53 protein-coding genes and 2 pseudogenes (1 of these 55 running past the window's edge) are annotated in these 57,059 nt (G+C 69.7%); 34 read left to right on the top strand and 21 right to left on the bottom strand.

Annotated features, from left to right (window positions below):
• A protein-coding gene (locus JFB92_RS13425) for a hypothetical protein (RefSeq protein ID WP_199039381.1) crosses the window boundary here: on the bottom strand, positions 1–415 show its 5' portion. It extends 206 nt beyond the left edge of the window; only the first 415 of its 621 coding nucleotides appear in the window; its start codon is at positions 413–415; its stop codon lies off the left edge, out of view.
• A gap of 259 nt (positions 416–674) precedes the next feature.
• On the opposite strand from JFB92_RS13425, the gene JFB92_RS13420 reads away from it, so the two are divergent.
• The 5 genes from JFB92_RS13420 to JFB92_RS13400 are packed head-to-tail and all read left to right on the top strand — an operon-like array spanning position 675 to position 7,276.
• On the top strand, positions 675–1,982 hold the full coding sequence (locus tag JFB92_RS13420) for a Gfo/Idh/MocA family oxidoreductase (protein ID WP_199039378.1): 1,308 nt from the start codon (positions 675–677) through the stop codon (positions 1,980–1,982).
• A 53-nt stretch (positions 1,983–2,035) separates the two neighbouring features.
• Positions 2,036–3,469 (top strand): glucuronate isomerase, encoded by a 1,434-nt coding sequence (gene uxaC / locus JFB92_RS13415; protein WP_199039375.1) that lies wholly within the window; start codon positions 2,036–2,038, stop codon positions 3,467–3,469.
• Complete coding sequence (locus JFB92_RS13410) at positions 3,470–4,798, top strand: enolase C-terminal domain-like protein (protein ID WP_199039372.1); 1,329 nt, start codon at positions 3,470–3,472, stop codon at positions 4,796–4,798.
• Positions 4,786–6,159 (top strand): mannitol dehydrogenase family protein, encoded by a 1,374-nt coding sequence (locus JFB92_RS13405; RefSeq protein ID WP_199039369.1) that lies wholly within the window; start codon positions 4,786–4,788, stop codon positions 6,157–6,159. Before JFB92_RS13410 ends, JFB92_RS13405 begins: the two co-directional genes overlap by 13 nt.
• A 1-nt stretch (position 6,160) precedes the next feature.
• The gene (locus JFB92_RS13400) at positions 6,161–7,276 is read left to right on the top strand and encodes a Gfo/Idh/MocA family protein (RefSeq protein WP_199039366.1); all 1,116 of its coding nucleotides are present in this window, start codon (positions 6,161–6,163) and stop codon (positions 7,274–7,276) included.
• Positions 7,277–7,387: 111 nt separating this feature from the next.
• Here JFB92_RS13400 and JFB92_RS13395 read toward each other — a convergent pair whose 3' ends face one another.
• On the bottom strand, positions 7,388–8,803 hold the full coding sequence (locus tag JFB92_RS13395; RefSeq protein ID WP_199039364.1) for a pectate lyase family protein: 1,416 nt from the start codon (positions 8,801–8,803) through the stop codon (positions 7,388–7,390).
• Between the two features lie 306 nt (positions 8,804–9,109).
• Here JFB92_RS13395 and JFB92_RS13390 point away from each other — a divergent pair, with 306 nt between their 5' ends.
• Positions 9,110–10,075: an acetylxylan esterase gene (locus tag JFB92_RS13390; RefSeq protein ID WP_199039362.1), complete on the top strand. Its 966-nt coding sequence runs from the start codon at positions 9,110–9,112 to the stop codon at positions 10,073–10,075.
• A gap of 15 nt (positions 10,076–10,090) precedes the next feature.
• Here JFB92_RS13390 and JFB92_RS13385 read toward each other — a convergent pair whose 3' ends face one another.
• The 6 genes from JFB92_RS13385 to aroA form a co-directional block, all read right to left on the bottom strand.
• Positions 10,091–10,879 carry an ABC transporter ATP-binding protein gene (locus JFB92_RS13385; protein WP_199039360.1) on the bottom strand — a complete coding sequence of 263 codons (789 nt, stop codon included), beginning with the start codon at positions 10,877–10,879 and terminating at the stop codon, positions 10,091–10,093.
• A complete protein-coding gene (locus JFB92_RS13380) occupies positions 10,876–11,946 on the bottom strand; it encodes a FecCD family ABC transporter permease (RefSeq protein ID WP_307789155.1) in 1,071 nt (356 codons plus the stop codon). Before JFB92_RS13380 ends, JFB92_RS13385 begins: the two co-directional genes overlap by 4 nt.
• Positions 11,943–12,992 (bottom strand): ABC transporter substrate-binding protein, encoded by a 1,050-nt coding sequence (locus tag JFB92_RS13375; protein WP_307789154.1) that lies wholly within the window; start codon positions 12,990–12,992, stop codon positions 11,943–11,945. The genes JFB92_RS13380 and JFB92_RS13375 overlap by 4 nt, the downstream gene beginning before the upstream one ends.
• 129 nt (positions 12,993–13,121) lie before the next feature.
• The gene (hisN, locus tag JFB92_RS13370; protein WP_199039357.1) at positions 13,122–13,916 is read right to left on the bottom strand and encodes a histidinol-phosphatase; all 795 of its coding nucleotides are present in this window, start codon (positions 13,914–13,916) and stop codon (positions 13,122–13,124) included.
• A 14-nt stretch (positions 13,917–13,930) separates the two neighbouring features.
• Positions 13,931–14,980, bottom strand: a complete 1,050-nt coding sequence (gene rsgA, locus JFB92_RS13365) for a ribosome small subunit-dependent GTPase A (protein WP_372451639.1) — start codon at positions 14,978–14,980, stop codon at positions 13,931–13,933.
• On the bottom strand, positions 14,970–16,283 hold the full coding sequence (aroA, locus tag JFB92_RS13360) for a 3-phosphoshikimate 1-carboxyvinyltransferase (RefSeq protein ID WP_307789153.1): 1,314 nt from the start codon (positions 16,281–16,283) through the stop codon (positions 14,970–14,972). The genes rsgA and aroA overlap by 11 nt, the downstream gene beginning before the upstream one ends.
• 65 nt (positions 16,284–16,348) lie before the next feature.
• Here aroA and JFB92_RS13355 point away from each other — a divergent pair, with 65 nt between their 5' ends.
• The 4 genes from JFB92_RS13355 (at position 16,349) to rsrA (ending at position 19,004) form a co-directional block, all read left to right on the top strand.
• Positions 16,349–17,056 carry an SOS response-associated peptidase gene (locus JFB92_RS13355; RefSeq protein ID WP_199039353.1) on the top strand — a complete coding sequence of 236 codons (708 nt, stop codon included), beginning with the start codon at positions 16,349–16,351 and terminating at the stop codon, positions 17,054–17,056.
• A 136-nt stretch (positions 17,057–17,192) separates the two neighbouring features.
• Entirely contained in the window at positions 17,193–17,543 is a 351-nt protein-coding gene (locus JFB92_RS13350) for a WhiB family transcriptional regulator (protein WP_199039350.1), read from the top strand.
• 391 nt (positions 17,544–17,934) lie between these two features.
• On the top strand, positions 17,935–18,708 hold the full coding sequence (locus tag JFB92_RS13345) for a sigma-70 family RNA polymerase sigma factor (RefSeq protein ID WP_372451644.1): 774 nt from the start codon (positions 17,935–17,937) through the stop codon (positions 18,706–18,708).
• Positions 18,705–19,004: a mycothiol system anti-sigma-R factor gene (gene rsrA, locus JFB92_RS13340; RefSeq protein WP_307789152.1), complete on the top strand. Its 300-nt coding sequence runs from the start codon at positions 18,705–18,707 to the stop codon at positions 19,002–19,004. The genes JFB92_RS13345 and rsrA overlap by 4 nt, the downstream gene beginning before the upstream one ends.
• A gap of 39 nt (positions 19,005–19,043) precedes the next feature.
• On the opposite strand, the gene JFB92_RS26180 is transcribed toward rsrA, so the two are convergent.
• Together JFB92_RS26180 and JFB92_RS26965 are read right to left on the bottom strand one after the other, a co-directional pair.
• Complete coding sequence (locus JFB92_RS26180) at positions 19,044–19,649, bottom strand: TetR/AcrR family transcriptional regulator (RefSeq protein ID WP_199039345.1); 606 nt, start codon at positions 19,647–19,649, stop codon at positions 19,044–19,046.
• A gap of 82 nt (positions 19,650–19,731) precedes the next feature.
• Positions 19,732–19,806 carry a 50S ribosomal protein bL37 gene (locus JFB92_RS26965; RefSeq protein WP_372451643.1) on the bottom strand — a complete coding sequence of 25 codons (75 nt, stop codon included), beginning with the start codon at positions 19,804–19,806 and terminating at the stop codon, positions 19,732–19,734.
• A 277-nt stretch (positions 19,807–20,083) separates the two neighbouring features.
• Here JFB92_RS26965 and JFB92_RS13330 point away from each other — a divergent pair, with 277 nt between their 5' ends.
• Both JFB92_RS13330 and JFB92_RS13325 read left to right on the top strand, forming a co-directional pair.
• Entirely contained in the window at positions 20,084–21,115 is a 1,032-nt protein-coding gene (locus JFB92_RS13330) for an SIS domain-containing protein (protein ID WP_199039444.1), read from the top strand.
• 79 nt (positions 21,116–21,194) lie between these two features.
• Positions 21,195–22,418, top strand: coding sequence for a hypothetical protein (locus JFB92_RS13325; RefSeq protein WP_199039342.1), 1,224 nt, complete (start codon positions 21,195–21,197; stop codon positions 22,416–22,418).
• Positions 22,419–22,436: 18 nt separating this feature from the next.
• Here JFB92_RS13325 and dprA read toward each other — a convergent pair whose 3' ends face one another.
• Genes dprA through JFB92_RS13305 form a run of 4 tightly spaced genes read right to left on the bottom strand, consistent with a single transcriptional unit; the run spans position 22,437 to position 26,033 of the window.
• On the bottom strand, positions 22,437–23,588 hold the full coding sequence (gene dprA / locus JFB92_RS13320) for a DNA-processing protein DprA (RefSeq protein WP_199039340.1): 1,152 nt from the start codon (positions 23,586–23,588) through the stop codon (positions 22,437–22,439).
• Between the two features lie 8 nt (positions 23,589–23,596).
• Positions 23,597–25,135 (bottom strand): YifB family Mg chelatase-like AAA ATPase, encoded by a 1,539-nt coding sequence (locus JFB92_RS13315; RefSeq protein ID WP_199039330.1) that lies wholly within the window; start codon positions 25,133–25,135, stop codon positions 23,597–23,599.
• Positions 25,102–25,500 (bottom strand): YraN family protein, encoded by a 399-nt coding sequence (locus JFB92_RS13310; protein ID WP_199039328.1) that lies wholly within the window; start codon positions 25,498–25,500, stop codon positions 25,102–25,104. The genes JFB92_RS13315 and JFB92_RS13310 overlap by 34 nt, the downstream gene beginning before the upstream one ends.
• Entirely contained in the window at positions 25,497–26,033 is a 537-nt protein-coding gene (locus JFB92_RS13305; RefSeq protein ID WP_199039326.1) for a murein hydrolase activator EnvC family protein, read from the bottom strand. The genes JFB92_RS13310 and JFB92_RS13305 overlap by 4 nt, the downstream gene beginning before the upstream one ends.
• 406 nt (positions 26,034–26,439) lie before the next feature.
• On the opposite strand from JFB92_RS13305, the gene rpsB reads away from it, so the two are divergent.
• The 7 genes and pseudogenes from rpsB to JFB92_RS26960 form a co-directional block, all read left to right on the top strand.
• Complete coding sequence (rpsB, locus tag JFB92_RS13300) at positions 26,440–27,273, top strand: 30S ribosomal protein S2 (RefSeq protein ID WP_199039324.1); 834 nt, start codon at positions 26,440–26,442, stop codon at positions 27,271–27,273.
• Between the two features lie 11 nt (positions 27,274–27,284).
• Positions 27,285–28,097 (top strand): translation elongation factor Ts, encoded by an 813-nt coding sequence (tsf, locus tag JFB92_RS13295; RefSeq protein ID WP_199039322.1) that lies wholly within the window; start codon positions 27,285–27,287, stop codon positions 28,095–28,097.
• Between the two features lie 123 nt (positions 28,098–28,220).
• Positions 28,221–28,961, top strand: a complete 741-nt coding sequence (gene pyrH / locus JFB92_RS13290) for a UMP kinase (RefSeq protein ID WP_199039320.1) — start codon at positions 28,221–28,223, stop codon at positions 28,959–28,961.
• A gap of 92 nt (positions 28,962–29,053) precedes the next feature.
• A complete protein-coding gene (gene frr / locus JFB92_RS13285) occupies positions 29,054–29,611 on the top strand; it encodes a ribosome recycling factor (RefSeq protein WP_199039318.1) in 558 nt (185 codons plus the stop codon).
• Positions 29,611–30,570, top strand: coding sequence for a phosphatidate cytidylyltransferase (locus JFB92_RS13280; protein ID WP_199039314.1), 960 nt, complete (start codon positions 29,611–29,613; stop codon positions 30,568–30,570). Before frr ends, JFB92_RS13280 begins: the two co-directional genes overlap by 1 nt.
• A 99-nt stretch (positions 30,571–30,669) precedes the next feature.
• Positions 30,670–31,824: a dual-specificity RNA methyltransferase RlmN gene (gene rlmN / locus JFB92_RS13275; RefSeq protein ID WP_199039311.1), complete on the top strand. Its 1,155-nt coding sequence runs from the start codon at positions 30,670–30,672 to the stop codon at positions 31,822–31,824.
• A 21-nt stretch (positions 31,825–31,845) separates the two neighbouring features.
• Positions 31,846–32,101, top strand: a pseudogene (locus JFB92_RS26960) (DivIVA domain-containing protein); the annotation flags it as partial.
• Between the two features lie 1,757 nt (positions 32,102–33,858).
• On the opposite strand, the gene JFB92_RS13265 reads toward JFB92_RS26960, so the two are convergent.
• Complete coding sequence (locus JFB92_RS13265; RefSeq protein WP_199039304.1) at positions 33,859–34,077, bottom strand: DUF2631 domain-containing protein; 219 nt, start codon at positions 34,075–34,077, stop codon at positions 33,859–33,861.
• Between the two features lie 132 nt (positions 34,078–34,209).
• Between JFB92_RS13265 and JFB92_RS13260 the strand changes: the two genes are divergently transcribed.
• Positions 34,210–35,760 (top strand): Rieske 2Fe-2S domain-containing protein, encoded by a 1,551-nt coding sequence (locus JFB92_RS13260; protein WP_372451642.1) that lies wholly within the window; start codon positions 34,210–34,212, stop codon positions 35,758–35,760.
• Positions 35,761–35,778: 18 nt separating this feature from the next.
• Here JFB92_RS13260 and JFB92_RS13255 read toward each other — a convergent pair whose 3' ends face one another.
• Positions 35,779–36,543, bottom strand: a complete 765-nt coding sequence (locus tag JFB92_RS13255) for a TetR/AcrR family transcriptional regulator (RefSeq protein WP_199039290.1) — start codon at positions 36,541–36,543, stop codon at positions 35,779–35,781.
• 154 nt (positions 36,544–36,697) lie between these two features.
• Between JFB92_RS13255 and JFB92_RS13250 the strand changes: the two genes are divergently transcribed.
• The 10 genes and pseudogenes from JFB92_RS13250 to map form a co-directional block, all read left to right on the top strand.
• Positions 36,698–38,854 (top strand): MMPL family transporter, encoded by a 2,157-nt coding sequence (locus JFB92_RS13250; protein WP_199039287.1) that lies wholly within the window; start codon positions 36,698–36,700, stop codon positions 38,852–38,854.
• Between the two features lie 213 nt (positions 38,855–39,067).
• Positions 39,068–40,066 (top strand): carbohydrate ABC transporter permease, encoded by a 999-nt coding sequence (locus tag JFB92_RS13245; protein WP_199039284.1) that lies wholly within the window; start codon positions 39,068–39,070, stop codon positions 40,064–40,066.
• Positions 40,056–40,961: a carbohydrate ABC transporter permease gene (locus JFB92_RS26615; RefSeq protein WP_199039281.1), complete on the top strand. Its 906-nt coding sequence runs from the start codon at positions 40,056–40,058 to the stop codon at positions 40,959–40,961. Before JFB92_RS13245 ends, JFB92_RS26615 begins: the two co-directional genes overlap by 11 nt.
• A gap of 36 nt (positions 40,962–40,997) precedes the next feature.
• Positions 40,998–42,302 carry an ABC transporter substrate-binding protein gene (locus JFB92_RS13235; RefSeq protein WP_199039278.1) on the top strand — a complete coding sequence of 435 codons (1,305 nt, stop codon included), beginning with the start codon at positions 40,998–41,000 and terminating at the stop codon, positions 42,300–42,302.
• Positions 42,303–42,395: 93 nt separating this feature from the next.
• On the top strand, positions 42,396–43,241 hold the full coding sequence (gene purU / locus JFB92_RS13230; RefSeq protein ID WP_199039275.1) for a formyltetrahydrofolate deformylase: 846 nt from the start codon (positions 42,396–42,398) through the stop codon (positions 43,239–43,241).
• Between the two features lie 46 nt (positions 43,242–43,287).
• The gene (dxr, locus tag JFB92_RS13225) at positions 43,288–44,472 is read left to right on the top strand and encodes a 1-deoxy-D-xylulose-5-phosphate reductoisomerase (RefSeq protein WP_372451641.1); all 1,185 of its coding nucleotides are present in this window, start codon (positions 43,288–43,290) and stop codon (positions 44,470–44,472) included.
• A 16-nt stretch (positions 44,473–44,488) separates the two neighbouring features.
• A complete protein-coding gene (locus tag JFB92_RS13220) occupies positions 44,489–45,745 on the top strand; it encodes a M50 family metallopeptidase (protein ID WP_372451640.1) in 1,257 nt (418 codons plus the stop codon).
• A 30-nt stretch (positions 45,746–45,775) separates the two neighbouring features.
• The gene (gene ispG, locus JFB92_RS13215) at positions 45,776–46,954 is read left to right on the top strand and encodes a flavodoxin-dependent (E)-4-hydroxy-3-methylbut-2-enyl-diphosphate synthase (RefSeq protein WP_199039267.1); all 1,179 of its coding nucleotides are present in this window, start codon (positions 45,776–45,778) and stop codon (positions 46,952–46,954) included.
• Between the two features lie 248 nt (positions 46,955–47,202).
• Entirely contained in the window at positions 47,203–47,727 is a 525-nt protein-coding gene (locus tag JFB92_RS13210; protein ID WP_199039257.1) for a hypothetical protein, read from the top strand.
• Positions 47,728–48,130: 403 nt separating this feature from the next.
• Positions 48,131–48,985 (top strand): annotated as a pseudogene (map, locus tag JFB92_RS13205) (type I methionyl aminopeptidase); the annotation flags it as partial.
• 142 nt (positions 48,986–49,127) lie between these two features.
• Here the strand turns inward: map and JFB92_RS13200 are convergent.
• The 5 genes from JFB92_RS13200 to JFB92_RS13180 all read right to left on the bottom strand — a co-directional run bounded on the left by JFB92_RS13200 (position 49,128) and on the right by JFB92_RS13180 (position 54,166).
• On the bottom strand, positions 49,128–51,935 hold the full coding sequence (locus tag JFB92_RS13200) for an ABC transporter permease (protein ID WP_199039251.1): 2,808 nt from the start codon (positions 51,933–51,935) through the stop codon (positions 49,128–49,130).
• Positions 51,935–52,654 carry an ABC transporter ATP-binding protein gene (locus JFB92_RS13195; protein WP_199039249.1) on the bottom strand — a complete coding sequence of 240 codons (720 nt, stop codon included), beginning with the start codon at positions 52,652–52,654 and terminating at the stop codon, positions 51,935–51,937. Before JFB92_RS13195 ends, JFB92_RS13200 begins: the two co-directional genes overlap by 1 nt.
• Positions 52,655–52,660: 6 nt before the next feature.
• Positions 52,661–53,245 (bottom strand): PadR family transcriptional regulator, encoded by a 585-nt coding sequence (locus JFB92_RS13190; protein ID WP_199039247.1) that lies wholly within the window; start codon positions 53,243–53,245, stop codon positions 52,661–52,663.
• Between the two features lie 112 nt (positions 53,246–53,357).
• Positions 53,358–53,774 carry a ferritin-like domain-containing protein gene (locus JFB92_RS13185; RefSeq protein ID WP_199039245.1) on the bottom strand — a complete coding sequence of 139 codons (417 nt, stop codon included), beginning with the start codon at positions 53,772–53,774 and terminating at the stop codon, positions 53,358–53,360.
• Positions 53,771–54,166, bottom strand: a complete 396-nt coding sequence (locus tag JFB92_RS13180; RefSeq protein ID WP_199039243.1) for a hypothetical protein — start codon at positions 54,164–54,166, stop codon at positions 53,771–53,773. Before JFB92_RS13180 ends, JFB92_RS13185 begins: the two co-directional genes overlap by 4 nt.
• Before the next feature lie 83 nt (positions 54,167–54,249).
• Between JFB92_RS13180 and rimP the strand changes: the two genes are divergently transcribed.
• The 4 genes from rimP to JFB92_RS26175 all read left to right on the top strand — a co-directional run.
• Positions 54,250–54,711, top strand: coding sequence for a ribosome maturation factor RimP (gene rimP / locus JFB92_RS13175; protein ID WP_199039241.1), 462 nt, complete (start codon positions 54,250–54,252; stop codon positions 54,709–54,711).
• Between the two features lie 71 nt (positions 54,712–54,782).
• A complete protein-coding gene (nusA, locus tag JFB92_RS13170; protein ID WP_199039238.1) occupies positions 54,783–55,805 on the top strand; it encodes a transcription termination factor NusA in 1,023 nt (340 codons plus the stop codon).
• Positions 55,753–56,166, top strand: coding sequence for a YlxR family protein (locus JFB92_RS26955; RefSeq protein ID WP_199039235.1), 414 nt, complete (start codon positions 55,753–55,755; stop codon positions 56,164–56,166). The genes nusA and JFB92_RS26955 overlap by 53 nt, the downstream gene beginning before the upstream one ends.
• Before the next feature lie 79 nt (positions 56,167–56,245).
• On the top strand, positions 56,246–57,059 hold an 814-nt coding region (locus JFB92_RS26175), incomplete at its 3' end, for a translation initiation factor IF-2 N-terminal domain-containing protein (protein WP_307789147.1).

Below are 57,059 nucleotides of genomic sequence, written 5' to 3'. Positions count from 1 at the left end.
TCGTCTCCGTGTCCGCGGCGGTTTGAAGGTGGCCCGCAATGTTCGCGGGCGGACTGGCGCACGTGAGCTCCTCCAGCGTCTCCTCGTCGTAGTTCTGAGACGCGATGTTCCAGCTCAGAGCGATGTGCTCGGGAGTCTCGGGCTCGGCCTCGCTGGCGAGCACGTACTCCAGCTGTTCCTCGGTCTCGTCATCGTCGCCCGCTGCGGTGGTCTCGTCGGCGGCCACCGGTGGTTCGGGCTCGGGAGTGGGCTCGGCCAAGGCGTCGGGCAGTTCCCTGACGCCGAGGAAGACCATCGCGCCGAGGATCGCGAAGACGCTGATCGCGACCGTGAGCATGGCGGCCTGGTCCCGGGTGAGGCGCCGGGACGGCCGAGGCGGGGCAGGCTGAGGGGCGGGGCCGGGGTAGTGGGTCATGTCAAGTCGAGCTCTCTGCTTCGTTCCGGGAGTTCACGGACAGGTCGAGGCGGGGCGTCGCTGAACGAGGTTATCGGGCGCGCGCAACTCATATAGGCGAGTTCGAGGCGGCTCGCGTGCATCGGACCGGTTCGCCGGAAGTGCGGGAGGAGGATACAGTGGTCGCAACCTCGGCAATCGTTTGTCTCGGGTCCTCTGTCTTGTGTTCGACCCCCGAGTTCGATAGCGTTTACCAGAACCTCGCAGACGAAGGAGCCACATGTCAGGCACGCCGCATCGCTACGCTCTGGTCGGTACCGGCGCTCGGGCCACGATGTATACAAACGCCGTGGTCGAACGCAGCGACAAAGCGCGGCTCGTCGCGCTGGCCGACACCAACCCCCACCGCATCGAACACCACGCCGCGGCCGTCGAGGCCGCCGGAGCCCCCAGGCCGGCCGCCTACGCCGCGGCCGACTTCGACCGACTGCTGACCGAGACCGAACCCGACACGGTCATCGTCACCTGCGTCGACGCCTACCACCACGAGTACATCCTCGCCGCGCTCGCAAGCGATTGCAACGTCATCTGCGAGAAGCCCCTGACCACGACCGGCGAGCACGCCGCCGCCATCCTCGAAGCCGAGCGGAAATCGGCCGGGGCGGTCACGGTCACCTTCAACTACCGCTACAACCCGATCCACGAGAAGGTGGCCGACCTCCTCCGCGAGGGCGCGGTCGGCGAAGTCGTCTCGGTCGGGTTCGACTGGCTCCTCGACACCCGCCACGGCGCCGACTACTTCCGCCGCTGGCACCGCCTGGCCGACCAGTCCGGCGGCCTGCTGGTCCACAAGTCCGGCCACCACTTCGACCTGGTCAACTGGTGGCTCGACTCCGCACCTGTGCAAGCGTTTGCTAGAGGGAAGCTCGCGTTCTACGGCGAGAACGGCGAACGCCACGGCCACGACCGCGGCTACGAGCGCGCCAACGGCGCCCCGCAGGCATCCGGAGACCCGTTCGCCCTCGACATGAAGGAGAACGAGCAGCTCAAGGCCCTCTACCTCGACGCCGAGGAGGCCGACGGCTACATCCGCGACCAGAACGTCTTCGCCCCGGGCGTGACCATCTACGACGACATGATGGCGCTGGTCGACTACGAGAACGGCGCGACCCTGTCGTACCGGCTCACCGCCTACTCGCCCTGGGAGGGCTACCGGGTCCACTTCAACGGCACCGAGGGCCGCCTGGAGCTGCTCGTGGTCGAGAACGACCACGTCAACCCGGACCAGCACGGCCCCAACGGCGCCCAACTGCACGGCTCGGCCGCCTCGCCCGAGGAGGGCTGGTACGAACTGACCGTCCACCCCTTCTGGGCCAAGCCGAACCGCATCGACGTGGGGGAGTACGAGCGCAAGGGCCACGGCGGCGGCGACCGCCGCATGCTCGGCGTGCTCTTCGACGGCGACACCGACCCTCACGACCGCTCGGCCACCGCCCAGGACGGCGTCAACGCGCTGGCGGCCGGCCTGGCGTCGAACGAGTCCATCGCAACCGGGCAACCGATTGCGGTGGCGGATCTGCTCAAGTAGGAAACCGCAGTGAACCGCAACGACACCCCGACCACGACCCGGAGTAGACACCGATGAGTTTGCATCCCGACCGGCTCTTCCCGGCCGACGACCGGACCCGCGCGATCGCCCGAGAGCTCCACCGGCGCACCACCGGTCTGCCGCTGGTGAGCCCCCACGGACACGTCGACCCCCGGCTGATGTCCCGCAACGAGCCCTTCCCCGACCCCGCGCGGCTGTTCGTGGTCCCCGACCACTACCTGACGCGGATGCTCTACAGCCAGGGCTACACGCCCGACCAGCTCGGCGTGCCCTCGGCCGACGGGAGCCCGTCCGAGGCCGACGGCCGCGCGATCTGGCGCCGCTTCGCCGAGAACTACCACCTCTTCCGCGGCACCCCCTCGAGACTGTGGCTCGACTACACCTTCGCGGAGGTCTTCGGGATCTACAAGCCGCTGAGCGGCGAGACCGCCGACGATTTCTACGACCACCTCTCGGCCCGGCTCACCGAACCGGACTACCTGCCGCGCGCGCTGTTCGACAAGTTCAACATCGAGGTCCTGGCGACCACCGAGAGCCCGGTGGACTCCCTCGACCCGCACGCCGAACTCGAGGCCATGCCCGCCGAGAACGGCCGCAAATGGGGCGGGCCCGGCGGCAAGGTGGTCACCACGTTCCGTCCGGACAACCTCGTCGAGCCCGGCTGGCCCGGCTGGAAGGAGCGGGTGGAGCGGCTGGCCGAGATCACCGGAGTCGACACCTCCACATTCGACGGCTTCCTCTCCGCGCTGCGGGCCCGCCGCCGGGACTTCATCGCGGCGGGAGCGACCTGCTCGGACCACGGCAACCGGACCGCCGGCACGCTCGACGACCCCAAGAAGGCCGCGGAGATCTTCCACAAGGCGCTCAACGGCGAGGCCGACGAGACGGAGATCCTGCAGTTCCCGGCGTACATGCTGGTCGAGTTCGCCCGCATGAGCGTCGAGGACGGCCTGGTCATGCAGCTGCACCCGGGTTCGGACCGCAACCACAACAAGTGGCTGTACGAAGGCTGGGGCCGCGACGTCGGCGGCGACATCCCCTCCTCGAACGAGTACACCCTGGAACTCAAACCGCTCCTGGACGCCTTCGGCAACGACCCGCGCTTCCGCCTGGTCGTCTACACCCTCGACGAGACCAGCTTCAGCCGCGAGATCGCCCCCCTCGCCGGCGGCTACTCCGCGGTCTTCGCCGGCGCCCCCTGGTGGTTCCTCGACTCGCCCGAAGGCATGATGCGCTTCCGCGAGGCGATCCACGAGACCGCCGGGTTCTACAACACCGCCGGGTTCGTCGACGACACGCGCGCGTTCTGCTCCATCCCGGCCCGCCACGACGTGGCCCGCCGCATCGACGCCGCGTTCCTCGCCCGCCTGGTCGCCGAGCACCGCATGACCGAGGACGAGGCCGGCGAAGTGGCGGTGGACCTGGCCTATAACCTGCCGCGCAGGATCTACGGATTGGAAAAGTAAATGTCGACCGTGCCAACTTACGCTTCCGCAGGCGTCAGCGCGAGGATCGAACGCCTCGAAGTCCACGACGTCCGCTTCCCGACCGCGGCGGACGCCGACGGCTCCGACTCGATCAACCGGGCCGACTACTCGGCCTGCTACGTCGAGCTGTTCACCGACGGCGGACCGGTCGGCACCGGGTTCACCTTCACCGGCGGCCGCGGCAACGAGATCTGCGCCGCCGCCTGCCGCGCCTACGCCCACCTGGTCGTCGGCAGGACCGTCGAGGGGATCTTCGCGAACCCGGTCGAGTTCTGGCGCTCCATCGTCCAAGAACCCCAGATCCGCTGGCTCGGCCCCGAGAAGGGCGCGACCCACATGGCCGTCGGCGCCATCGTCAACGCCGTCTGGGACCTGCGCGCCAAACTCGAAGGCAAGCCGATGTGGCGGCTGCTGGCCGAAATGGACTCCGCCGAACTGGCCGCCCAGATCGACTACCGCCACATCGTCGACGAGCTGACTCCGGCCGAAGCCGAGGCCATCCTCGACGACGGCCGCAAGGGCTACGAGGACCGCCTGGCGACCCTCGAACGCGACGGCTTCCCCGCCTACACGACCTCGGTCGGCTGGCTCGGCTACTCCGACGACAAGGTCCGGGCCCTGACCGAGCAGGCCGTCGCCGACGGCTGGAGCGCCGCCAAGATGAAGGTCGGCTCGCCCGACGTGGCCGACGATGTCCGCCGCGCCGGCATCATCCGCGACATCCTCGGCCCCGACCGGCTGCTGATGATGGACGCCAACCAGATCTGGTCCGTGCCCGAGGCCGTCGAGAACATGAAGCGCCTGGCCGCCTTCGACCCCTACTGGATCGAGGAGCCCACCCACCCCGACGACATCCTCGGCCACGCCAAGATCGCCGCCGCCGTCGCGCCGATCCGCGTCGCCACCGGCGAAGTCGCGGCCAACCGCGTCATCTTCAAGCAGCTCCTCCAGGCCGAGGCCATCCGCGTGTGCCAGATCGACGCCTGCCGCGTCGGCGGCATCCCCGAAGTCGTGGCCACCCTGCTCATGGCCGCCAAGCGCGGCGTCGAGGTCTGCCCCCACTCCGGCGGCGTGGGACTGTGCGAATACGTCCAGCACCTGGGCATGTTCGAGTACCTCCGGGTCGGCAAGACACTCGAGGGCCGCATGATCGAGTACGTCGACCACCTGCACGAGCACTACACCGATCCGGTGACCGTCGTCGACGGCCGGTACCAGGTGCCCACTCAACCGGGATACTCGGTCACACTCAAGGACGAATCGATCGCCCGATACAGCTATCCCAACGGACCGGCATGGCGCAACTGACACACACCGCACTGAACAACGAATCCGTCAAAGGGGTGCCCGAGGACGTCCGCGTCCCGGGCCCCCGGCCTGAGAAGGCCGGCATCCTGCATATAGGCGCCGGCGCGTTCCACCGCGCCCACCAGGCCGTCTACACCGACGACACCGACTGGGGCATCATCTGCGCCGCGCCGCGCTCCCGCGAGGTCATCGACGCCCTCGCCGCCCAGGACGGGCTGTTCACCGTCGCCACGCTCGGCCCCGACGGCGCCGAGCTCCGCGTCATCGGCTCCATCGTCGACACGCTGCACCTGGCCACCGAGACCGAGCGCGCGCTCGAACTCATCGCCTCCGACGACATCCACATCGTCACGCTCACCGTCACCGAGAAGGCCTACCGCGACCCCGAGGGCGTCCCCGGGCTCCTCGCCGAGGGCCTGGCCCGCCGGGCCCGCCGCGGTGGGCCGCCGCTGACGATCCTGTGCTGCGACAACCTGCCCGACAACGGCAAGACCACCCGGGCCGCCGTCGAACCGCTGCTCGACGGCCCCACCCGCGCATGGGCCGCCGAACACGTCACCTTCCCGTCCACCATGGTCGACCGCATCGTGCCCGCCTCCACCCGGGCGACGTACGACCGGGCCATCGAGACCCTCGGCCTGGTCGACGCCGCCGCCGTCGAGGCCGAACCGTTCCTCCAATGGGTCATCGAGGACGACTTCGCCGGCCCGCGGCCGGACTGGAACGCCACGTTCACCACCGACGTCGCCGGCTGGGAGAAGCTCAAGCTCCGCACCCTCAACGGCGTGCACTCCAGCCTCGCCTACCTCGGCGCGCTCGCCGGAGCCGAGACGATCAGCGAGACCCTCGCGCTGCCGGGCGCCCGGAGCTTCGCCGAACGGCTGGTGGCCGAGCAGATCGCCCCCAGCCTGACGCCTCCGAACGGTCAAGACGTCGTGGCGTACGGTCGAAGCGTGCTCGAGCGCTTCGCCAACCCAGGGATCAGGCACCGCTGCCTGCAGATCGCCATGGACGGCAGCCAGAAGCTCCCGCAACGGCTGCTGGGCACCATCGCCGACCTCGCCGAGGCCGGACGGGCGCTCGACCTCATAGCCCTGCCCCTGGCCGCATGGATCCGCTTCTGCGGAGGAAAGGCCGACGACGGCACCGAGCTGCCCCTCGACGACCCCCTCGCGCCGGTCCTGCGCCAGAGTCTGGCCGCCGCCGGAGACCGGGCCTCGGCCCGCGTCGACGCGATCCTCGGCATCCGGCAGGTCGTACCAGAACCGGTCGCGTCCGATCACCGGCTGCGCCGGGCCGCCACGGCCTGGCTCGGCGAACTGGACCGGCACGGTGTGGCCCGAACCCTGGAGAAACTCTAAAATGGATCTGACCATTCCGCGCATCGCCATCGTAGGCGCCAACGGATACGGCCTCCACCACCGGCACGACATCGAGGCCCGGCGGCAAGCCGGGAAGGTCGAACTGGCGGCGCTGTGCGACACCGCCGAGATCATCGAGGACGACCAGATCCCGATCGGCGACGCCGCCGTCTTCGACGACTACGAGCGGATGCTGGCCGAGACCGACCCGCACATCGTCGTCATCGCCACCCCGCCGCCCACGCACCTGCCGATCGCGAGCGCGGCCATGCGCCACGGCTCCGACGTCTACCTGGAGAAGCCGCCGGTCGCCTCGCTGGAGGAGTACCGGCGGCTCTACGAGGTCATGACCGAGACCGGACGGGCCGTGCAGGTCGGCTTCCAGGCGCTCGGCTCGCACGCGATCAACGCGCTGCGGGACGCGCTCGACGCCGGGAAGCTCGGTCGCCTGGAAGCGGTCGGCGTGGCGGGATCATGGCAGCGCCCCGACTCGTACTACCGGCGCTCGCCGTGGGCGGGCAAGCGCGAGCTGAACGGGGCTCCCGTGGCCGACGGGGCCCTGGCCAACCCGTTCGCGCACGCCTCCCAGCAGGCCCTGGCCATCGCGGGGGACTGGCCACTGGACGGCTCCATCGAGCTCGAACGGCTGCGGTGCCGCTCCGAGATCGAGGTCGACGACACGGCCGTGTGGCGCGGGAGGAACAAGGGCGGCGTGAGCGTCACCGTCGCCGTGACCCTGTGCGGCGAGCGCAAACTCGAAGGCGACGTGTGGGTCAAGGGCAGCGAGGGCGAAGCCTGGCTCGAGTACCCGACCGACCGGCTGCTGCTCCCCGGCGAGGACGAGCCGAAGCAGTACGGCCGCACCAACCTGCTGGACAACCTCGTCCACCACCGCCAGCGCGGCGTCGGCCTCATCTCCGGCCTGCGCCGGTCCAAGACCTTCACCGGCGTCCTGGAGCGGGTCCTGAGCGACCCCATGCCGCGACTGGTCGACCCGGCCCACGTCGAGCGGATCGGCGACGACCCGGTCTCGGTCCTGTCCGGAGCCGACACCGCGGTCGAACGCGCCGCCAGGAGCGCGTCCCTGTTCAGCGAACTCGACCTTCCCTGGGCCTGACCGGGACCCCTCCCGCGGGGACGGGAGTGGCTTCGGCGGCACCGCGCGGGCGGCCGAAGCCCTCGAAGGGCCCCGACCGCCGGGTGCTCAACCTCGAATGACTCGCCCGCCTCAGCTCGCGCCCGCTCCGTTGCTGACGATGGAGTTGATCTGCGAGGGCGTGTCCAGGTTGAAGCCGTACGGGACGCTCCCGACCGACCCGCTGGAGACGGGGTTCGGGGAGCTGACGACGTGGTTGTTCCGCGAGACGACGCTGCCGGCGGGCGAGGAGCCCTGTCCGAGGTCGATGGTGCGGTTGCAGTTCTCGAAGTAGTTGCCTTCGACGATGACGCCGGCCTCCTGCGTCGTGGCGATGCAGTAGCTGCCGATGTTGCGGTAGTAGTTGTTGTAGACGTGGACCGGGTTGCCGAACCTGACGCGCGGGGTGCGCTGGTTGGTCCCGTTGAAGTAGTTGTGGTGGTAGCTCACCCGCAGGTGGCCCCGGTCCTGGCCGCCGTTGGAGTCGGAGTGGCCCAGCAGGCAGGTCTTGTCGGTGCCGTTGAACCGGTTCCAGGACACGGTGATGAAGTCCGAGCCGCGCTTGATGTCGCACGCGCCGTCGTAGCCGGGTTCGAACGTGTTGTGGTCGATCCAGATGTTGGTCGACCCGTCCTGGACGTTGATGCCGTCGTCGGAGTAGTCGCTGAAGGTCAGGTTCTGGATGATGACGTTGCTGACCCCGTCGACGTCGATACCGCCGCCGCCGGTGATCCGCGCTCCGGGGTTGCCGATGAGCGTGGTGTTGGAGCCGATGTCGTTCATTCCCGAGATGCTGACGGTTCCGCTGACCCGGACCACCTTCGGGGAATTGCCGCTGATCGCCGAGATCAGGGCCGAGCCCGAGGACACGGTGGTCTCGGATCCGCCGGCGCCGCCGGTGGTGCCGCCGTTCTGAGTCGCCCAGCCTTCCAGGCCGCCCGGGTTCGGCTCGCCGTTGTCGTCGACCGGCACGAGTTGGAATTGTTGGTTGTTGCCGCCGGTGGGGTCGTATTGGGAGATGCGGGTGCCGGGTTCGGTGGAGTTCTCCCAGACGTCGAGGGCTTTGCCGGAGAAGCGGTTGATGAAGGTGGCGTAGCCGCCGGATTCGTTGACCTGCCATTGCTGGTTGGTGCCGCCGAGGTCGTCCCATTGGGCGATGGTGGCGCCGTTGTCGGCGTTCCATTCCCAGACGTCGAGGACGAGGCCGGAGTGTCGGGCTTGGATGCGGTAGTAGCCGTCGCCGGAGTCGAGGAAGCGGAACTGCTGGTTGGTGTTGCCGGTGCCGTTCCATTGGATGAGTTCGGCGCCGCCCTCGGTGGAGAGGTCGAGGATGTCCAGGTAGAGCCCGGAGTGACGGCTCTGGATGTTGTACCAGGTACCAGTCTCGACGGCCTGTGCCGGGCCGACCGCGAGCAGTCCGGTGCCCGCCGCTCCCGCGCCGACCGCGGAGAGGCCGGCGACCTTCCAGAAGCCTCGTCTGGAGTGTCTGCTGCTGAGGAATTTCTCCATATCGGAGTACCTTTCATGATGAGGAGTGAGATGCCGATATATTTAGACATCTCGATATAGGAACTACATGCTAGCGCTTGCATAATCTCCTCTGCAAGCGTTCGCTCCAAATTGGTTCGGCGGAGCTGAACGTGGCCGCCGGTGCGGGGCCGGTCCCGTCGTGCGCATTCCACCGGCTGTGGCCGGAGTTGCGCTCGGTGCGAATGTCCGCGGTCGGCCGCTCGCGGCGCGGGAACCGCCCGTGCCACGGGAGTTTCCATGTTTACGCATGTGGCTTTCTGATGACAGCTGTGCTAAAAACACGCCATGGCACTTTTCGATCTACCGCTCGAAGAACTCCGCGAGTACCGCCCCGAAGTCCCCGAACCGGCCGACTTCGACGAGTTCTGGAAGCGGACCCTGGGTGAAGCCGGCGCGGGCGACCTGGACGTCCGGCTCGAACCGGTCGACGCCGCCCTGACGACCGTCGAGATCTTCGACCTGACCTTCGCGGGTTTCGCCGGGCACCCCATCAAGGGCTGGCTGGTCCTGCCCAAGGGGCTCGACCGGCCGCTGCCGTGCGTGGTCGAGTACATCGGCTACTCCGGCGGCCGTTCGGTGCCGTGGGCCCACACCATGTACGCCGCGGCCGGCTGGGCCCACCTGGTGATGGACACGCGCGGCCAGGGCTACGGCAACTGGCAGCCCGGCGACACCGGCGACCCCTACGGAGGCACCGGCCCGACCAACAAGGGCTGGATGACCCAGGGCATCGAGTCCCCCGAGCACTACTACTACCGGCGCGTGTTCACCGACGCCTACCGCGCGGTGGACGTCGCCAAGGGCCACGAGGCGATCGACGCCGACCGCGTGGTCGTGGCCGGCGGCAGCCAGGGCGGCGGCATCACCCAGGCCGTCGGCGGACTGCGCGACGACCTGGCCGGGGCGATCGTCGACGTGCCGTTCCTGACCCACTTCCGCCGCGCCGTCGAGATCACCGACGGCTTCCCCTACCAGGAGCTGGTCGAGTTCCTGGCCGGGCAGCGCCTGCGCGAGGAGGAGGTCTTCGGAACCCTCGCCTACTTCGACGGCGTCCACTTCGCCGCCCGAGGCACCGCCCCGGCGCTGTACTCGGTCGGCCTGATGGACGACATCTGCCCGCCCTCGACGGTCTTCGCCGCCTACAACCGGTGGCGGGGCGAGAAGCGCATCACCGAGTGGCCGTGGAACAAGCACGAAGGCGGCGGAGTCCACCAGCGCGGCGAGCACCTGAAGTTCCTCGCCGAGCGGTAGTCCCGGGCCGCTGAGTCAACGGCCGGCGCTCGCCCTCCGTCCGGGCGGACTGAAGGCGATCGTTGGCCGCCCCGTGCCCTCGTCGACGGCGACGGCGGCGTCGACCTCATAGACGTGGGCGATGAGATCGGGGGTCAGGACCTCGGCCGGGGCGCCCGCCGCCACCGCGCGGCCATCTTTGAGGACCAGCAGCGAGTCGCAGTACATCCCGGCCAGATTGAGGTCGTGGAGCGCCACGACCGAGGTGACGGGCAGCTCGGTGATCAACTGGAGCAGTTCGAGCTGGTAGCGGATGTCGAGGTGGTTGGTGGGCTCGTCGAGGAGCAGCTCCCGCGGTTCCTGAGCCAGCGCGCGGGCGATGTGGACGCGCTGGCGCTCACCGCCGGAGAGGCGGTGCCACAACTCCGCCGCCTTGTCCGCGAGCCCGGTGCGCGCCAAGGCGTCCGAGACGGCCGCGGCGTCCGATCGCCGGTCGCCGCCGAAGACGCCCCGGTGCGGGATGCGACCGAGGGCGACGATGTCGCGCACCGTGATGTCGACGACCGTGTCGGCGTGCTGGGTCACGGTGGCGATGGCGCGCGCCGCCTCCCGCCGGGCGACGGCCGTGAGCGACCTGTCGTCGAGCGTGACGACCCCGGCGGAGGGCTTCACCGCACCGGAGAGCAGGCGGATGAGCGAGGACTTCCCCGACCCGTTGGGGCCGAGCAGTCCGATGGTCTCCCCCTGCCGCGGGCGCAACGTGACGCCGTCGACGACGAGACGGCCGCCGCGGTTCCAGGTGACCTCGCGAGTCTGGAGTGTCACGCGGCCCTCCTGCGGCGGAACATGATGGCGATGAACATCGGCACGCCGACCAGGGCGGTGCCGACGCCGACCGGCAGCGGCGACGGAGAGAAGGCGACCCGCGACACGGCGTCGACCCACACCATGAAGGCCGCTCCGATGAGCGCGGTGACCGGCACCAGGCGCACATGGAGCGGTCCGACGAGGAAGCGGGCCGCGTGCGGGAGCACGAGGCCGACGAATCCGATGGCGCCGCAGATGCTGACCAGCGTCGCCGTCAACAGCGCGGTGACGGTCATGAACATGACGCGCGAACGCCGGACGGAGACGCCCAAGGAGGAGGCGACGTCGTCGCCGAACGCGAACGCGTCGAGGACCGGGGCCCGGAACAGGCAGAACATCGTCCCGGCGGCGACAGCGGCGCCGCACAGCCAGACGTCGTTCCACCGCATCCCCTCGAGCGAGCCCAGCAGCCAGAACATCACGCCGCGGGTCGCGTCCGAGTCGGCGAAGGCGAAGATGACGAACGAGGTCAGCGCCGAGAACAACTGAGTGACCGCGATCCCGGCCAGGATCACCTTGTCGTCGCCCCCGCCGGCGAGCCGCGCGATCAGCAGGACGACGGCGAAGGCGAGCACGGAGCCGATGAACGCGCCCCCGGGGATGCCGAGCGCGGCCCCGCCGACGCCCAGGATCCCGACGACGACCGCGCCGGTCGAAGCACCCGACGAGATCCCGAGCACGTACGGATCGGCCAGCGGATTGCGCAGCAGCGACTGGAGGACGACCCCGCACAGGCCCAGACCGGCACCGCAGGCGGCGGCCACCAGCGCGCGCGGCAAGCGGTCGTCCCAGACGATCGCCTCCTTCGAGACCCTCACGGGGATCTCCGCGCCTCCGAGGTGGTTGAAGAGGACGTCGCGCACATTGACCAGGGAGACGTCGGCCGGGCCCAGGGTGATCGCCGCCCCGATCGAGGCCAGCAGCAGCGCGGCCGCGCCCAGGCCGACGCCCGGGAACCGCGGCCGCGACCCGGTCGGGGGCGGCCGGTCGGTCTCGGCCGCGTCCCGGACCGGGCTCGGTGTCACCGCTCGGCCTCGAACGAGGCCAGTCCTGCGGCGAGGTCCTCGATGCCGTCGATGGTCCGTATCGACGGGTTCAGTTCGGCCCCGTGGAGGGCGATGAAGCGCTCCTCGGTGACGGCGGTGAGGTTCTGAGCGACCGGGTCGGACTGGAGGAAGTCGATCTTCTCCTGCAACTGGTCGCCGGGCCAGCGTTCCCGGCTCAGGTCTCCGAGGACGAGGACGTCGGGGTCGCGTTCGACGAGTTCCTCCCAGGTGGTGGTGGGCCAGTCGTCGTCGAGGTCGGCGAAGACGTTGACGGCGCCGACCTCGGTGGCCATCAGGTCGGCCGAGCCCAGTCCGCCGGCGATGTAGGGGGTCTTCAGGTCGGCGAACCAGAACGCGACCGTCCGCCCGGAGTCGTCGATGCTCTCGAGGGCGGTCTGGCGGCGCTCTTCGAGGTCGGCGATCAGGGTCTCGCCTCGGCTCTGGACGTCGAAGATCTCGGCGAGTTCGCGGATCGTCCGATAGATGACGTCGACGGTGAGCGGCCGGGTGCGGGTGCCGCCGCCGTTGATGCTGACGTCGCCGTCGCAGTCGGTCGGCGAGAGGTAGGTCTCGATCCCGGTCTCGGCGAAGCGGCTGCGCTCGGCGACGCCGCCCTCGACGTAGTGGCGGCCGTGGGCGGCGGTCACGAAGTCCGGATCGGTGTCGAGGACGATCTCGTAGGTCGGGGCCTCGTCGGCCAGGCGCGGCACCTCGGCGTTGGCCTCGGCCAGGTTCTCGCGGACCGGGTCGGTCCAGGAGGCGGTGCCGACCATGCGGTCTTCGAGGCCCAGGGACAGCAGGATCTCGGTGGTGTCCTGGTCGAGGGAGACCACCCGCTGCGGGGCGGCGTCGAAGGTCACCTCCTGGCCGCAGTTGTCGACGACCAGCGGATAGGCCGTCTCACCTTCGCCGGCCGCGTCGATCGCCTCCGGTACCGGCTCGGACTCGCCGCAGCCGGCCAGGGCCACCGCCGACAGCACGGCCGCGCCGACGGCGGCGGTTCTCGTTCGCACTCCTGCGTTCACCGATCATTCCTCACTCCGGGCGAAGCGGCCTTGGCGACCGCTTTCCGCGAGGAGCTTAGGCGAGGCTCACCTAAATCCTGGAATGGACGTTTGCGCTTGAGGCGGACGCCACAGCCGCCGGTAGCACCGTCAGCTGCGGATGCCGAGGCGCTCCAGCGCCTGGTCGTGCAGCAGGCCGTTGGTGGCCAACGCGGTGCCGCCGTCCGGCCCCGGGCGGCCCTTGAGGTCGGTGAAGGTCCCTCCGGCCTCCTCGACCAGCAGCGCCAGCGGCGCCAGGTCCCACAGCGCCACCTCGGGCTCGGCGGCGATGTCGACGCTGCCCTCGGCCAGCAGGCAGTAGGAGTAGAAGTCGCCGAAGCCCCGCTCGCGCCAGGCCTCGTGCAGCAGCGCCAGCATCGCGCCCTGCCGGTCGACCTTGTCCCAGCTGCTGATCGAGGAGATGCTCACCGCGGCGTCGCTCAGCTTGGCGACCTTGGAGACCTCGATCCTCTTGCCGGCGCGCTGATCGCGCCCGGCGAAGGCCCCGGCGCCCTTCATGGCCCACCAGCGCCGCCCGAGCGCGGGGGCGCTGACGACGCCCACGACCGGCTCGCCGCGGTCGAACAGGGCGATGAGCGTGGCCCAGATCGGCACGCCGCGCACGAAGTTGCGGGTCGCGTCGATCGGGTCGACGATCCACTTCCGGCCCGAGGCGCCGGGGTTGTCCCCGTACTCCTCCCCGAACACCCCGTCCCTCGGGCGGGCGCGCGAGAGCGTGGAGCGGATGACCTCCTCGATGGAGGTGTCGGCGTCCGAGACCTCGGTCATGTCGGGTTTGGTGGAGACCCGCAGATCCGAGGAGCGGAACCGGTCGGAGGCGATCCTGGCGGCGGAGTCGGCCAAGAGGTGGGCGAGCCCGAGATCGTCGTTATAAGAGGAGGACATGGCGCTCATCCTACTTAATAACGGTTCTCGGCCTCTGCCAGCGAGGCGAGCACGCGGCGGAAGGACGCCAGACGGCCGCCCAGCGGGTCGTCGGGGCCGATCTCGGCGTCGAGGGCGCAGTCGCCGATCTCGGGGGTGTGCGTGCAGCCCCGGGGGCAGTCGGCGGCGATCCGCTCGAGCTCGGGGAACGCCTTGATGATCGAGTCGGCCGTGACATGGGCCAGCCCGAGCGAGCGCACGCCGGGGGTGTCGATCACCCAGCCGCCGCCGGGCAGGTGGAGCGCGACGGTGCTGGTGGAGGTGTGGCTGCCCTTGCCGATCGAGCGGACCTCGGCGGTGGCGCGGTCGGCGCCGGGCACGAGCCGGTTGATGAGCGTGGACTTGCCGACCCCGGAGTGCCCGAAGAACACGTTCTCCTTGTCGGCCAGGAGATCGGTCAACTCGTCCAGAGAAGCGTCGGGCCGCATGGTGACCATGGTCAGATCGAGCTGGGAGTAGTAGGACTCGGCCTCGGCGATCAGTTCGGGCCCCAGGTCGGCCTTGGTCAGGCACAGCACGGGGGCGACCCCGGCGTCGTAGGCGGCCACCAGGCACCGGTCGACGAAGCCGTAGCGCAGCGGCGGGTCGATGAGGCTGGCGACGATGACCAGCTGGTCGACGTTGGCGACCACGACGCGCTCGGTGGCGCTCTCGTCGTCGGCCGAGCGCCGCAGCTCGCCGTGGCGCTCGGCGATGCGCACGACCCGCGCGAGGGTGCCCTCTCGGCCGGACAGGTCGCCCACCAGGAAGGCCCGGTCGCCGACGACGATCGACTGCTTGCCGAGCTCTCGGGCCTTCATGGCGGTGACGGCGGTGCCGTCGACCAGACAGGTGTACCTGCCGCGGTCGACGGCGGTCACGAAGCCCGTGCGGGCGTGCTCGTGCTTGGGGCGGATCTTGGTCCGGGGCCGGGAGCGCCTCGCGGCGCGGACCGGCACGTCCTCCTCGTCGAGGTCCCAGTCACGGCCCGGCACTAGGCACCGGCCTCCTCGGATCGCTGGAGTCCGCGGACCATCAAACGGCACCGTTCCCTCGGCCGAGGATGGCCTGCTCCCAGACGGCGGCGAACTCCGGCCAGGTCTTGGAGGTGCACGCGACGTCGGAGACCTCGAAGTCGGGGGTGACCAGGCCGACGATGGCGCCGGCGTGGGCCATGCGGTGGTCGGCGTAGGTCTCCCAGGTCATCGGGCGGGTGGCGTGGCCGCCGATCTTGAGGCCGTCGTCGTATTCGACGACGTCGGCGCCGAGCTTGGTGAGCTCCTTGGCCAGGGCGGCGATGCGGTCGGTCTCGTGGCCCCTGATGTGGGCGACGCCGTGGATCGAGGAGGGACCGCGGTTGATGCCGAACAGCGCCGCCAGCGAGGGGGTCAGCTCGGAGGCGTCGGCCAGGTCGAGGTGGACCGGCAGGACCGCGGGCGCGCCCACGATGGTGAGACCGCCGCGGGCCCACTCCACGCGGGAGCCCATCTCCACGAGGATCTCGCGGATGCGGTCACCGGCCTGGGTGGTCTCGGTGGGCCAGTCCAGCACGGTGACGCGGCCGCCGGCGGCGACTGCGGCGCACAGGAACGGCGCGGCGTTCTGTAGGTCGGGCTCGATGACCCATTCGCGTCCGCGCAGGCTTCCCGGCTCGACCCGCCAGCGGTCCTCCTCGGAGTCGTCGACCTCGGCCCCGGCCTGCCGGAGCATCTGGACGACCATGTCGAGGTAGGGCCGGCTGGGAACCGGGCGGTCGCCGACGTGGCGCAGGTCGAGCCCGCGCTTGAAGCGGGGGGCGGCCATCAGCAGGGCGCTGATCAGCTGCGAGGTCTTGGAAGCGTCGACCTCCAGTCCGCCGCCGGTGACGCCGCCTTTGGCCTTGACGGTGAACGGCAGGGCGGCCCGGTCGCCGTCGTCGACCTTGACACCGAGATCGCGCAGGGCCCAGATGACGCCGTCGTTGGGGCGCTTGCGGGCGTGCGGGTCGCCGTCGAAGGCGACCGGGCCGTCCGCGAGGGCGGCCACCGGCGGCAGGAAGCGCATGACGGTCCCGGCCAGGCCGCAGTCGACATCGGTCCCGCCGCGCAGCGGGCCTGGCTCGACCCGCCACAGCTCGGGGTCGGCGGTGTCGACGGTGACGCCGAGGGAGCGGAGCGCCTCGACCATCAGGAGCGTGTCGCGCGAGTGCAGGGGTCGCCGGATCGTTGAGGGGCCCTCGGCGAGGGCGGAGAGGACGAGGGCGCGGGCGGTCATCGACTTGGAGCCGGGCACGCGCACGACGGCGTCGAGCCGGTCGGTCGCGTACGGCGGAGTCCAGCGGCGTTGTTTCGGAGCGGCGGTTCCTGTCACTCGGCCATTCTAGTGTCTTGGCGTCGGCCGACCGGATTGTCGGTGTCCGGCGTTAGCGTGGGCTCATGTGCGGAAGGTACGCCAACAGCAAGTCCAGCGCCTCGATGGCGGCGCTGTTCGAAGTCGAGGACCTCATCGGCGGCGAGTGGTCGCCGAGCTGGAACATAGCGCCGACCTCGCCGGCCCCGGTGGTGCGGCGCTCGAAGAGCCGGGACGGGACCGTGCTGGAGTCGGCCCGGTGGGGCCTGATCCCGCCGTGGGCCTCGGACCCGGGGATCGGCACCCGGATGTTCAACGCCCGCATCGAGACCGTGGCCACCTCGAAGGCATATCGGCGGCCGTTCGCCGCGCGGCGCGCGCTGGTCCCGGCCGACGGGTGGTACGAGTGGCGCAAGCTCCCCGGCGGCGGCAAGCAGCCCTATTTCTTCACTCGTCCGGGTGGAGTCGTGTTCGCCGGACTGTGGGAGAGCTGGAACCGCGGTGACGCGAGCCTGCTGAGCTTCACGATCCTGACCTGTCCGGCGATGGGGGAGGCGATGGAGTCCGTGCACGACCGGATGCCGTACATCCTTCCGCCCGAACGGTTCTCGGCCTGGCTGGGGGAGGAGGACGCCGATGAGGCCGAGCTGCTGGCGGGCCCCGAGCCGACGGTGCCCGAGGAGCTGGAGATCCGAAAGGTAGGCCGTGCGGTCGGCCGCACGGGCAACGACGGGCCGGATTTGATTCGCCCGGTTGATGCCCCCGAAGGCCCATCCACCCTTCCTGGGTTGTGAGATCTGTCACTCACCCTGAACGGTATCTGGGGCCCACGACGTCGATCTTTCGTGTTAGAAGCCGCCGATGGTGAGTAGCGGATCCCCCCGGTGCCCTGGAGTGGGAGGTCGGCGGCTACGGCAAAGGGAGGCAGAGATGCGGCGTATCCGAGCCGAAGAGGTCGACAGAGTCCGGACGGACCCCCGGTTGCTCGACGCGACCAAGTACCGGAACGAGGTCAAGGGCAGCTACCGGATGAGCGCGGACCACTGGTTGCGCCAGGGAAACTGCGCCGAGGCCGATCCGGACGTGATGTTCCCCGAGCCCCGGGAGCCCGTGGATGAGGCCCTCGCCATCTGCGCGTCCTGCCCGGTCAGAACCCCATGCCTGGTCAGGGCCCTCGAGGCCCGAGACCGCCACGGCATCTGGGGGGCGACCGCCCCCCGCGAGCGCCGGGCCATGATCGAGGCGTGGAAGGACATCAACCCCCTTGCTGTGGGGGCTTGATCTCGGAAGGGAACCAAGAGAACGGCCGCGATGCCCTCCCCGGGCGTCGCGGTCTCTTGTTCCTCTGGGTCTCTCGAGCGGGAGGGGGGATTCGGAGTGGGAGACCTCCCCGGGCCGACGGCGGTGTCAGGTCCGCCGACCCGGGGCAGGTACTGGGAGTTCGCACGTCGAAATCTCGCCGCGCGCAAGGGCCCCTCGAGGGCCCAATCAACATAACGAGCCTCGGTACGCAAAGTCACTCATTCACTCCAAAAAGTCACCTTCTCGGAGAATTCTCTCGAGAGTCGCCGACTTGCGGCCTGGTCGGCGGGGTGTGGCCGGGGTCGCGGAATGAACGGAGGGGTCGGTGCGTTGTTCGGTTCGAGTCTCCCGGAAGGAGCGCACCCGCATGATGATGACTGTGCGACAGTCTCGGCGCAGCGACGACGAGCGCGTGGCGGCGCTGCTGCGCGGGCCCGAGTGGGCCCCCAGTGCCGAGGACGACGTCACTGCCACGCGTATTTCCTCAGTCGGTACCGACACCGCTGCCGTAGGCTCGGAGACGATGCTCGACGAGAGGGAGACGGTGTCGGAGCCAAGCAGCGAGACGGCCCAGGAGCGGCGCAAGCGCTTCGAGCGCGACGCCATGCCCCTGATCGACCAGCTTTACGGTGCGGCGCTGCGCATGACCCGGAACCCGGCCGACGCCGAGGACCTGGTGCAGGAGACCTACCTCAAGGCCTACTCCAAGTTCCACCAGTTCCGCGAGGGCACCAACCTCAAGGCGTGGCTGTACCGGATCCTCACCAACACCTACATCAACTCCTACCGCAAGAAGAAGCGTCAGCCGCAGACCTCGCCGACCGACGAGATCACCGACTGGCAACTGGCCGACGCCGAATCCCACAGCCCGACCGGCCTGCGCTCGGCCGAGGCCGAAGCGCTCGACCACCTGCCGGACTCGGACGTCAAGGAGGCGCTCCAGCGCCTCGGCGAGGACTTCCGGCTCACCGTCTACCTGGCCGACGTCGAGGGTTTCTCCTACAAGGAGATCGCCGACATCATGAGGACCCCGATCGGCACGGTCATGTCGCGGCTCCACCGGGGCCGCCGTCAACTGCGCGAGATGCTGAGCGCCTACGCCTCCGAGCGTGGCCTCTCGACCGCACGGGAGGGACAGCAGTGATCGGCCCAGAATCGGCGAAGCCGGAAGTCGACTGTCGCGAGGTGCTCGAAGAGGTCTACCTCTACATCGACAACGAGTGCTCCGAAGTCCGGCGCTCGGTCATCCGGGCCCACCTGGACGAGTGCTCGCCGTGTCTCTCGGAGTACGGCATCGAGCAGGAAGTGCGCTCGCTGGTCCACCGGTGCTGCAGCCAGGAGAAGGCCCCGGGCGACGTCAAAGAGCGCCTCCGCGCGAAGCTGAACGCCATAGAGCAGGCCCGCGAGACGCTCACCGAGACCGCCGAGCGCGAACGCTAGAGACCGACCGGCGGCCCGGCCGCCGGCCGTGCCTCGGGTTCAGCCGGCGCTCGGCTCTTTCTTCTCGCGTTCGTTCGCCTCCAGCAGCCGGATGGCGATCCGGAGCGACGCCTCCCGCACCTCCTGGTCGGAGTCGACCGTGCGCGGGAAGGTGATCCAGTTGCTGTAGAGGGTCGTCAGGGCGTCCCAGGCCCGCATGCGGTGGAGCAGCTCGTCGTCCTCGTCGGCCAGCAGCGAGTGAAGCCTGAGCAGGCGCTGGCGGAAGAGCGAACCCCGGTCCAGGCGCGTCAGGGCGGCCAGGTTGAACTGCTGGAACCGCAGGACCTCGACGTGGGTGCGGATGACCTCCGCGTAGCGTCGCAGGATCTCGATGCGCGTCTCGATGGTCCGAGGCTCCGCCTCGCCCCATTCGCAGATCCGGTCGACATCTTCGGCGTAGGAGTCGAAGAAGCTGGCCGCGATGTCTTCCTTCGTCTTGAAGTGGTAATAGAGGGCGGCCTTGGTCACACCGAGACGCTCGGCGATCTCCCGTAGGGACGTGCGTTCATACCCCATCTCGCTGAACAGCGAAATAGCTATTTGCTGAATTCGCTCGCGGGTGCTGGGCTGGTTCTTGTCGCGCGCTTCGCGCGGCGCTTCAGTCATCTGGGCAATTTCGTTCGTGACCTGGTCCGGCCGGTGCAATCGCGGGGCGGGCAGGATTACCGCGAATCCGCCCCGCAATCCGCTAGCTGTTCGGCCGCTTCCCGTGGTTCGCGGACTTCTTCTTGCGCGCCTTGCGCTTGCGAGCGGCTTTGGCCATCGCTCCTCCTTGGTCGGTGGTTTTGCAGGGGTCAACCATACCGGCATTGTCCCGGCGACTCCGAAGGCGTGAGCACAAGCTTGTCCAAATCGCCGCCCGGGCGCCGCCGAGGCGGAGCTAATCTCGTCTGGGTGGCAGGTGGACGCCGCGTCGGCGGGTCGACTACGCTCATTATGAAGGTTTATTTAATATTTGGCAGTACGCGCACGAGGAGCAAGACGTGAACCAGCCCCCCAGCGGCGAAACCGAGGCGACCGCGCCGACCCCCGGCGCAGGCATGGCCGCCGACATCGCCGAGCAGCCCGAGGTCCTGGCCGGCATCCTCGACCGCGGCTCCGACGAGATCGCCGCCGTGGCCGCCCGCATCGCCGAATACCGCCCCCGGTCGATCGTGTTCACCGCCCGCGGCACCTCGGACCACGCCGCCCTCTACGCCGCCTACCTGACCGAGATCCGCCTCGGCCTGCCCGCCGGACTCGCCAGCCCCTCGGTGGTCACCGTCTACGACTCGCGGCCCGACTGGTCCGGCAGCCTCGTCATCGCCGTCAGCCAGTCCGGCGGCTCGCCCGACCTCGCCCAAGTCCTGGCCGCCGCCCGCGCCTCGGGCGCGCTCACCCTGGCCGTGACCAACGCCCCCGACTCGCCCCTGGCGGCCGAGGCCGAACTCCACCTCGACGTCCGCGCCGGCCACGAGCGCGCCGTCGCCGCCACCAAGACCTACACCGCCGAGCTGCTCACCCTCCTGCTGCTCATTGAGGGCGTGCGCAGCGGCACCGGCCGCGTCGACCCCGCCGAGTCGGCCGCGCTCGAGAAACTCCCCGAGCTCGCCCACGACGTCCTCGACGGCTCCGACGCCGACGAGCTGGCCGGCCGCTACCGCTTCGCCGAGCGGTTCGTGACCACCGGCCGCGGCTACGCCTACCCCACCGCTCGCGAGACCGCGCTCAAGCTCATGGAGACCTCCTACCTGCCGTCGCTGGCCTTCTCCGGCGCCGACCTGCTCCACGGGCCGCTGGCCATGACCGACCCCGGTGTGCCGGTGCTGGCCGTGGTCGGCTCCGGCCCCGGCGGCCACGCCATGTGGAACGTGCTCAGCCAGCTCGGCCGCCAGCGCGCCGACGTGGTCGTGGTCGGGGCGGCCGATCTTCCTGGTCAGACCGCCAGGCTGAGGACCCCCGCGGTCGACGAGCGCCTAGCGGCTATTCTCGACATTCTTCCCCTGCAGCAACTCGCGCTCCATCTGGCGATAGGGCGCGGCGAGAATCCCGATGCGCCACGCGGTCTCAAAAAGGTCACGGAGACCATGTGAGCGCTCCGAGTCGTACCCGGATTGTGCTGTTCAATCTCGGTTAACCTGAGCTTTCCCCGATCTCGATAGGCTCCGCAATATGCAGGCCCCGGCAACCTCGAGTTCAATCACCGAGATCGTCTGGCACGACAGGCGCTATTCGGCCCGACCCGTCGCCGGAGGCGCGGCGTTCGAACTCTATTCGGACACCCAGGAGAACGGATTCCAGCCCAGCGGCCGGTCCTTCCACCGGTACGTCCACGCCTCCGAAGTGGCCAGTGCCGGCGCGGAGCTGCTGCGGGCCGGGGTCGCCCCGGTCTCGGTCCCGGTCATGCCGGGCGCCGATTTCCAGACCGTTCACCAGTTCAGCCAGAACCCGCGCATCGAGGGCGCCGAGCGCGCCCTGGTCTCGACCGTGCGCGCGACGGCCTTCATCGACGTCGGCACCCGCATGATCAAGCCGTTGAGCCGCCACCAGGTCGCCCGGCAGCTGACCAGTTCGCCGCTGGTCAGCGGCGTGTGCTTCCGCGAGTTCGACGTGGCCCACCTGCGCACCCCCGCCGACCGGGTGATCCTGGCGGGCGATCCGGACAACGTCTCCGACGTCGTCTTCGCCCTGCGCTGGAAGGCCATATGCTCGTGCGACTACGTCAGCACCGAGGCGGTCCACTTCCCGGGCCTGGTGTCCATGCCCGGCCGCGAGCGGCGCGGCTCGATGGTCCTGGGCACCGGCTTCGTGCCCAGCGGCAACCATCTGATCCCCGAGTTCGCCAGCGCGAACCTGGCCGACCTGCCGCTGACGGCGCGGGCCGAGATCCTCGCCTACACCGCCGAGGGCCACCAGATCGCGCTGTTCCAGTACCAGCCGCAGACCAACGTCTGGGACCGCGTGTCCGGAGCCCGGCACCGCGACCTGGTCAGCCGCATCCCCGGCACCGAGAGCGGGCGGGCCCTGTTCCGGGTCGACCCGGCCATCCACGCCGGGCTCACCGGCGAGCACGAGGGCGACCGCGTCCCGGTCACCGCCGACCCCGGTCACGGCTTCAGCGCCTACGTGCGCGGCGCCGCCAGCCGCAATCCGGTCAAGCGGCCCCAGCGGTTCTACACCAAGGCCCGCTGGCGCGACACCGAAGTCCTGGTCCTGGGCCGCAACGAGGACTGGGTGCGGCTGCGGCTGCGTCAGCCCGACGTCGAGTCGGCCATGACCACCGGCGCCGCCTGCGTCGAACGAGGCGTCTACGAATGCTGGGCGCCCCGCGCCGAACTCGAGAACCCCCGCACCGTCACCGTGGACTACCCCCACGGCGAGGACGGTCCCTGCTGACCGCTCGGGGCACGTCCCTCATCTGGCCAGTCGCCACCTCCCTTCCAGCAGCTCGACCCACCCGTCCGAGCGCAGCTTCTCCAGCGCCTCGGCCGCCTTGGGCACCGGCACGCCCGCCGCGGCCGCGAGCCTGACGTCCTCGACCACGTAGCCTCGCGGCAGCGCCTCGACCAGCCGGGCCTCGATCTCGGTCAGGCTGTCGAACGGCCTCCGTGGCGAGGGCGGCGGCGTCGCCATCGGCCCGGCGATCCCGGTCAGGTCCTCGATCACCTCCTCGGCGCGGGTCACCAGCCGCGCCTCCCACGGCTCGCGCGCCAACTGATGCACGCCCACCGAATGCGAGGAGGTCACCGGGCCCGGCGTGAACATCAGCACCCGCCCCAGCTCGGCCGCGTGCCGGGCGGTGTTCCGGGCTCCCGAGCGCACCCCGGCCTCGACCACGACCGTCCCGGCCGCCAGGGCCGCGATCACCCGATTGCGGGTCAGGAACCGGTGCCGCATCGGCGAGGCCCCCGGCGGCCACTCGCTGACCAGCAGCCCGCACTCGACCACCAGGTCGAACATCGAGCGGTTCGCCGCCGGATATGGCTGCTCGACCCCGGAGGCCACGACCGACACCGTCGGCCCGCCGCGCGCGATCGCACCCAGATGGGCGGCCCGGTCGATGCCCAGCGCGCCGCCGGAGACGATCGTCCAGCCCGCCTCGGACAGGTCCGCGGCCAAGTCGTCCGCCAGGTGCTCGCCGTACTCGCTGGCGACCCGCGCGCCCACGATGGCCACCGACCGCCGGCACACGGACGCCAGCGAGCCCCGGCCCTTCACCCACAGGCACCGCGGCGGCCGCAGATGCGGCTCGTCGGCGTCGCAGACCAGCAGCAGATCGCGCAGCTGCTCGGGCCAGTCCGGGTCGCCGGGGACGAGGACCCTCGCCCCGGCGTGCTCGGTCGCCGAGACCAGGTCGGCGGCGCGCCCGGCCGGATTCGGAGTGCACGCCACGGTCGCGCCGGTGATGCGGCCCAGCCGTTCGGGGACGTCCCCCGACCAGATGCGTTCGACCGCCGCCACCGGCCCGACCTCGCCCAGCAGGTCGTCGAGCTCGCCGTCGCCGGGCTCGACGATCGAGGACAGCAGCATCAGCGCCTGGCGCGGGTCGTCGGGAAGACTCGTCACGGACCCTCCTAGGTGATCGTGTAGCCGAGGCGCAGCTCGGCGGCGGAATCGATGTCGTCGGCGGTCGGCCGGTCGTGGCCGCGCAGGTCGGCGAGGGTCCATGCGAGCTTGAGGATGCGGTCGTAGCCGCGAGCGGTGATGCGCTCCTTGCGCAGCAGCCCGTCGGCGGTCCCGGTGGCCGCGGCCGGGAGCCGCCACTGCGGCGAACGCAGCGCCGGGCCCGGGACCTCGCTGTTGAGCCTCCAGCTCTCCCCGGCCCCGGACCAGCGGGCGGCGGCGATCTCGCGGGCGAGCGCGACCCGCTTGGCCACCGGCCCGGACGGCTCGGCGTCGGCCACGTCGGCCAGGATCGCCGAAGCCGCTGGCGCCTCCACGTCGATGCGCAGATCGATCCGGTCGCGCAGTGGTCTGGAGATGCGCCCGAAATAGCGTTTGCGCTCCCCTGGGGGACATCGGCATTCGATCGGCCGGGTCGGCGCGCACGGGCACGGATTGGCGGCCAGCACCAGCAGCATCCGGGCCGGATACCTGAGCGTGCTCTCGGCCCGGCGCACCAGCACTTCGCCGCTCTCCAGCGGCTGCCGCAGCGAATCGAGGACCTCCCGCCGCCACTCGGGGGCCTCGTCCACGAACAGGACGCCCCGGTGGGCCAGGGCCAGCGAGCCGGGGCCGGGGTGGCGGCCGCCGCCGATGAGCGCCTGGATGGTCATCGAATGGTGCGGGGCCTCGAACGGGGCGGCCCGGATCAGCTCGGCCGATCCGCCGGTGAAGCGGCCCCGCAGCGAGTACAGCGAGGTCACCTCGACCGCCTCGTCGTCGGTCAGCGGCGGCAGGATCGAAGGCAGCCGCTCGGCCAGCATGGTCTTCCCGGCTCCCGGCGGCCCGACCATGAACATGTGGTGGCCGCCGGCGGCGGCGATCTCCAGCGCGCGCCGGGCCCGCGGCTGGCCGCGCAGGTCGGCCAGGTCCGGCAGGGCGGGGGCCGGGGCGGTCCGGCCCGGCGCGGCCGGCTCCAGGTCGGCCTGCCCGTGCAGCCAGGCGACCAGGGCCGCCAGGTTGCGCGGGGCCAGGACGGTGAGGCCGTCGACCAGGGCGGCCTCGTCGGCGTTCTCGGGCGAGACGATCGCGGTGGCGAACCCGGCCCGGCGGGCCTCCAGCAGCGCCGGGAGCGTGCCGGGCACCGACCGCAGGCTCCCGTCGAGGCCGAGCTCGGCGAGCAGGACCGCGCCGGTCAGCCGGTCCCCGGGGACCATCTCGTCGGCGGTCATGATCGTGATCGCCAGCGCCAGGTCGGCGGCCGAACCCGTGGTCGGCAGCGAGGCCGGGACGAAGTTCACCGAGACCGACTTGTCCGGGAAGCGTAGTGACGAGTTGGCCATGGCCGAGCGGACCCGGGTCTGGGCCTGGTTGACGACGCTGTCGGGCAGGCCCGACATGCGGACGGTGTCGGCGTGCTTGCCGCCGGACTTGAAGACCGAGGCCTCGACGGTGACCACGACCCCGGCGGTGCCGATCATGCAGACGGTGTCGGTGCGGCTGTATCCCATTGCTTCCCCCAGTGGTGTTCGAGCTTGATGCGGCGGGCGTCGACGACGGTCAGCGCGATCCGGTCGACGCGCCAGGGCTGGTCGTGGCGGCAGTGCTCGCGCAGCCAGGCCCGCGCCAGGCGCTCGACGCGGTCGAGCTTTGCGGCGTCGACCGACTCCAGCGGGCCGCCGTAGCGGGTCGAGCGGCGGGTCTTGACCTCGCAGAAGACGACCGTGTCCTTTTGCCGGGCCACGAGGTCGATCTCGCCGAGCCGGTGCCGCCAGTTGCGGTCGAGGACCTGCATCCGGTCGCGGCGCAGGTGCAGCGCCGCGTACTGCTCGCCGAGCCGCCCCAGGCGGCTCGGGCTGACCTGCCGGATGCTCATCGCGGGAGCAGCCGGACCAGGCCCGACCCGAACAGCAGCATCGGGTCGAGGTAGACCGGGCCGCGCTTGAGGCCCAGGTGCAGGCAGGACCGGCCGGGGCAGGAGGCGTGACCGGGTTCCAGGAGCCCGATCACCTGCCCGGCCGAGACCGGCTCGCCCGGCTTCACGACTGGCGCGACCGGTTCGTAGGTGGTGCGCAGGCCGCCGGGATGGTCGATGCTGACCACTCCCCGCCCGGCCAGCTCGTCGGCGAACACGACCGTCCCGGGACCGGCCGCGACCACTTCGCGCCCGGCGGCCGCGGCGAGGTCGACCCCCCGGTGGCCGGCCAGCCACGGCGCGGGCGGCGGGTCGAATCCGACCACCGGATCGAGCGGGCCCGCCGGGGCCGGCCAGGTCCCGCTGGGCGTGCCGGGGACCGCATCGGCCGGGCCGGCGGCGGCCTCGGCGACGGTCGGGTGGAGAATCGCGGTCGCGGCCAGCAGGGAACCGGTGACCAATATCGTGACGATCGCTGTGTGTAGTCGACGCATGGCTCAATGGTCCGGCCGTTCGTCCCCGATCGGCAAGAAAAAGTCCTTGCCTGTGGATAACTCCTAATATCACCTTTGCGACCTGCTGATACATAACGATATACGTGGCCTTTTCGGGTTCGGGTCCCGCGTATCTCCAATCACTGGGCTCCACCGCCCGCGCGCCAGGACCCGGCCCCTGAGTACACTGTCATCAGCGGTATGGCACCTCCGCGTGCCGCACCGACTTCGCGCGCTCGCCGCGGTCGAACCAATCCAATGCATTCCAGCAAAGGGCGAGGTCTGGCCGTAGCGGTCTCCCAGGTCCGGAATTTCCGGTTGCATGACCGCCGAGGCGGGCGCCAGGTGCGGGAGCCCCGATCCGGGGCGCTCCCGCTGTCAACCAGGGAAAGAAAGGACTACAACCGTGTCGGTTGTCACCATGAGGGCGCTGCTCGAGAGCGGCGTGCACTTCGGGCACCAGACCCGTCGCTGGAACCCGAAGATGAAGCGTTACATCCTCACCGATCGCAACGGGATCTACGTCATCGACCTGCGCCAGACGGTCGACTACGCCGAGAAGGCCCACGACTTCGTCAAGAACGTCGTCGCCGAGGGCGGCGAGGTCCTCTTCGTCGGCACCAAGAAGCAGGCCCAGGAGGCCGTCGCCGAGCAGGCCACCCGCGTCGGCATGCCCTACGTCAACCACCGTTGGCTCGGCGGCATGCTCACCAACTTCCAGACCATCCAGAAGCGCCTGATGCGTCTCAAGGAGCTCGAGATCCTCGAGGCCAACGGTGCGGCCAACCGCACCAAGAAGGAAATGCTCCAGCTCATGCGCGAGAAGGACAAGCTCGAGCGCACGCTCGGCGGCCTCCGCGACATGGAGAAGACCCCGCAGGCGATCTGGATCGTCGACACCAAGAAAGAGCACATCGCCGTCGACGAGGCCCGCAAGCTGGGCATCCCCGTCGTCGCGATCCTCGACACCAACTGCGACCCCGACGAGGTCGACCACCCGGTCCCCGGCAACGACGACGCGATCCGCTCGGTCGCGCTGCTGACCAAGATCATCGCCGACGGCGTCGCCGAGGGCCTGATGGCCCGCTCCGGCGGCGGCGAGGCCGAGGCCGGCAAGGCCGAAGGCGAGCCCCTGGCCGAATGGGAGAAGGACCTCCTCGAGGCCGAGAACAAGGAAGACACGGAGAAGGTCGTCGAGCCCGCGGGCGAAGCGGTCGTCGAAGAATCCGACAAGAAGTAAGAAGGGGAGCAATGGCCAACTTCACGATGGCTGACGTCAAGAAGCTCCGCGAAGCCACCGGCTCGGGGATGATGGACGTCAAGAAGGCCCTCGAAGAGGCGGACGGCGACTACGACGTCGCCCTCGAGGCCCTGCGCATCAAGGGAGCCAAGGACGTCGGCAAGCGGGCCGAGCGCACCACCGCCCAGGGGCTGGTGGCGCAGTCGGACGGCACGCTGCTGGAACTGCTCTGCGAGACCGACTTCGTCGCCAAGAGCGGACCCTTCATCGAGCTCGCCCAGACCCTGGTCGAGCTCGCCGCCGAGACCCGCCCGGCCGACACCGCGGCCTTCGCCGAGGCCAAGCTCGGCGACAAGACCGTGGCCGAGACCGTCGCCGAGGAGTCCGCGAAGCTCGGCGAGAAGATCGTCGTGGGCCGCGTCGGCTCGCTCGAGGGCGAGGTCGCCGTCTACATGCACCGCAAGGCCGCCGACCTGCCTCCGGCGGTCGGCATCCTCGTCGCCTACTCCGGCGACGTCGAGGTCGCCCGCCAGGTCGGCATGCAGGCCGCCGCCATGCGTCCGAAGTACCTGGCCCGCGACGAGGTGCCCGCCGACGTGATCGAGAACGAGAAGCGCATCGCCCTCGAGACCGCCAAGGAAGAGGGCAAGCCCGAGCGCGCCTGGGACAAGATCGTCGAAGGCAAGGTCAACGCCTACTTCAAGGACTTCTGCCTGCTCGAGCAGGCCTCCGTCAAGGAGAACAAGAAGTCCGTGCAGCAGGTCCTGAAGGAGGCCGGCACCGAGGTGACGGGCTTCCTCCGCTTCGAGGTCGGCCAGGAGTAGTCTCCGGTCATAGACCGCCGACTACACTGGCTCCAGCCGTATTGCATATGGAGGAGGCGGCGGCGTAGATGCCGCCGCCTCGTTCCATGTCCGGAGCCGAGCAGCCACAGCAGGGGGAGCGCCATGAGTGAAGCCACATACCGCCGGGTCGTGCTGAAACTGTCCGGGGAGGCCTTCGGCGGCGGCGCCGTCGGCGTCGACCCCGACATCGTCCAGGGGGTGGCCCGCCAGATCGCCGCCGGCGTGGCCGCCGGAGTGCAGGTCGCCGTGGTCGTCGGCGGCGGCAACTTCTTCCGGGGCGCCGAGCTCCAGCGGCGCGGCATGGACCGGGCCCGCGCCGACTACATGGGCATGCTCGGCACCGTCATGAACTCGCTGGCCCTCCAGGACTTCCTGGAGCAGGAGGGCGTCGACACCCGCGTCCAGACCGCCATCTCCATGGCCCAGGTGGCCGAGGCTTACATCCCGCGCCGCGCCATCCGCCACCTCGAGAAGGGCCGGGTGGTCATCTTCGGCGCCGGAGCCGGCCTGCCCTACTTCTCCACCGACACCGTCGCCGCCCAGCGCGCCCTCGAGATCGGCGCCAAGGTCGTGCTGGTGAGCAAGAACGGCGTCGACGCGGTCTACACCGCCGACCCCCGGGTCGACCGGGACGCCCAGCGGCTCGACGACCTCACCTTCGAGGAGGCCCTCAAGCGCGAGCTCATGGTCGTCGACCAGACCGCCTTCAGCCTCTGCAAGGACAACGGCCTGCCGATGCTGGTGTTCGGCGTCGAGGGCGAGGGCAACCTCCGCCGCGCCATAGTCGGCGAGAAACTCGGCACCCTCATCCACCCACAACTGTCGCCCCACCCGCACCCCTAGTCAGAGTGAACGCTCTTCCTTGTGCAGACGGGCCATAGCAGAACGGTACGGTCAGAAGTGCTGTCAGGCCGCAAGAGAATGTGAGTAGAGCCGTGATCGACGATAGCCTCCTCGAAGCCGAGGAGAAAATGGAGCGGGCCATCGAGCACGCCAAGGAGGAGTTCGGCGCCATTCGGACGGGCCGCGCCTCCTCTGCCATGTTCAACCGGGTCACCGTCCAGTACTACGGCGCACAGACGCCGCTCAACCAGGTGGCCTCGATCGCCATCCCCGAGCCTCGGATGGTGCTGGTCAAGCCGTTCGACGCCTCGCAGATCAAGGACATCGAGGACGCCATCCGCAACTCCGACCTCGGCGTCAACCCCTCCAACGAGGGAACCCAGCTGCGACTGAACCTCCCGCCGATGACCGAGGAGCGCCGTCGCGAGATGGTCAAGGTCGCCCGCACCAAGGGCGAGGACGCCAAGATCGCCATCCGCAACATCCGCCGCCGGGCCAAGGACGAGATCGGCAAGTTCGTCAAGGACGGCGAGGCGTCCGAGGACGAGGGCCACACCGCGGAGAGGGAACTCGACGACCTCACCGGCCGCTTCACCGGCATGGTCGACGAGTTGATGAGCTCCAAAGAGTCCGAACTGCTCGAGATCTGATGAGCGCACTCCCCGACGGTCCCCCCGGCGGTCGCTCCCACCCGTCGCCCGACGGGGAGGGGCGGCACTCCGACACCGCCGAGCCCGACCCCGATCCAGCCCCCGAGGGCCGGCGCCGCCCTTCGCCCGGCCGCAACCTGCCGGTGGCGATCGGCGTCGGCCTAGGACTGGCCGCCGTCGTCCTCGCCTCCCTGCTGATCCGCCCGATCGCCTTCCTCGGCCTGGCCATGATCGCCGTGGCGGTCGCCTGCTGGGAGACGGGATCGGCGATGCGCAGGGGCGGCAGGAACGTCCCGGTGATCCCGCTGGCCGCCGCCGGTGCGCTCATCGTGGTCCTGGCCTGGTACGGCGGCGCCACCGGGCTGCTGCTCGGCACCGCCGTGGGCGTGGCGGCCCTGTTCGTGTGGCGCCTGGCCGAGGGCGCCACCGGCTACCGGGCCGACGTCCCGGCCGGCTCGCTGGTGCTGGTGCAGGTGCCGTTCCTGGCCGGGTTCGTGATGCTGCTCGCCACCTCGACCGCCGGGGAGGCCGAACTGTTCGGCTTCGGCCTCGAGACCGGCGCCGCCCAGGTGCTGATCATGCTGTTCACCGTGGTCCTGTCCGACACCGGCGGCTACACCGCCGGTGTCCTGTTCGGCCGCCACCAGATGACGCCCAAGATCAGCCCTAAGAAGTCCTGGGAGGGCCTGGCCGGGTCGGTCGTGGCGGCAGCCGCCGGGGCCGGTCTGACCCTCTGGCTCGTGTTCGGGGTCAGCCTTCCGATGGGCGTGGCGTTCGGCGTCTGCGCGGCCCTGGCCGCTACGTTGGGGGATCTGTCCGTCTCGCTGCTGAAGCGGGACCTCGGCATCAAGGACATGAGCAATCTCATCCCGGGGCACGGCGGGGTCATGGACCGCCTGGACTCCATCCTCATGGTCGCGCCGGTGGCCTATGTGTGGTTCGGCTACCTACTCGGGTGATTGTCCTGATCGGTGGAGCAGAGGGAGGAGAGCTCGGGGTGAAAACCGCGATCTGGGGTTGGCGGGCTTGGCGCGTCGCATGCGAGACTAGGTCATGACATGTCTATAGCACTCACGTTGACCGAGCCGCGCCCGCGCAAGAAGGCGCCTGTGCACCTCGCCGACCTGGACCTGGCGGGGTGCGAGTCTGCGCTGTCCGAGATCGGGCAGCCCGCCTTCCGAGCCAAGCAACTGCGCAACCAGTACTTCGGGCGCCACGTCGGCGACGCGACCCTGATGACCGACCTGCCCGCCGCCGCCCGCGAGACGATCGGCGAGGCCCTGCTGCCGCGCCTGCTGGACGCGGTGCGCCTCGACGACTGCGACGGCGGGAAGACCGTCAAGGCGGTCTGGAGGCTCCACGACGGCGCCCTGGTCGAGAGCGTCATCATGGCGTATCCGGACCGGGTGACCGCCTGCGTGTCCTCTCAGGCCGGCTGCGGGATGGCCTGCCCGTTCTGCGCCACCGGCCAGGGCGGCCTGACACGCAACCTCACCACCGCCGAGATCGTCGACCAGGTCGTGGCCTGCGCCCGCATCGCCGCCGAGCGCGGCCTGGGGCGCCTGTCCCACATCGTCTTCATGGGCATGGGCGAGCCGATGGCGAACTGGCCCCGGCTCCAGAAGGCCCTGCGTCTGATCACCTCCCCGGTCCCCGACGGGGTGGGCCTGTCGGCCCGGCACGTGACGGTCTCGACCGTCGGCCTGGTGCCCCAGATCCGGAAACTGACGGCCGAGGAGCTGCCGGTGACCCTCGCGGTCTCGCTCCACGCCCCCGACGACGAACTCCGGGACGAACTCGTCCCGATCAACACCCGTTGGAAGGTCGCCGAGGTGCTGGCGGCCGCCTGGGACTACGCGGAGGTGACCAAGCGGCGCGTCTCGATCGAATACGCGATGATCAGGGACGTCAACGATCAGCCGTGGCGGGCGGATCTGCTCGGTGAGCTACTGGCGGGTAGGCTGGCTCATGTCAACCTCATCCCGCTCAACCCCACGCCGGGGAGCCGCTGGGACGCCAGTCCCAAAGCGGTGGAGGCGGAATTCGTGCGGCGGCTGCGCGCTGCGGGCGTACCGACGACGGTACGTGATACGCGCGGCCAAGAGATCGACGGCGCCTGCGGGCAGTTGGCCGCTTCGGTCCGGGAGGCTGGTTCGTCCAGCGCTGCCGAACCGGAGCCCGGCGGGCTGACCTCCAGCGACGCCGCGAGTTAGGCGGAGAAGGGTGGCTTGGTAGTGGCGAGTCATGGGGATCGATTCCGGCGCCGGGCATTGAGCCGGGGCTACAAGGTCGACGAAGTGGACGCGTTCTTGGACCGCGTCGAGGCCACCCTCGCCGGTGAGCCCGTCGGCAGCCCGGTCTCGGCCGATGAAGTCGACGACGTCGTCTTCCGCGTCCGGTTCGGCGGCTATGACGAATGGCAGGTCGACGTCTACCTTGACCGGGTCGCGAGGCAGCTCGCCGAGCTCGAGGAACGGGGCGTGCTCGGCACCGCCCCGGCCCCCGACTTCGGGAAGCCGGAGAGCACGGGCTCGGTCCCGGCCGCTCCGCCGGCGCCGCAGCGACGCGAGCCCGACCCGGCGCCGACACAGGCCATTCCCGCCAGCGAGATGATGGCGGCGCGTGAAGTCCCGCCGCCGCCTCCGCCGCCCGCGCGCGAACCCGTCGGCCGCGCCGCCCGCGCCGCCGTCGAACCCGATCCAGAGGGATTCGGCGACCTGCGGGCCGGCCCCGACGACGAGGGCTTCGGCTTCCTCGCCGCGCCTCCCGGTGACGACTATGAGGATCCGTTCGCGCAGCGAAGCGGAGCGAACAATGAGTTCGGTGCGCAGCGAAGCGGAGCGAACCCCGAACCCAGTGCGCCGCAGTACAGCGGAGCGAGCCATGAGTACGGCGCACAGCACAGTGCACCGAACCTGGATCCGGGTGCGCCGCGCGGCGGCCCGCCCCAAGAGCCCGCCCCCATGCGCGGCGCCAACCCGGAATTCGGGCCCGGTCCCGGCGGCTTCGGCCCGCCCAGCGCTCCCGAACCCGTGCCTGGACCGGCCGGGGACTTCGGGCCCCCGCACGGCGGCCCTCCACCGGTCCCCGACGGACCCCAGGCGGGCTCGTCGCCGAACGGCGCGACCCAGCAGCTCCCGCTCCAGTCCGACCCGCGTCGCGGCGCCTACCCGCCTCCCGCCGACCAGCGCGAGCGCGGCTTCGGCCCGCCCAGCGCTCCCGAACCCGCCCCGGGCTTCGGCGCGGCCTACGACGACAATCTGTCCGACACCGGCCGCCGCGCCGCTGTCCCGCCGCCCGGTCAGTCCCCGCAGCCGCAGGGACCCGTCGGGCGCCCGCCGGAGCCGACCGGTCCGATCCCGCAGCCGCCGCCGCGGCCCTCGCCGCCCGTGCAGCAGCCCGGCATGCCCGCCGGGCCGCCGCCGACCCAGGCGATCCCGCAGGCCATGCCAGGGGAGCCGGGCCCGCAGCAGGACCAGCAGTACGGTTCGCCTCGCGGCCGCGGCTACGCCCCCGAGACCCCCAGCCGCGAGGACACGGGGTTCGGCCGCCGCGCCGCCGCCCCGAGCCCGCCCCCGCCACCGCCCGCCGGAGGTTTCGTTCCGCCGCCGAGCGACAACGGCGGTTTCGGACCGCCGGCCGGAGGCGGCTTCGGCCCGCCCGCGAACGAGAGCGGCGGCTTCGGGTCGCCACCCAGTGACAACGGAGGCGGCTACGGCTCCGCGGGACCGGACACCGGCGGCATTCCCGTCGGCGGCGACGGCGGCGGTTTCGCGCCCCCTGCTCCCGGTCCTCAGCGCGGAGCGGCCTCTCCGCCGGACTTCGGCCGCCGCAACCCGTACGAGGGCCGCGGCTTCGAGGCACCGGGCCGCCACGGCCGCGAAGAGATGACCACCGAGATGCGGGCGTCGGACTCGCCGTTCACGCCCGACGACGTCCAGCGCCTGGAGCAGATGCGCCGCGCCTTCCAGCCGCGGCGCTTCGGCTCGGGCTACGACCCGGCCCAGGTGGACCAGATGTTCGACGCCGTGTCGGCGGCGATGACCGGCCGCACGCCGATGCCGCTGTCCGACCGCGAGCTCGACACCAGCCAGTTCTCACTGGTGCAGGGCGGCTATTTCGAGGCCGAGGTCGACTCGGCGCTCCGCGAGGTCAGGGAGATGTTCGCCCGGCGGGGCATGATGAACTGAGCGGACGAAAGCGAACGGGGCTGCCTTCGGCAGCCCCGCTTTTCGTTTCTGGCCCGGTCACCGCAGGCCGGACTTGCGCAGCCAGGCGTCGGCGGCGACGTAGAGGACCAGTCCTCCGGCGGAGATGAGCAGGAAGGCGTCCTCGACGCCGCCGACGTGGTTGCCGAACAGGAAGGACAGGATGATCGCGGCGCCGATCAGCAGGGCGGCGTACATGGCCTTGCGGTTGACAGGCTTGCGCTGATCGGGCGAGACAATCTGCTCTTCGGCTGCCATGGGGACTCCTTCGAAGTTTCGGTACCGGCCACAGTCTGCCACGCCACAACGCCCTTCAGCCCCTGACCGCCTCCGATGTGAGTTGTAAAGTTGAGGTTCCGTCGACCTCATCGGGAAGGGCAAGCGTTGCGCATCACAGGTACTGGGCACGCCAGCATGTTCATCGAGACTGCCGCCGGCACCATCCTCTGCGATCCCTGGGTCAATCCCGCCTACTTCGCCTCGTGGTTCCCCTTCCCCGACAACTCGCAGCTCGACTGGGACACCCTGGGCCGGGCCGACTACCTCTACGTCTCGCACTTGCACCGCGACCACTTCGACGAGGAGAACCTGCGCGAGCGCATCAGCAAGGACACGACCGTCCTGCTGCCCGAGTACCCCACCTCCGAGCTGGAGGCCGAGCTGCGCGCCCTGGGCTTCCACAAGTTCATCAAGACCGTCTCCGAGGAGGTCGTGGAGCTGCCCGGCGGCGTCAAGGTCATGATCCAGGCCCTGACCAGCCCCACCGACGGACCCATCGGCGACTCCTCGCTGTGGGTCGAGGACGCCGACGGCACCCGGCTGCTCAACCAGAACGACGCCCGCCCCACCGACATGAGCGTGTTCCTCCAGCACGGCAAGATCCACGCCCACCTGCTCCAGTTCTCCGGCGCGATCTGGTTCCCGATGGTCTACGAGCTGCCCGACAACGCCAAGCGGGCCTTCGGCAAGCAGAAGCGCGAGCGCGGCTTCGACCGGTCGCTGCGGTACATCGACGACGTCGCCGGCGACTGGGTCTTCCCGATCGCCGGGCCGCCCTGCTTCCTCGACGACGAGCTCTACCAGTTCAACGACGTCTTCGGCGACGAGGGCAACATCTTCCCCGACCAGCTCGCCTACGCTGACTGGCTCGAGCAGCAGGGACGCGACAACAACATCATCCTGCTGCCCGGCTCGGTCGCCGAGATCTCCGCGGACGGCAGCGCCAAGGTCACCCACCCCGTGGACGACCTGCGCGAGTGGTTCGCGAACAAGAAGAAGCACCTGGACGCCTTCAAGGAGCGCCAGGCGCCCCGGATCGCCGCCGCGAAGGCGTCCTGGTCGCACCCGGAGATCGACGTCCTGGCCACGCTCCAGGAGCGCATCGAGCCGCTCATGGCGCAGGCCGAGCACATCGCCACCGGTGTGGGCGGACCGGTCCGGTTCGACCTGACCGCTCCGGACTCCGACGAGGTCGTGGAGTCGATCATCTTCGACTTCCTGGAGCGCAAGGTCTACCCCGACCGGGGCGACAAGGTCCGCTACCGCTTCCGCACCGAGCGGCGCCTGATCGAGCACCTGCTGCACATCCGCGAGGTCGACTGGGTCAACTCGCTGTTCCTGTCCTGCCGCTTCACGGCCGCGCGCATCGGCCAGTACAACGAGTACGTCTACGCGTTCTTCAAGTGCCTGTCCGAGGAGCGCCTCCAGTACGCCGAGGGCTGGTACGCCGAGCAGCGCCCCGACGACGAGGACATCACGATGCAGGGCTGGACGATGCAGCGCCGCTGCCCGCACCTCAAGGCCGACCTGTCGGTGTTCGGCAAGATCGACGACGGGGTCCTGACCTGCCAGATGCACGGGTGGAAGTGGAATCTGAAGTCCGGCAAATGCATGACCTCGGTCGGGCACGACATTCGAAGCGCTCGCGCCGAGGATGAGTGAGCGCGACCCGGCCGGAACCTAGTCCAGGCCGAATTCCTTGAGCATGGACATGATCTGCGCCTTGTAGAACTCATCGACGTTCTCGGTGACCGGGAGGTTCCCGAACGCTTCCATCACGACCAGGCCGAAGACGCGGACCCAGCCGGAGATGAACGCGTACGTCCAGGTGAGCGGCACCGTGTCGCCGATGATGAGCGTTGCGCACTGCTCGACCAGTTCCCGTTCGAGTCCCGGTGACAGCTCGGGCATGTCGACCTGCCCGAAGTCGAAGCCCTCGCCGTCCGACTGGCGGTAGAACTCGGCGAGCTCGAGCCCGCACATCCTGGAGTGCTCGATGGACTTCTGCGTGATCGGGTCGAGGTCGTCGGGGGATTCGATCGGATTCGGCGGGCACGCGGAGAGCGATCCCTGGTCCTCGGGGAAGCTGAGCATCAGCTCGAATTCGCGCTTGTGCGACACCGACCAGGAGCGGAAGGTCCAGACCCAGGACTTCATGCGTTCGAGGTGCCGCTCGGGCGGTGAGGCGTCCATGGCCGCCCGTGTCTCGTCGATAAGCTCGTCGTAGAAGTCGCAGCACAGCGCCGTCAGCAGCGCGTCGAGGCTGTCGAAGTAGCGGTAGAGCGCGGCCGGGGAGACGCCGACGTCTCGGGCGACCGCTCGCAGCGAGATGCCGCTGGGCCCGTGATCCAGCAACTGGCGGCGCGCGCTGGCCTTGATCTCGGTGATGGTCTCGGCGCGCATCCGTTCGCGGCGGCTCGGCTTCCCGGCGGTGTCGGAGCTCACTGTTCTCCTCTGCTGAATCCAAGTTAACGGTGTTGATTTCACTATTGCCGTTCATTAGGGTTAACGGCGTTAGCAAAATTTCTACCGCTCACCATCCTACCGCCGGGCCGGCCGTCCGCAACAGTGGCAACGGCCTCCCGAATAGGAGATGCACATGTATTCCCTGCTAGGTCGCGCCGTCATCAAGGCGCGATGGTTCGTCGTCGCCGGTGTCGTGGCGGTCTTCGCGATCGGCTCCACCTGGGGCATCGGCGTGTTCGACTCGTTCACCAACGGCGGCTTCGTCTCCGATGAGGCCGAGTCGATGACCGACGCCGACGCCATCGAGGAGCGCTTCGGTTCGACCAGCGCTGACATCGTGGTCCTATTCGAGTCCGAGGGCCTGAACGTCGAGGACCCGGCGTTCGCCCAGGCCGTCACCGACTCGCTGGACGACATCGCCGACGTCGGCGTGGTCGAGAGCGTCACCTCCTACTACGACGCCGAGCTGCCCGACCTGGTCTCGAAGGACGGCCGCGCCACCATCGCCGTGCTGGACGTGACCGGATCCACCATGGACGACCTCATCGACAGCTACGAGGTCTTCCTCGAGCACTACGAGCAGATCGAAGTCCCGGGCGAGGTCTCGGCGTCGCTCGGCGGGAACGCGGCGATCAACTACGAGATCAACGAGCAGGTCCAGGAGGACCTCGAACTGGCCGAGATGATCTCGCTGCCGCTGCTGCTGGTCATCATGATTATCGTCTTCGGCGCCTTGGTCGCGGCCTCGCTGCCGCTGCTCATCGGCGGCATGTCGATCCTGGGCGGCTTCGCGATCACCCGCGTGATTACCGAGTTCACCGAGGTTTCGATCTTCGCGGCCAACGTCATCACCATCATCGGCTTGGGCATGTCGATCGACTACTCGCTGTTCGTGCTCCGCCGATTCCGCGAGGAGATCGCGGCCGGGCGGGACAAGCGCCTGGCCGTGCTGAACACCGTCGCCACCGCCGGTCGGACCGTCATGGTCTCAGGGCTCATCATCGTCCTGTCCATGGCCGGCCTGCTGTTCGTGGACGTGCCGTTCCTGCACGGCATCGCCTACGGCGTCATGTCCGCGGTCGGCGTGGCCATGCTCTCGGCCCTGGTGGTCCTGCCCGCGATCCTCTACCTGCTCGGCCACCGCGTCGACAAGGGGCGCCTTCCCTGGCGCAGGGGCAAGGCGGCCAAGACCGAGACCGGCTTCTGGCACGGCCTCGGCGCGGGCGTCATGCGCCGCCCGGTGCTGGTGCTGCTCCCGGTCCTGGCCTTCACGGCCCTGCTGGCCTCCCCGGTCCTGGGAGCGGCCTTCGGCGGCACCGACGAGCGCGACATGCCTGAGGACGCCGAGGCGCGGGTGGTCACCGAGACGCTCGCCTCCGACTTCCCCGGCGGCGAGGACGCGACGCTCGACGTCATGGTCTCCGGCGGGGGAGCGGCCGCGCTCAGCGAATCTATGCAAGCGCTCGAAAGACTCGACGGCGTCACCGCCGTCACCCCGGCAGGAGAGGACGGCGACGCGACCCTCCTGGCGGTCGCTTACGACGCCGACTCGTTCAGCAGTGAGGCCCGAGAGCTGGTCGAAGAGATCCGCAGCCTCGACACCGGCGCCGAGATCGCCGTCGCCGGCGGCCCGGCCGACCTGGTCGACATGTTCGAGGCGATCGTTGACGCCCTGCCGGCGATGGTCGGCTACATCGTGGCGGTCACGATGATCGTCCTGTTCCTGGCCTTCGGCTCGATCATCCTGCCGGTCAAGGCCGTCCTGATGAACCTGGTGTCGCTCGCGGCGGCCATGGGCGTGGTGGTCTGGATCTTCCAGGAGGGCCACCTGTCGGGCCTGCTGGGCTTCACCCCCACGGGGTATTTGAGTCCGTCCAACCTGGTCCTGATGGCCGTGCTGCTGTTCGCGCTCTCGACCGACTACGAGGTCTTCCTGCTCTCCCGCGTCAGGGAGGAATGGGACGGCGGGGCCGACAACCGCACCGCCGTGCTGCGGGGCATGCAGCAGACCGGCTCGATCATCACCGCCGCCGCGGCGATCCTCATCGTGGTCGTGGGCGCCTTCGCGACCGCCGGCATCACCTTCATGCAGATGATCGGCGTCGGCATGGCCGTGGCGATCTTCCTGGACGCCACCGTCGTCCGCATGCTGCTGGTGCCGGCCACCATGCGCCTGCTCGGGCGCGCCAACTGGTGGGTGCCGGGCCCGTTGGGCCGCCTGTACTCGAAGTACGGCATCAAGGAGAACGAGGCCGAGCCCGCCGAGGAGAAGGTCCCGGCACGAGTTTGACCTGGTCGGAACACCTGGCCCGCCCCGTCGTCGGGGCGGGCCTTTCTTGTTTCTGATATGACGGTAGTCGATCAGTGAGTCAGAATGATGTTAATGAGTTCAGGGGTGCCAAAGATATTCAGGAATTTAAGTCGCGCCATTGACATCTGGGCAAGCGGTTGCATAGCCTTGGTTGATCTGGAGCGAACCCCCTCCGAAAGGCCTCAATACTCAATGACCGACAACGAAGTCGCTGTTGCGCCGACCGATCAGCGCGGCTCCGGCGCGCAGACGCGGACGGAGGCGAACCAAGCCTCCCCGCCCCCCGCGACCATGCGGAAGGGCTTCGGCAGATCCGCCCGAAGCCGCGAACGCTGGGCGGCCCTGAGCTTCCTGGCGCCGTTCCTCCTCGGACTGGTGGCGATCACCATCGGGCCGATGGCCGCCTCGCTGTACCTGTCGTTCACCGACTACAGCCTCATCGGCGACGCCAACTGGATCGGCCTGGAGAACTACCAGCGGATGTTCGACGACCCCCGGCTGGCGGCCTCCATCGGCGTCACCTTCCGGTACGTCTTCGTCTCAGTGCCCCTGCAGCTGGCCATGGCGCTCGCCCTGGCGATGGTCCTCGACCGAGGCGTCCGCGGTCTGCCCATCTACCGATCGATCTTCTACCTGCCGTCCCTGCTGGGCGGCTCGGTCGCGATCGCCATCATGTGGCGGCAGGTCTTCGGCACCGACGGCCTGGTCAACCAGCTGCTGGCCATGGTCGGGATCCAGGGCCAGGGATGGGTCTCCCACCCCGACTACGCCCTGGACACCCTGATCATCCTGAACGTGTGGACCTTCGGCTCGCCGATGGTCATCTTCCTGGCCGGCCTGCGGCAGATCCCGGCCATGTACTACGAAGCGGCCCGCGTCGACGGAGCCGGACCGGTGCGCAGGTTCCTGAACATCACCGTCCCGCTGCTGACGCCCATCATCTTCTTCAACCTGGTCCTCCAGATCATCAACGCCTTCCAGGCGTTCACCCAGGCGTTCATCGTCTCCGGAGGCAAGGGCGGGCCATCGGACTCGACGCTGTTCTTCACGCTCTACCTCTACGACCGCGGCTTCACGGCCTTCGACATGGGCTACGCCTCGGCCCTGGCCTGGCTGTTGCTGATGATCATCGGGCTGTTCACCGCCCTCAACTTCCTGATGTCGAAATTCTGGGTGTTCTATGGTGACTGACACGACCACTCCCGCACGGGCCGAGCACGAGCCGCACCCGGTGCCCCGCAAACGCCGGCGCGGCGAGCTGGGAAGCCTGAAGCGCCTGCTGATCCACCTGGGCCTCATCGTCTTCGCGATGGTCATGATCTACCCGCTGCTGTGGATGCTCTCGGCCTCGCTCAAGCCCATCGACCAGATCTTCTCGGACCCGAGCCTTATCCCCCGGAGTCTCGAGTGGAGCAACTACACCGAGGGCTGGAACGCCCTGCCCCACCCGTTCCACCAGTACATCTTCAACTCGATGATCATCGTGGCCGGGGCGATCGTCGGCAACCTGGTGTCCTGCTCGATGGCCGCCTACGCCTTCGCCAGGCTGAAGTTCCCCCTGCGCGGGATGCTGTTCTCGGTCATGCTCGCCAGCATCATGCTGCCGATCCACGTCGTGATCATCCCGCAGTACATCCTGTTCAACAACCTCGGCTGGATCAACACCTTCTGGCCCCTCATCGTCCCCAAGCTCCTGGCGACCGACGCCTTCTTCATCTTCCTGATGGTCCAGTTCATCCGCGGCCTGCCGCGCGAACTCGACGAGGCCGCCTCGATCGACGGGTGCAGCTACTGGGGCACCTACCTGCGGGTGATCATGCCGCTGTGCACACCCGCGCTGGCCACGACCGCGATCTTCACGTTCATCTGGACGTGGAACGATTTCTACTCCCAGCTGATCTACATCCGAGACATCGACCTGCAAACCGTGCCACTGGCATTGCGCCTGTTCCTCGACGCCCAAGGCCAGTCGAACTGGGGCGCCATGTTCGCAATGTCAATCGTGGCGCTGGGCCCGATCTTCGGGTTCTTCCTCGCCGGTCAGCGCTACCTCGTCAGAGGCATCGCCACCACCGGCATCAAGTAGTAAATCCGGCAATCCCTCCCGAAAGGACGGATACAAATGCAGTCATACAACCCCTCGGGCCTGAGCCGGCGAACGCTCGCCAAGGCCGGTCTGCTCGGAGCCGCCGGCGTCGCCGGCGCCCCGCTGCTGGCCGCCTGCGGCAACGACGATGACTCGGGCGATTCCGGGGAGATGACCTTCATGTGGTGGGGCGGCGACGAGCGCCACACCTACACCCGCGAAATCATCGAGGCCTTCCAGTCCGCCAACGACGGCATCACGGTCTCGGAGTCCATCGCGGACTGGTCCGGCTACTGGGACGCCCTCAACGTCTCGGTGTCGGGCGGCAACGCACCCGACGTGATGCAGCACGAGGAGCGCTACCTGCGCGAGTACGCCGACCGCAGCACGCTCCTGGCCCTCGACGACGTCGGCATCGACTTCGCGAACCTGGACGAGGCGGTCCTGGGAGGCGGACAGCTCGACGGCACGACCTACGGCATCGGCACCGGCGTGAACTCGCTGTGCCTGCTGGTCAACCCGGCCATCGTCGAAGAGGCGGGCATGGACATGCCCGACGACACCACGTGGACCTGGGACGACTTCGCGGCGTTCATCACCGACATCGCCGCGGCCACCGGCAAGGTGGGGAACTCGGCCATCTCGTTCAACAACGAGGCCCTGTTCAACGTCTTCGCCCGCCAGCGGGGAGAGAGCCTCTACACCCCCGAGGGCCAGCTCGGCTTCAGCGCCGAGACCATGACCGCCTGGTGGACCATGGTCACCGACCTGCTCGAGGCCCAGGCGATCCCGACGGCCACCGAGATCGTCGAGGCCTACGCGGCCGGACAGGACGCGGCCCCGCTGGCGACCGGCAACGGCGCCACCGAGTTCTACTGGACCAACCAGATCGGAGGGCTCGAGGCGACGCTCGGCTCGGAGCTGCAGATCCTGCGCGTCCCCGGCGAGACCGAGGGCTCCCAGCCCGGCCTGTACCTCAAGCCGGCCATGTTCTGGGCCGCCTCGGCCGAGGCCGACCCGGAGAACGCCGGGCTGCTCATCGACTTCCTGCTCAACAGCGACGAGTCCATCGACCTGATGCTGACCGACCGCGGCCTGCCGGCCAACCTGGAGCAGCGTGAGCGAATCCTGCCGGACCTGCCCGAGTCCGACCAGAAGGGCGCGCAGTTCATCGCCGACCTGACCCCGGACCTGGTCGAGGGCCCGCCCGTGCCTCCGATCGGCGCCGGCCAGATCGCCGACGTCGCGCTGCGGGTCTACGAGCCGCTCCTGTTCGGGGACGCCAGCCCCGAGGAGACGACCGAGGCCTTCATGACCGAGGCCGAGTCGGCCATCGGCTAGCGAACGCCGTCTGCGGGGGCGGGGCCGGCCGGCCCCGCCCCCGCCGCGCTCCTCGGCTCGCCACGGCCCGCACCACCTCGTATGATTGGCGGAATGACCAGCCAGTTCGTGCTCACGCTCTCGTGCCCCGACCGCCTCGGCATCGTCTACGCCGTCTCGGGGTTCCTCACCCGCCGCGACGCCAACATCGAGGACTCCCAGCAGTTCTCCGAGCACGGATCGGGCCGGTTCTTCATGCGCGTGGAGTTCAGGGCCGAGGCCACCCGGAACGAGCTGGCGGTCGGGTTCGACGAGATCGCCCGCGGATTCGACATGGACTGGCAGCTCCACGACCGCGCCGTCAAGCCCCGGGTGCTCATCATGGCCTCCAAACAGGGCCACTGCCTCAACGACCTGCTCTACCGCTTCCGCATCGGCGCCCTCCACGGCGAGGCCGCCGCGGTCGCCTCCAACCACCCCGACTGGTCCGACCTCGCCGCGTCCTCAGGCGTGCCCTTCCACCACCTGCCGGTCGGCCCCGACGGCAGGTCCGCCCAGGAGCAGCGCGTCCTCGACCTGATCGAGACCGAGCGCATCGACGTGGTGGTCCTGGCCCGCTACATGCAGATCCTCTCGCCCGAGTTCTGCGACAAACTGCCGGGCCGCATCCTCAACATCCACCACTCCTTCCTGCCCAGCTTCAAGGGCGCCAAGCCCTACCACCAGGCCCATGAGCGCGGCGTCAAGCTCATCGGCGCCACCTGCCACTACGTGACCTCCGACCTGGACGAGGGCCCCATCATCGACCAGGAGGTCGCCCGCGTCGACCACTCGATGAGCCCGGCCGACCTGGTCGCCGCCGGCCGCGACCTCGAGTCCACGTGCCTGGCCCGCGGCCTGGCCGCCCACCTGGACCAGCGCATCCTGCTCAACGGTTCCAAGACGGTGGTGTTCCGCTGAGGCCGGCGGGGCCCATAATGTCGGAGTGACGAAACTCCGCGAGATCGTGCTGCTGGGCTCGACCGGCTCGATCGGCACCCAGGTCATCGACATAGTCCGCGCCAACCCCGACCGCTTCCGCGTGGTCGCGGTCGGCGCCGGCGGCACCCGGCCCGCGCTCCTGGCCGAGCAGGCGATCGAACTGGAGGCCGAGGCGGTCGCCGTGGCCGACGCCACCGCCGTCGAAGACGTGCAGCTGCGCCTGTTCGCCGCGGCCACCAAGCGGGGCTGGACCTCCGGCGACGCCCGCATCCCCAAGATCCTGGCCGGACGGGGCGCCATGACCGAGCTCGCCGCCTGGCCGGCCGACACGGTCCTCAACGCCATGGACGGCTCGATCGGCCTGGAGCCGACCCTCGCCGCCCTCAAGGCAGGGCGGACCCTCGCGCTGGCCAACAAGGAGTCCCTGGTCGCGGGCGGCCCCCTGGTCCGCGAGATCGCCGGGCCCGGCCAGATCGTCCCGGTCGACTCCGAGCACTCCGCGCTGGCCCAGTGCCTGCGCTCGGGCACCGCCGAGCGGGTCGCGAAGCTCGTGCTGACCGCCTCCGGCGGTCCCTTCCGCGGCCGGACCCGCGACCAGCTCGCCGACGTCACCCTCGAGGACGCCCTGGCCCACCCCACCTGGGACATGGGACCGGTGGTCACCATCAACTCCGCGACCATGGTCAACAAGTCCCTGGAGGTCATCGAGGCCCACGAGCTGTTCGACGTCGACTACGACCGCATCGAGGTCGCCGTCCACCCCCAGTCGATGATCCACTCCATGGTCGAGTTCACCGACGGCTCCACCATCGCCCAGGCGTCCCCGCCCGACATGCGCCTGCCGATCGCCCACGCGCTGGCCTGGCCCGACCGCGTCCCCGCGGCCGCCAGGCCGGTCGACTGGACCCGGACCCACGACTGGCACTTCGAGCCGCTCGACCGCGAGGCGTTCCCGGCGGTCGAACTCGCCAAGGAGGCCGGCCGCGCCGGCGGTGTCAACCCCGCGATCTACAACGCCGCCAACGAAGAGGCGGTCACGGCCTTCCGCGCTGGCACCCTGCCGTTCCTCGGTATCGTCGACACCGTCTCGGCCGTCCTGGAGGCCGCCCCCGAGTTCGGGCGACCCGGAAGCGTCGCAGACGTACTGGAGGCCGAGAACTGGGCGAGGGCTCGCGCCCGCCAGCTAGTGTTGGACGCGACTAAGCGATAGAAGGAGTCACGCCTTGCTGGCATACACCACCGGGATCATCCTGTTCGCGCTCGCGATCCTGATCTCCGTGAGCCTGCACGAATTCGGGCATATGCTCACCGCCAAGGCCTTCAAGATGAAGGTGACCAGGTATTTCGTGGGCTTCGGGCCGACCCTGTGGTCGTTCCGCAAGGGCGAGACCGAATACGGCCTCAAAGGCATTCCGCTCGGCGGCTTCGTCAAGATCGTCGGCATGACCCCCCTGGAGGAGGAAGAGGAGGAACTCGACGAGCGCGACAAAAAGCGCGTCTTCTGGCGCAAGCCCCTGTGGCAGCGCACGGTCGTGCTGGCGGCCGGCTCGGTCACCCACTTCATCCTCGGCTTCGCCGTGCTGTGGGTCCTGGTCTCCTTCGTGGGCGTCACCAACCCGGCCTGGGCCGAGTCGTACGAGCACTCGCAGAACACCGCCGCGGTCGACGTCTCCGAGTGCGTTCCGCCCGAGGACGCCGACGCCGACTTCACCTGCTCGGCGAGCGATGAGCCCGCCCCGGCCATCGCCGCCGGCATGCGCGACGGCGACCAGATCACCGGCGTGGCCGGCCAGGAGGTCACCGACTGGGACTCCCTGATCGCCGTGGTCTCCGACCTGGAGCCGGGCGAAGCGGTCGACGTCACCGTCGACCGCGACGGCGAGAGCGTGGACCTCCAGATCACCCCCTACGCCGCCGAGGTGGAGCTGGCCGACGGCACCACCGAGACCGTCGCCCGCATCGGCGTCACCCCCTACCTGGACCCGAGCATCGACCCGGTCCTGGTGGCCGGGCCGATCGGGGGCATCGACGAGACCGCCTCCTACACCGGTGACATGTTCCGTGAGACCTTCATCGCCCTCGGCCAGCTGCCGTCGAAGATCCCGCCGCTGTGGGACTCGATCTTCGGCGCCGAGCGCGCCGAGGACACCCCCGTGAGCGTCGTGGGCGCCTCCCGGCTGGGCGGCGAGATGGTCCAGTACGACCAGTGGGCGATGTTCTTCATGCTCCTGGTGGTCCTGAACTACTTCATCGGCGTGTTCAACCTGCTGCCGCTGCTGCCGATGGACGGCGGGCACATCGCCATCGCCTGGTTCGAGCGGGTGCGCTCGTGGCTGGCGGCCCGGCGTGGCAAGCCCGACCCGGGCCGAGTGGACTACTTGAAGCTGATGCCGCTGACTTACGCTGTGATCATCGTGCTGGGCGGCTTCATGCTGCTGACGATCACCGCGGACATCGTCAATCCCATCACAATCTTCAACTAGTCCGCGCCGTCTGGGGGGAGACTGGCACCTATGACCGCTGTGAACCTCGGTATTCCCACGAAACGCCCCGAAGAAGCCGAACCGCTCGCCGAACGCCGCAAGACGCGGCAGCTGAACGTCGGCGGGGTGCTCGTGGGCGGCGGCGCGCCCGTGAGCGTGCAGTCGATGACCACCACCCGCACCTCCGACATCGGACCGACCCTCCAGCAGATCGCCGAGCTGACCGCCTCGGGCTGCCAGATCGTGCGCGTGGCCTGTCCGACCCAGGACGACGCCGACGCGCTGCCGGTCATCGCCAAGAAGTCGCAGATCCCGGTCATCGCCGACATCCACTTCAACCCGAAGTACGTCTTCGCGGCCATCGACGCCGGGTGCGCGGCGGTCCGGGTCAACCCCGGCAACATCAAGAAGTTCGACGACAAGGTCGGTGAGATCGCCAGGGCCGCGAAGGCCGCCGGCACCCCGATCCGCATCGGCGTCAACGCCGGGAGCCTGGACAAGCGGTTGTTGGCCAAGTACGGCAAGGCCACGCCCGAGGCCCTGGTCGAATCCGCGCTGTGGGAGGCCTCGCTGTTCGAGGAGCACGGCTTCCGCGACATCAAGATCTCGGTCAAGCACCACGACCCGGTGGTGATGATCAAGGCGTACCGGCAGCTGTCCGAGCAGTGCGACTACCCGCTGCACTTGGGCGTGACCGAAGCCGGCCCAACTTTCCAGGGCACGATCAAGTCCGCGGCGGCCTTCGGGGCGCTCCTGGCCGAGGGGATCGGCGACACCATCCGCGTCTCGCTGTCGGCCCCGCCGGTCGAGGAGGTCAAGGTCGGCAACCAGATCCTGGAGTCCCTGGGGCTCAAGGAGCGCGGGCTGGAGATCGTCTCCTGCCCCTCGTGCGGGCGGGCCCAGGTCGACGTCTACAAGCTGGCGGAGGAGGTCACCGCCGGGCTCGAGGGCCTGCCGGTGCCGCTGCGGGTGGCGGTCATGGGCTGCGTGGTCAACGGGCCCGGCGAGGCCCGCGAGGCCGACCTGGGGGTGGCCAGCGGCAACGGCAAGGGCCAGATCTTCGTCAAGGGCGAGGTCATCCGGACCGTGCCGGAGTCGCAGATCGTCGAGACCCTGATCGAGGAGGCCGTGCGCCTGGCCGAGGAGATGGGCGCCGATCTGCCCGAGGAGCTCAAGGAGCTGGCCGGGCCGGTCGTCGAGGTCCGCTGATCGGCCGCTCGGACTGTCGGATGTGCGACTTACGCCGCTACCGGTTGTCATTACGCTGAAACTGCGGCCGCAGGTCCCGCGGTTTCAGCGCCACTGAGAATCCGACATTAGACTCATTATGTGCTTAATTGCACAAAAGTGACTCGTTGGATTCGGCGTGCCCGCGGCCCGCGGCGGCCGATAATGAATTCCGCGCCGCCAGGGCGTAGACCTTTGTCGCCGCCACCCGCGAAAGGGGAGCCACCGCCATGGGGAAGATCGTCCGCCAGGTGTCCGAAGGGGTCACCAAGTACTACTGGTACCCCGGTGAGAAGACCGACTACATCCGGGGCATCCTGACGCTCGCCGGAGGCGGACTGCTGTTCGCCCTGGTCTACGTCGTCACCAAGAACAGCCTGATCGCCGCCGTCGTCTCCGGCACCGCGGTGCAGGCCGTCGTCGGCGCCTACCTCGGCCGCCGCGACGCCGCCGGGATCAACGAGTTCCACGACCCGACCGCCGAGCGCCGCGCCGCCATCGGCGACGGCACCCGCGCCGCCTGGCGCGGGACGCTCCAGGGCCTGCTGTGCGCCGGATCGGCCATGCTGGTGCTCAACGTGCCGCACAGCGGGTTCATTGCCGACTGGATCCTGCCGTTCGTGCCCAGCGTGGTCGGAGCGCTGGCCCACTCCGGCGGGATGCTCTGGGAACGCATGTCCCAGGAGGTGGGCGGCGGGGAATCGGCGCCCGAGCCCGAAGAGGAGCCCGAGACCAAGGAACTCGAGGCCGCCTGAGCGCGCCCGGACCCGCCCGAGGTGTGAGCCGGCGCGGGACGACTGCCGCAGTCGCCTGGGTTGGACAGGCGGGGCGCTGCGACCGCGGGAGGTGTCGTACTCCGCGGCCCGTGCGATGTCACCGGCCGCGGAACTGCCACGGGAGCTGCGCCCCGCACCGGCTCGGTCCTGAGGCTTCGCGGTGTCCGGACCGGTTCTCGGCTCGCGGGTCCCCTCGCCGAAGCCGGCGAGGCGTAACCCGGCGGAGCCGCGAGGGCGGACACCGGTGTCCCTCAGCATGCTGCGAATTCCCGCCGAACGCAAGGGATTTTCCTGTCCAGATGCGAGAATTCCGGCCGTGACCGACCAGTCGTGTCACCGACGTCTCAAAGCCCCCCGCACCCCCGAACGATAGGGTGGAGCGATGAGTGTTCGTCCCGTTCTGCGACCCGGCAAGCAGAGCCCCCGCCGCCCCGTCCCCGACTCGATCGAACGGCCCGAGTACGTCGGCAGACCGGGCCCGAGCCCGTTCCGCGGCTCGGAGGTCAAGGACGCCGAGACGATCGAGAAGATGCGCGCGGCCGCCCGCCTGGCCGCCGACTCGCTGGTCGAGGTCGGCAAGGCCGTCGCCCCCGGCGTGACCACCGACGAACTCGACCGGATCGTCCACGAGTACCTGTGCGACCACGGCGCCTACCCCTCGACCCTGGGCTACAAGGACTTCCCGAAGTCCTGCTGCACCTCGCTGAACGAGGTCATCTGCCACGGCATCCCCGACTCGACGGTGGTCGCCGACGGCGACATCGTCAACATCGACATCACCGCGTTCATCGGCGGCGTCCACGGTGACTGCAACGCCACCTTCTTGGCCGGCGACGTCTCGCAGGAGGCGCGCGACCTGGTCGAGCGCACCTGGAAGGCCACGATGCGCGGCATCAAGGCCGTCAAACCGGGTCGGCGGCTGAACGTGGTCGGCAAGGTCATCGAGGCCTACGCCTCCCGCTTCGACTACGGGGTGGTCCGCCAGTTCACCGGCCACGGCATCGGCACCAGCTTCCACTCCGGGCTCTACGTGCCCCACTACGACGACCCCCGGCTCGAGACGGTGATCGAGACCGGCATGACCTTCACCATCGAACCGATGATCAACCTGGGCACCGCCGAGCCGGAGATGTGGGACGACGGGTGGACCGCCGTCACCCGCGACCGGAAGTGGTCGGCCCAGTTCGAGCACACCCTCCTGGTCACCGAGGACGGCGCCGAGATCCTGACCATGCCCTCGGGCGGCGTCCCGGCAGGCACCCCGGCCTTATCGGGCTCCGGGCGGCGTTGGCGGGCCGTTCCTAGACTGCGGGAAGCGGCGCCGGTCGGAAGAGATGTGACAGTCTCCGAGGGGTTGAGCCGGCGCCGCCTCCGTGCGCTCAGGTCGCGCGTCGCTCCGAGGGCAGCCTGGAGCGTGTGAACAGCGCGGCTCCCGCCATCGCGATCGCCGGTACCGCGACGAGCACGATCAGCAGGTTCGTCCACGGCACCGTGAACCCGTAGAGCTCCACCAGCGGATACTGCCACTTCAGGTTCTGGTTCAGGGCCGCCGCGATTCCCGCATAGCTGGCCAGTCCGACCGCCGTGCCGAGTGAGGCGCCCAGCAGCGAGATCACCGCCGACTGCCACATCGACAGCCGCCGCCGCAGCCCCGGCGTCGCCCCGACCGCCCCGAGGGTGGTCAGGTCCTTGCGGGTCTCGGTGACCACCAGCCCGGTCGCGACCGCGGTCGCGCCGAGCGCCACGATCCCGGTGATCCCGGCCGCTATGAGCGCGACGTAGTTTCCGAACCTGTTGTCGCCGAACGACTGCCAAGTGTAGGCGTAGAGCCCGTCCTCGGTTCCGGAGAGACCGGCCTCCAGCAGCGCCTCGTCGAGGGCCTGGATGTCCTGGGCCGTGATCGGGGTCTGGGCCGAGACCAGGTACTGCTGCGAGGCCGGAGTCTCCACTGCGCCCATGGCGGCCATCGACTCGGGAGCCATGACCAGGTCCGGAGTCGTCATCCGGGGGGCGTCGGGGACCATCGCCGGGAACGTGAACTCCTCGCGGGACGTCGAATCCGTTCCGTCCTGATCGACGATTCCCTCCATCAGCCGAGAGATCCTGACCGTGCCCTCGTCGGTCACCGCGAGCGGGTCGCCGGTGAGGACGCCGCCGTCCGCGAGGAACGCCATGGCCTCATCGAGATCGTCGCCCCCCAGACCGGTGTACGAGGAGACCACGAACGGATCGTCGGTGACGAGCGCGCCGTTGTTCCAGGAGTTCCAGTAGTCGTTGCTGTAGTTGCAGCGATCGTCCTCGACGGCGGCGCGCTGATCGGCCTCGCTCAAGTCGGTCTCCACGTCCCCGGTCGGGTCGTAGGGGCAGACGTTCGCCTCGGGCCGTACGACTCTGATCTCGCAGAAGAAGCCGGCGCCGCAGTCGCTGGCGGTCGTGTACGGGTGCGTTTCGGGATCGTCGAGCACCCGATCCAGCACGGAGAAGACCGCCTCGGTGCCCGAGGCGAATTCCTCGGGGCTCGGCCCCTCGTCGCCCTCCTCGGCGGACCAGTAACTGATTTGGACCTCGGCCATGCCCTCGGGGGTGGAGTACATGGTCGTCTCGTCCCACCGGTTTCCGTCGACGACCGCGAACATGGTGATGGCCAGGCCGCCGGCCACCACCGCCATGATCGCCGCGACGGCCGGGGCGGCAGCGCTGCGGTTGCGTCCGGCCTCGCGCAGCGCCATGCGCGGCGCCAGCCCGAGCCTCTTGCCGAGCCTCGATATGGCCGCGACCAGGCCGGGAGTGCAGCACACCAGGCCGATCTGGAGTGCCGCCAACCCGACGACCATGCCGATGGTCGTGTTGGTGACCACTCCGGCGAGCCCGGCCAGCGCCCCCGCCGCGATGAGTCCGAGCCCGATGAACGTCCACCGTTTCTTCGCCCGCGGCTGGGCCCGGCGACCCGCCAGCGCGGCGCAGACGTTGATCTTCGACGCCGCGATGGCGGCGGCCAGCGCCGACATCACGCCCGTGACGATCGCGAACAGGGCTATCAGGAGCTGCAGTTCGGGCCAGATCTCGAAGCCCATGGACCGGTATCCGTTCATGCGCTCCAGGAGCGGCAGCGCGAGCCACGTCCCCAGGAGACCGAGCGAGATGCCGATGACGGCTGCGATGATCCCGAACAGCAGTCCCCCGGCCAGGACGGTGGAGCGGATCTGGGCGGGATTCGCTCCGGCGGCGCTCATCAGCGCGAACTCGCGGGTCCGCTGCTTGACGCTGATTGCGAACGCCGGTCCGGCCAGCAGCACCACTTCGAGCACCACGAGCGTCACCAGCAGCCCGACGACGGCGACGGCGTTGGCGTCCGTCCCAGTACCGCCGCTCTCACCCGAATCCCGGGCCTCGGTGGGGGGATCGGCCGCCATGGCCCGCGACCACACGGCGAAGCCCAGCTCGTTGAGCGCCAGAGCCTGTTCGCCGGTGAGCTCGCCGGGCACCTCGACCAGCCAGCTCCCGGGGCCGGGCTCATCGAAATCCGGGCCGATGACGAACCACGCTCTGAGCTGGCTCGGGCGTTCGACGATCGCGGTGATCTCGTATTCGACGTCCTCCTCGTCCTCGACCACCTCGAGGTCGTCGCCGACCTCGACTCCCAGATACCTGGCGACCTCGGTGGAGACGGCCACCTGGCCGCTCCCCGGGGCCTCGCCCTCGATGGTGACCAGGTTGCCGGTCTCGTACAGAGGGTCGGAGAGGTCGAGATCCAAGAAGCTGGATCCGGCGACGCCGTCGGGAGTCCTGACCTGCCGCGACGGGCCGTCCATATACGATGAGAAGGGCACGACGCGGCTGCCCTCGGGGAGCACGGCCAGGACGTCGTCGGCCTCGGGCGCCGGACGCTCCTCGTATTCCTCGTCGTCCTCCTCGTCAGGGTTCCATTCGAAGTCCGGATACTCGCCCGTCCATGAGGTCTGGGTGACCGGACCGGCGTCGTAGGACTCGACGTAGGCGTCGGCGTCGCCCGCTATCTGCTCCAGCTGCTGGTCAGGGGAGAGAGTGGAGGTGTCGATGGCGGTGACGGCCGCCGCCGCTCCCAGCAGCGGCAGGCCCAGCAGTGTGATCGACAGGATCGACCGACCCCGGTGCCGCAGCGCTTCGCGCCGCGCGATCCTGAAGGTCAGTCCGAGGCCGCGCGGCATCAGGAGGCCTCCTTGAGCAGAGAGTCGGCATCGGCGAGCGGCTCGGAGGCGTCCACGACTCGGCCGTCGCGCAGGAACACCACCCGGTCGGCCCAGCCCGCGTGGCGGGCGTCGTGGGTGACCAGCAGGCCCGCGGCGCCGTCGTCGCAGCGCCCTCGCAGCAGCTTGAGCACCTCCTCGCCGGTGACCGAGTCGAGCGCGCCGGTTGGCTCGTCGGCCAGCACCAGGCGCCGGTCGCCGATCAGCGCGCGGGCGATGGCGGTGCGCTGGGCCTGGCCGCCGGAGATCTCGTCGGGGAACCGGTCGGCGACCGAGAGCTCGAGTCCGACCTCCTCGAGCGCGGCCAAGGCGGCCTTGCGGGCCTTGCCGACGCCCCAGCCGTCCAGTTCGAGCGGCAGGGCGGCGTTCTCGGCCGCGGTCAGGCTCGGCACCAGGTTGTAGTCCTGGAACACGTAGCCGATGCTGCGGCGGCGCAGCGCGGCGAGCTTCTTCTTCGAGAGGGTCGACAGGCCGGTGCCTTCGACGACCACTTCGCCGGAGGTGGGGGAGTCGAGCCCGCCGGCGAGGTTGAGGAGGGTGGACTTGCCGGAGCCGGAGGGGCCCATGATGGCCACCAGCTCCCCGGCTTCGATGGTGAGGTCGGCGTCGATGAGGGCGTGCACGGCGGTCTCGCCGGTGCCGTGGACACGGCTCACTCCCCGGAGGTGCAGGACGGTCATGGGTGCTTACCGCTTCTCTCTTAGGGATTCGGATTCGGATTCGGGGGAGGAGGCTGCGAGCTCATCGAAAGGGGGAGGGGTCTGCGGCCCCGAGCGGGCTACCACCGCCTCGGTGTGGTCGAGCCAGCGGATCTCGGCCTCGGCGCGGAAGATCATCGACTCCAGCACCAGCTTCCAGGCCAGGTCCCCGTCGCCGGCCTTCAGGCGGGTGTACTCCTGAAGCGTACGCAGGGTCGAGGCCCGCTGGCGCTGGATGACCTGGGCGACGTCGACGCCGGGGGTGGTGACGGCCAGCGCGAGTTTGATCGTCAGCTCGTCGCGTGGCCGGTCGGCGGCGCGCACCGGGGCGGCGAACCATCCTGCCAGGTGGCGCTTTCCCGAGTCGGTGATCTGATACGGCCGCTGGCCGGACTCGTTCTCCGGGAGCGCCTCGACCATCTCGTCGCGCTCGAGTCGGGAGAGGGTCGTGTAGACCTGCCCGATGTTGAGCGGCCAGGTGTGCCCGGTGGCGTTCTCGAACGCGGCCCGCAGCTGGTAGCCGTAGGCGGGCCCGCGTTCGAGAAGCGCCAGCAGACTGTGTTTGACACTCATGTGCAACCTCGCAAAGCCAATTGGAGATACCGAGTATGCCATATCGAGTATGGTTCGCCATACGCGGTGCCTACTCGGTATTATTCCAGGTCGTCAGTGAGGCTGCCCGGGGTCAGTCCTCCGGTCGACCGGGCCACGGGTCGGCGACCGGCCGGCCGGCCGCAAGTCGCAGCCGCGCCAGCGCCTCGGCCGAGGCGGTGTACATGTCCAGGCAGATCTGGCGCTCGGCCGGCTCGGTCGAGGCCACTCCGGCTCGCCATGCGGTCGTCAGGCGCTCCTCGACCTCCAGCAGCAGCGTCTGCGCCGCCTCGGCGTCGGCGACGCGCTCGATGTCGTACCCGGGCTCGGCCGCCCCGGCCTCCCAGCCGTGGGTGTCGTAGTAGTCCAGCAGCGTGTCGCGCCGCTCCCGGTGCTCGGATTCGAGGGCCTCGGCCGTCTCGCGCGCCTGCCCGTCGAGGTGGACTGTGACCGTCCCGTAGGCGTAGATGGCCGCGTACTCGCCGGCCAGTCCGGTGTCGACGGCGCTCATGCGAGCACCGCCGCGTGGGCCGCGCGGCTCGCCGCGATCTCGCCGAGCACGACCGCGTAGTCGCCCTCGGTCGTCAGGCACGCCTGGTGGGCCTCGTCCCCGGCCTCGGACTCGGCCTCGGCCAGGGCGGCGTCGTCGCCGATGTCCAGTCCCGCGCCTCCTTCGACCACATTGGGCTTGAGCAGCCGCTCCAAGGTGGCCGCGTGGGTCCGGTGGTCCTCGGCGATGTCGCTGTAGCCGAGCGTCTCGGCGGCTTCGGAGAGGTCCCTGGCCGCCCGCAGCGCGGCGGTCAGGTCGGTGTCTGCGGTGGTGATCGTGGCCGGTGGCCGGGTGCAGCCGGCCGCGGAGAGGGCGGCGGCGCCGATGAGGAGTCCGCGTCGGGTCGTGAACACACACCCAGTTTCCCAGGCTCTCTTTCGTTCATGTCGACGGGCGGATAATCTCGGCGAAACAGGGGCGGAGAATGGAGCGCGGAATGACATCGAAGCAGCGGGCCGAAGTAGAGGCCGCGGTGAAGCCCGCGGTGGAGCGGGCGGGGTTCGATCTGGAGGGTCTGACGGTCACGAAGGTCGGCCGGAGACTGTTGGTGCGCATACTGGTCGACTCCGACAACGGAGTGAATCTCGACGACATCGCGGTGGTCTCCAAGGCCGCCTCGGCGGCCCTGGACGAGGCCGACGGCACAGGTGGCCTGTTCGCGGAGGCGGCCTATACCCTGGAAGTGTCCTCTCCGGGCATCGACCGTCCGCTTACCGAGCCCCGGCACTGGCGGCGTAACATTGGGCGCTTGGTGGCCGTGCACATCGGGGAGGAGCCCGTGACCGGGCGAGTCGTGGCCGCCGACGAGCGGGGGATTGAACTAGAAGTCGACGGCTCACGCCGTTCGGCTGCCTATGCCGAGCTGGGGTCCGGCAAGGTTCAGATCGAGCTGAAATAGGCATCGGTCGATGCCGCGGCTCGCGGCCTTGCGACTCCGGCGAGGACAACTCAAGACTTTAAGGAGAACGGGTGCATATCGACCTGGCAGCGCTGCGGTCATTGGAACGCGAGCGCGACATCCCTTTCGAGACAATCCTCGGCGCAATCGAATCCGCGCTGCTGACGGCCTATAAGCACACGCCGGGCGCGGACGAGCGGGCGCGAGTGGCCGTGGACCGGGCCTCGGGCGTGGCCACTGTCTTGGTGCCGGAGTTGAACGACGAGGGCGAGGTCGTCTCGGAGCGCGACGACACCCCCGAGGGTTTCGGCCGCATCGCGGCCCAGACCGCCAAGCAGGTGATCCTCCAGCGTCTGCGCGAGGCCGCCGACGAGGTGAACTACGGGGAGTACTCCGGCAAGGAGGGCGACATCGTCACCGGTGTCGTGCAGGCCCACGGCGAGCGCAACGAGCGGGGCATCGTCACCGTCGACCTCGGCAAGATCGAGGCCACGCTGCCGCTCAACGAGCAGGTCCCCGGCGAGGCGTACGACCACGGCAAGCGGATCCGCGCCATCGTCATCCAGGTGAACCGCACCGCCCGCGGCCCCCAGGTGACCCTCTCCCGCACCCACCCGGCTCTGGTCAAGAAGCTGTTCGCCTTCGAGGTCCCCGAGATCGAAGAGGGCTCGGTGGAGATCCCCGCCATTGCTCGTGAGGCCGGTCACCGTTCGAAGATCGCGGTGCGCGCCACAACCAAGGACGTCAACGCCAAGGGCGCCTGCATCGGTCCGATGGGCTCGCGGGTGCGGGCGGTCATGAGCGAGCTCGGCGGCGAGAAGATCGACATCGTGGACTGGGACGTCGATCCGGCCAGATTCGTCGCCAATGCGCTCTCACCAGCGAAGACGCTGTCCGTACGGGTGGTCGACGAGACCACCCGGTCGACCGAGGTCGTCGTGCCCGACTACCAGCTGTCGCTCGCGATCGGCCGCGAGGGCCAGAACGCCCGGCTGGCCGCCCGCCTGACCGGCTGGCGCATCGACATCAAATCGGACGCGCATGTTGCGGGTGGGGCGAAGGAGGGCACGGGCCCGGCCGGTGGCGGTCGCTAGTCCGGGAGGTAGACTCAATATCGGATCGCAACGTAACGCAGCGGTAGTCCGCATGTGTGTGGGCTGCCGAAGGCGTGACGCGGCTTTCGAGCTGCTGCGCGTCGTCGTTCATCGCTCCGAGGGGTCACCGGCCCGATTGGTGCCCGACCCCCGTCGCCGCCTCAGCGGCCGCGGAGCCCATGTGCACCACGATTTGAACTGCCTCGACCAGGCAGTTCGTAGGCGTGCGTTCGCCCGGGCCCTCAGAACGGAGGAACCGGTAGACGTCGCGGCGGTGCGAGTCCTAGTCGAGTCGGAGTCGGCCGAGAGGCCGGCTCCCGCACACGAAGCAGGTAGAGACCGAATGAAGACCACGCGATGAAGTTCGTCCGATGAACTGGTTGCAAGTCTGTAGATGAGGTCGGCGGGGTTGCCCGCACGACCTCGAAGTGAGGAGTGCAGTGGCAGCAAAGCCCCGCGTACATGAGCTCGCAAAAGAGTTGGGCACCACGAGCAAGGAAGTGCTCGCCAAGCTCAGCGACATGGGCGAGTTCGTGAAGTCAGCGTCCAGCACGGTCGAGGCGCCGGTGGCGCGTCGACTGCGGCAGCAGTACGCCGACTCGCAGAAGGGTGCTCAGGCGGCGCCGACGGCCGAGAAGGCCGAACCGGCGAAGGAGACGGCGAAAGCGGCCTCCACGCCGCGTCCGGCGGCGCCCAGCCCCGCCAAGATCGCCAAGGCCAAGACCGACGTCAAGGCCGCGAAGAAGGCGCCCGCGAAGAAGCGCGCGGCGACCCAGAAGGCGACGGCCCCCAAGCCGGGACCGAAGCCGGGCCCGAAGGCCCCGGCCGCCCCGAAGGTCGCCAGTGCCCGCGACATCGAGGTGGCCGCCGAGCAGAAGCGCGCCGAAGAACTGCTCAAGCGCCAGGAGGAGCAGGCCGAAGCGGCCAAGCGCGCCGCTCAGAAGCCGGCCCCCAAGCCAGGACCCAAGCCGGCCGCGCCCAAGCCGGGCCCGAAGGCCGCGCCCAAGAACCCGTTCGGCGTCAGCGGCGGCAGCGGCACCAAGTCGCGCCCGTCCTCTGAAGGCGGCGGCGAGCGACCCGGCGGCCCGCGGCCCAGCCCGCGGATGATGCCGCCTCGCCCGAACCCCGGCATGATGCCTTCCCGCCCGGCGGGCGGCGGAGGCCGTGACGGCGGTGGCGGAGGCCGCGGTGGACGCGGAGGCGGCCGCGGGGGCGGACGCCCCGGCGGTGGCGGCGGAGGCGGCCGCAGCGGAG

The organism is Glycomyces salinus (assembly GCF_016428645.1).
GTDB lineage: Bacteria > Actinomycetota > Actinomycetes > Mycobacteriales > Micromonosporaceae > Glycomyces > Glycomyces salinus.
This window is presented reverse-complemented; position numbering and strand designations above follow the sequence as displayed.

Coding starts and splice junctions, on each gene's coding strand:
- JFB92_RS13420 (WP_199039378.1), top strand. CDS start 675: ATGTCAGGCACGCCGCATCGCTACGCTCTGGTCGGTACCGGCGCTCGG.
- uxaC (WP_199039375.1), top strand. CDS start 2,036: ATGAGTTTGCATCCCGACCGGCTCTTCCCGGCCGACGACCGGACCCGC.
- JFB92_RS13410 (WP_199039372.1), top strand. CDS start 3,470: ATGTCGACCGTGCCAACTTACGCTTCCGCAGGCGTCAGCGCGAGGATC.
- JFB92_RS13405 (WP_199039369.1), top strand. CDS start 4,786: ATGGCGCAACTGACACACACCGCACTGAACAACGAATCCGTCAAAGGG.
- JFB92_RS13400 (WP_199039366.1), top strand. CDS start 6,161: ATGGATCTGACCATTCCGCGCATCGCCATCGTAGGCGCCAACGGATAC.
- JFB92_RS13395 (WP_199039364.1), bottom strand. CDS start 8,803: ATGGAGAAATTCCTCAGCAGCAGACACTCCAGACGAGGCTTCTGGAAG.
- JFB92_RS13390 (WP_199039362.1), top strand. CDS start 9,110: ATGGCACTTTTCGATCTACCGCTCGAAGAACTCCGCGAGTACCGCCCC.
- hisN (WP_199039357.1), bottom strand. CDS start 13,916: ATGTCCTCCTCTTATAACGACGATCTCGGGCTCGCCCACCTCTTGGCC.
- JFB92_RS13355 (WP_199039353.1), top strand. CDS start 16,349: ATGTGCGGAAGGTACGCCAACAGCAAGTCCAGCGCCTCGATGGCGGCG.
- JFB92_RS13350 (WP_199039350.1), top strand. CDS start 17,193: ATGCGGCGTATCCGAGCCGAAGAGGTCGACAGAGTCCGGACGGACCCC.
- JFB92_RS13345 (WP_372451644.1), top strand. CDS start 17,935: ATGATGACTGTGCGACAGTCTCGGCGCAGCGACGACGAGCGCGTGGCG.
- JFB92_RS26180 (WP_199039345.1), bottom strand. CDS start 19,649: ATGACTGAAGCGCCGCGCGAAGCGCGCGACAAGAACCAGCCCAGCACC.
- JFB92_RS13330 (WP_199039444.1), top strand. CDS start 20,084: ATGGCCGCCGACATCGCCGAGCAGCCCGAGGTCCTGGCCGGCATCCTC.
- JFB92_RS13325 (WP_199039342.1), top strand. CDS start 21,195: ATGCAGGCCCCGGCAACCTCGAGTTCAATCACCGAGATCGTCTGGCAC.
- JFB92_RS13315 (WP_199039330.1), bottom strand. CDS start 25,135: ATGGGATACAGCCGCACCGACACCGTCTGCATGATCGGCACCGCCGGG.
- JFB92_RS13310 (WP_199039328.1), bottom strand. CDS start 25,500: ATGAGCATCCGGCAGGTCAGCCCGAGCCGCCTGGGGCGGCTCGGCGAG.
- JFB92_RS13305 (WP_199039326.1), bottom strand. CDS start 26,033: ATGCGTCGACTACACACAGCGATCGTCACGATATTGGTCACCGGTTCC.
- tsf (WP_199039322.1), top strand. CDS start 27,285: ATGGCCAACTTCACGATGGCTGACGTCAAGAAGCTCCGCGAAGCCACC.
- pyrH (WP_199039320.1), top strand. CDS start 28,221: ATGAGTGAAGCCACATACCGCCGGGTCGTGCTGAAACTGTCCGGGGAG.
- JFB92_RS13280 (WP_199039314.1), top strand. CDS start 29,611: ATGAGCGCACTCCCCGACGGTCCCCCCGGCGGTCGCTCCCACCCGTCG.
- rlmN (WP_199039311.1), top strand. CDS start 30,670: ATGTCTATAGCACTCACGTTGACCGAGCCGCGCCCGCGCAAGAAGGCG.
- JFB92_RS13265 (WP_199039304.1), bottom strand. CDS start 34,077: ATGGCAGCCGAAGAGCAGATTGTCTCGCCCGATCAGCGCAAGCCTGTC.
- JFB92_RS13250 (WP_199039287.1), top strand. CDS start 36,698: ATGTATTCCCTGCTAGGTCGCGCCGTCATCAAGGCGCGATGGTTCGTC.
- JFB92_RS13245 (WP_199039284.1), top strand. CDS start 39,068: ATGACCGACAACGAAGTCGCTGTTGCGCCGACCGATCAGCGCGGCTCC.
- JFB92_RS26615 (WP_199039281.1), top strand. CDS start 40,056: ATGGTGACTGACACGACCACTCCCGCACGGGCCGAGCACGAGCCGCAC.
- JFB92_RS13235 (WP_199039278.1), top strand. CDS start 40,998: ATGCAGTCATACAACCCCTCGGGCCTGAGCCGGCGAACGCTCGCCAAG.
- purU (WP_199039275.1), top strand. CDS start 42,396: ATGACCAGCCAGTTCGTGCTCACGCTCTCGTGCCCCGACCGCCTCGGC.
- ispG (WP_199039267.1), top strand. CDS start 45,776: ATGACCGCTGTGAACCTCGGTATTCCCACGAAACGCCCCGAAGAAGCC.
- JFB92_RS13210 (WP_199039257.1), top strand. CDS start 47,203: ATGGGGAAGATCGTCCGCCAGGTGTCCGAAGGGGTCACCAAGTACTAC.
- JFB92_RS13200 (WP_199039251.1), bottom strand. CDS start 51,935: ATGCCGCGCGGCCTCGGACTGACCTTCAGGATCGCGCGGCGCGAAGCG.
- JFB92_RS13195 (WP_199039249.1), bottom strand. CDS start 52,654: ATGACCGTCCTGCACCTCCGGGGAGTGAGCCGTGTCCACGGCACCGGC.
- JFB92_RS13190 (WP_199039247.1), bottom strand. CDS start 53,245: ATGAGTGTCAAACACAGTCTGCTGGCGCTTCTCGAACGCGGGCCCGCC.
- JFB92_RS13185 (WP_199039245.1), bottom strand. CDS start 53,774: ATGAGCGCCGTCGACACCGGACTGGCCGGCGAGTACGCGGCCATCTAC.
- rimP (WP_199039241.1), top strand. CDS start 54,250: ATGACATCGAAGCAGCGGGCCGAAGTAGAGGCCGCGGTGAAGCCCGCG.
- JFB92_RS26955 (WP_199039235.1), top strand. CDS start 55,753: ATGTTGCGGGTGGGGCGAAGGAGGGCACGGGCCCGGCCGGTGGCGGTC.